At 42.8% G+C, this 43,643-nt stretch carries 39 protein-coding genes and 7 pseudogenes; 17 read left to right on the forward strand and 29 right to left on the reverse strand.

Going from position 1 to position 43,643, the window contains the following annotated elements; translation table 11 throughout:
- Positions 1-161: pseudogene (locus tag UF06_RS26165) on the forward strand (IS66 family transposase); the annotation flags it as partial.
- Positions 162-693: 532 nt separating this feature from the next.
- Here the strand turns inward: UF06_RS26165 and agaR are convergent.
- Both agaR and UF06_RS12440 read right to left on the reverse strand, forming a co-directional pair.
- A complete protein-coding gene (gene agaR, locus UF06_RS12430) occupies positions 694-1,464 on the reverse strand; it encodes a transcriptional repressor AgaR (RefSeq protein WP_045570728.1) in 771 nt (256 codons plus the stop codon).
- 479 nt (positions 1,465-1,943) lie between these two features.
- Positions 1,944-2,672, reverse strand: a complete 729-nt coding sequence (locus tag UF06_RS12440; protein ID WP_045570730.1) for a hypothetical protein — start codon at positions 2,670-2,672, stop codon at positions 1,944-1,946.
- A 217-nt stretch (positions 2,673-2,889) separates the two neighbouring features.
- On the opposite strand from UF06_RS12440, the pseudogene UF06_RS26170 reads away from it, so the two are divergent.
- Positions 2,890-3,000 (forward strand): annotated as a pseudogene (locus tag UF06_RS26170) (ISAs1 family transposase); the annotation flags it as partial.
- Positions 3,001-3,021: 21 nt separating this feature from the next.
- On the opposite strand, the pseudogene UF06_RS27775 reads toward UF06_RS26170, so the two are convergent.
- A pseudogene (locus tag UF06_RS27775) lies at positions 3,022-3,231 on the reverse strand (ISAs1 family transposase); the annotation flags it as partial.
- Between the two features lie 131 nt (positions 3,232-3,362).
- Here UF06_RS27775 and UF06_RS12450 point away from each other — a divergent pair.
- Positions 3,363-4,265: pseudogene (locus UF06_RS12450) on the forward strand (IS1634 family transposase); the annotation flags it as partial.
- On the opposite strand, the gene tnpB reads toward UF06_RS12450, so the two are convergent.
- The 3 genes and pseudogenes from tnpB to UF06_RS12465 form a co-directional block, all read right to left on the reverse strand.
- Positions 4,217-4,405 carry an IS66 family insertion sequence element accessory protein TnpB gene (tnpB, locus tag UF06_RS27780; RefSeq protein ID WP_347335974.1) on the reverse strand — a complete coding sequence of 63 codons (189 nt, stop codon included), beginning with the start codon at positions 4,403-4,405 and terminating at the stop codon, positions 4,217-4,219. The pseudogene UF06_RS12450 and the gene tnpB overlap by 49 nt on opposite strands.
- Positions 4,402-4,722, reverse strand: coding sequence for a hypothetical protein (locus UF06_RS12460; protein ID WP_045570732.1), 321 nt, complete (start codon positions 4,720-4,722; stop codon positions 4,402-4,404). Before UF06_RS12460 ends, tnpB begins: the two co-directional genes overlap by 4 nt.
- 89 nt (positions 4,723-4,811) lie before the next feature.
- Positions 4,812-5,195 (reverse strand): annotated as a pseudogene (locus tag UF06_RS12465) (ISAs1 family transposase); the annotation flags it as partial.
- A 359-nt stretch (positions 5,196-5,554) separates the two neighbouring features.
- Here UF06_RS12465 and UF06_RS12475 point away from each other — a divergent pair.
- Positions 5,555-6,094: a GspH/FimT family pseudopilin gene (locus tag UF06_RS12475; protein ID WP_052702559.1), complete on the forward strand. Its 540-nt coding sequence runs from the start codon at positions 5,555-5,557 to the stop codon at positions 6,092-6,094.
- A gap of 269 nt (positions 6,095-6,363) precedes the next feature.
- On the opposite strand, the gene UF06_RS12480 is transcribed toward UF06_RS12475, so the two are convergent.
- The 6 genes from UF06_RS12480 to UF06_RS12505 all read right to left on the reverse strand — a co-directional run bounded on the left by UF06_RS12480 (position 6,364) and on the right by UF06_RS12505 (position 13,501).
- Positions 6,364-8,697: an AAA family ATPase gene (locus UF06_RS12480; RefSeq protein ID WP_045570734.1), complete on the reverse strand. Its 2,334-nt coding sequence runs from the start codon at positions 8,695-8,697 to the stop codon at positions 6,364-6,366.
- Positions 8,672-9,337 (reverse strand): ABC-three component system middle component 1, encoded by a 666-nt coding sequence (locus UF06_RS12485; protein WP_045570735.1) that lies wholly within the window; start codon positions 9,335-9,337, stop codon positions 8,672-8,674. Before UF06_RS12485 ends, UF06_RS12480 begins: the two co-directional genes overlap by 26 nt.
- Positions 9,318-10,547 carry an ABC-three component system protein gene (locus tag UF06_RS12490; RefSeq protein WP_082069699.1) on the reverse strand — a complete coding sequence of 410 codons (1,230 nt, stop codon included), beginning with the start codon at positions 10,545-10,547 and terminating at the stop codon, positions 9,318-9,320. Before UF06_RS12490 ends, UF06_RS12485 begins: the two co-directional genes overlap by 20 nt.
- Before the next feature lie 452 nt (positions 10,548-10,999).
- Positions 11,000-11,215, reverse strand: a complete 216-nt coding sequence (locus tag UF06_RS12495; RefSeq protein WP_045570737.1) for a hypothetical protein — start codon at positions 11,213-11,215, stop codon at positions 11,000-11,002.
- A 349-nt stretch (positions 11,216-11,564) separates the two neighbouring features.
- Entirely contained in the window at positions 11,565-12,485 is a 921-nt protein-coding gene (locus UF06_RS12500; RefSeq protein WP_045570738.1) for an AAA family ATPase, read from the reverse strand.
- Positions 12,486-12,487: 2 nt separating this feature from the next.
- The gene (locus tag UF06_RS12505; protein ID WP_045570739.1) at positions 12,488-13,501 is read right to left on the reverse strand and encodes a hypothetical protein; all 1,014 of its coding nucleotides are present in this window, start codon (positions 13,499-13,501) and stop codon (positions 12,488-12,490) included.
- 451 nt (positions 13,502-13,952) lie between these two features.
- On the opposite strand from UF06_RS12505, the gene UF06_RS12510 reads away from it, so the two are divergent.
- Positions 13,953-14,510 carry a hypothetical protein gene (locus UF06_RS12510; RefSeq protein WP_139046348.1) on the forward strand — a complete coding sequence of 186 codons (558 nt, stop codon included), beginning with the start codon at positions 13,953-13,955 and terminating at the stop codon, positions 14,508-14,510.
- 276 nt (positions 14,511-14,786) lie between these two features.
- A complete protein-coding gene (locus UF06_RS12515) occupies positions 14,787-15,905 on the forward strand; it encodes a hypothetical protein (RefSeq protein ID WP_139046349.1) in 1,119 nt (372 codons plus the stop codon).
- Positions 15,906-16,000: 95 nt separating this feature from the next.
- Here the strand turns inward: UF06_RS12515 and UF06_RS28190 are convergent, their stop codons facing one another.
- A complete protein-coding gene (locus tag UF06_RS28190; RefSeq protein ID WP_264299639.1) occupies positions 16,001-16,135 on the reverse strand; it encodes a hypothetical protein in 135 nt (44 codons plus the stop codon).
- A gap of 311 nt (positions 16,136-16,446) precedes the next feature.
- Positions 16,447-17,919, reverse strand: coding sequence for a group II intron reverse transcriptase/maturase (gene ltrA / locus UF06_RS12520; protein ID WP_045570742.1), 1,473 nt, complete (start codon positions 17,917-17,919; stop codon positions 16,447-16,449).
- 666 nt (positions 17,920-18,585) lie between these two features.
- On the opposite strand from ltrA, the gene UF06_RS12525 reads away from it, so the two are divergent.
- From UF06_RS12525 to UF06_RS12540, 4 genes are all read left to right on the forward strand, one after another.
- Positions 18,586-18,837: a hypothetical protein gene (locus UF06_RS12525; RefSeq protein ID WP_045570743.1), complete on the forward strand. Its 252-nt coding sequence runs from the start codon at positions 18,586-18,588 to the stop codon at positions 18,835-18,837.
- Positions 18,838-19,248: 411 nt separating this feature from the next.
- The gene (locus tag UF06_RS12530) at positions 19,249-20,361 is read left to right on the forward strand and encodes a hypothetical protein (RefSeq protein WP_045570744.1); all 1,113 of its coding nucleotides are present in this window, start codon (positions 19,249-19,251) and stop codon (positions 20,359-20,361) included.
- 140 nt (positions 20,362-20,501) lie between these two features.
- Positions 20,502-21,320 (forward strand): hypothetical protein, encoded by an 819-nt coding sequence (locus UF06_RS12535; RefSeq protein WP_045570745.1) that lies wholly within the window; start codon positions 20,502-20,504, stop codon positions 21,318-21,320.
- Positions 21,321-21,849: 529 nt separating this feature from the next.
- Positions 21,850-23,712 carry an AAA family ATPase gene (locus tag UF06_RS12540; protein WP_045570746.1) on the forward strand — a complete coding sequence of 621 codons (1,863 nt, stop codon included), beginning with the start codon at positions 21,850-21,852 and terminating at the stop codon, positions 23,710-23,712.
- Between the two features lie 303 nt (positions 23,713-24,015).
- Here UF06_RS12540 and UF06_RS12545 read toward each other — a convergent pair whose 3' ends face one another.
- The 3 genes from UF06_RS12545 to UF06_RS12555 all read right to left on the reverse strand — a co-directional run bounded on the left by UF06_RS12545 (position 24,016) and on the right by UF06_RS12555 (position 26,824).
- Entirely contained in the window at positions 24,016-24,231 is a 216-nt protein-coding gene (locus tag UF06_RS12545) for a hypothetical protein (protein ID WP_029837338.1), read from the reverse strand.
- Between the two features lie 317 nt (positions 24,232-24,548).
- Complete coding sequence (locus UF06_RS12550) at positions 24,549-25,628, reverse strand: ParB family protein (RefSeq protein ID WP_045570747.1); 1,080 nt, start codon at positions 25,626-25,628, stop codon at positions 24,549-24,551.
- Positions 25,628-26,824 (reverse strand): AAA family ATPase, encoded by a 1,197-nt coding sequence (locus UF06_RS12555; RefSeq protein ID WP_045570748.1) that lies wholly within the window; start codon positions 26,822-26,824, stop codon positions 25,628-25,630. Before UF06_RS12555 ends, UF06_RS12550 begins: the two co-directional genes overlap by 1 nt.
- A gap of 294 nt (positions 26,825-27,118) precedes the next feature.
- Between UF06_RS12555 and UF06_RS12560 the strand changes: the two genes are divergently transcribed.
- Both UF06_RS12560 and nadS read left to right on the forward strand, forming a co-directional pair.
- Complete coding sequence (locus tag UF06_RS12560) at positions 27,119-27,457, forward strand: type II toxin-antitoxin system RelE/ParE family toxin (protein WP_226972498.1); 339 nt, start codon at positions 27,119-27,121, stop codon at positions 27,455-27,457.
- The gene (gene nadS / locus UF06_RS12565; protein ID WP_045570750.1) at positions 27,444-27,728 is read left to right on the forward strand and encodes a NadS family protein; all 285 of its coding nucleotides are present in this window, start codon (positions 27,444-27,446) and stop codon (positions 27,726-27,728) included. The genes UF06_RS12560 and nadS overlap by 14 nt, the downstream gene beginning before the upstream one ends.
- Before the next feature lie 55 nt (positions 27,729-27,783).
- Here the strand turns inward: nadS and UF06_RS27785 are convergent, their stop codons facing one another.
- Positions 27,784-27,939: a hypothetical protein gene (locus UF06_RS27785; protein WP_242402015.1), complete on the reverse strand. Its 156-nt coding sequence runs from the start codon at positions 27,937-27,939 to the stop codon at positions 27,784-27,786.
- A gap of 20 nt (positions 27,940-27,959) precedes the next feature.
- On the opposite strand from UF06_RS27785, the pseudogene UF06_RS27790 reads away from it, so the two are divergent.
- Together UF06_RS27790 and UF06_RS12580 are read left to right on the forward strand one after the other, a co-directional pair.
- Positions 27,960-28,224, forward strand: a pseudogene (locus tag UF06_RS27790) (IS3 family transposase); the annotation flags it as partial.
- Positions 28,225-28,735: 511 nt separating this feature from the next.
- Complete coding sequence (locus tag UF06_RS12580; RefSeq protein ID WP_045570753.1) at positions 28,736-29,080, forward strand: hypothetical protein; 345 nt, start codon at positions 28,736-28,738, stop codon at positions 29,078-29,080.
- Between the two features lie 15 nt (positions 29,081-29,095).
- On the opposite strand, the gene UF06_RS12585 is transcribed toward UF06_RS12580, so the two are convergent.
- The 8 genes and pseudogenes from UF06_RS12585 to UF06_RS28200 all read right to left on the reverse strand — a co-directional run bounded on the left by UF06_RS12585 (position 29,096) and on the right by UF06_RS28200 (position 36,549).
- A complete protein-coding gene (locus UF06_RS12585; protein WP_045570754.1) occupies positions 29,096-30,352 on the reverse strand; it encodes a Y-family DNA polymerase in 1,257 nt (418 codons plus the stop codon).
- Positions 30,352-30,759, reverse strand: a complete 408-nt coding sequence (umuD, locus tag UF06_RS12590; protein ID WP_039461217.1) for a translesion error-prone DNA polymerase V autoproteolytic subunit — start codon at positions 30,757-30,759, stop codon at positions 30,352-30,354. The genes UF06_RS12585 and umuD overlap by 1 nt, the downstream gene beginning before the upstream one ends.
- Before the next feature lie 343 nt (positions 30,760-31,102).
- Complete coding sequence (locus UF06_RS12595; RefSeq protein ID WP_045570755.1) at positions 31,103-31,297, reverse strand: hypothetical protein; 195 nt, start codon at positions 31,295-31,297, stop codon at positions 31,103-31,105.
- 39 nt (positions 31,298-31,336) lie between these two features.
- Positions 31,337-31,666, reverse strand: a pseudogene (locus tag UF06_RS12600) (hypothetical protein); the annotation flags it as partial.
- A gap of 67 nt (positions 31,667-31,733) precedes the next feature.
- Complete coding sequence (locus tag UF06_RS12605) at positions 31,734-33,956, reverse strand: hypothetical protein (protein WP_045570756.1); 2,223 nt, start codon at positions 33,954-33,956, stop codon at positions 31,734-31,736.
- A 259-nt stretch (positions 33,957-34,215) separates the two neighbouring features.
- Positions 34,216-35,730 carry an OprD family outer membrane porin gene (locus UF06_RS12610; protein ID WP_045570757.1) on the reverse strand — a complete coding sequence of 505 codons (1,515 nt, stop codon included), beginning with the start codon at positions 35,728-35,730 and terminating at the stop codon, positions 34,216-34,218.
- A gap of 413 nt (positions 35,731-36,143) precedes the next feature.
- The gene (locus UF06_RS28195) at positions 36,144-36,311 is read right to left on the reverse strand and encodes a DUF6250 domain-containing protein (RefSeq protein ID WP_171816732.1); all 168 of its coding nucleotides are present in this window, start codon (positions 36,309-36,311) and stop codon (positions 36,144-36,146) included.
- A gap of 25 nt (positions 36,312-36,336) precedes the next feature.
- On the reverse strand, positions 36,337-36,549 hold the full coding sequence (locus UF06_RS28200; RefSeq protein WP_045570758.1) for a DUF6250 domain-containing protein: 213 nt from the start codon (positions 36,547-36,549) through the stop codon (positions 36,337-36,339).
- A 176-nt stretch (positions 36,550-36,725) separates the two neighbouring features.
- On the opposite strand from UF06_RS28200, the gene UF06_RS27800 reads away from it, so the two are divergent.
- Positions 36,726-37,031, forward strand: a complete 306-nt coding sequence (locus UF06_RS27800) for a hypothetical protein (protein ID WP_226971375.1) — start codon at positions 36,726-36,728, stop codon at positions 37,029-37,031.
- 14 nt (positions 37,032-37,045) lie between these two features.
- Here the strand turns inward: UF06_RS27800 and UF06_RS28380 are convergent, their stop codons facing one another.
- From UF06_RS28380 to UF06_RS12625, 3 genes are all read right to left on the reverse strand, one after another.
- Complete coding sequence (locus UF06_RS28380; RefSeq protein WP_226971373.1) at positions 37,046-37,480, reverse strand: hypothetical protein; 435 nt, start codon at positions 37,478-37,480, stop codon at positions 37,046-37,048.
- A 192-nt stretch (positions 37,481-37,672) separates the two neighbouring features.
- Positions 37,673-38,059: a transposase domain-containing protein gene (locus UF06_RS27810; protein ID WP_226971379.1), complete on the reverse strand. Its 387-nt coding sequence runs from the start codon at positions 38,057-38,059 to the stop codon at positions 37,673-37,675.
- Between the two features lie 776 nt (positions 38,060-38,835).
- Positions 38,836-40,404 carry a sulfatase-like hydrolase/transferase gene (locus UF06_RS12625; protein WP_045570759.1) on the reverse strand — a complete coding sequence of 523 codons (1,569 nt, stop codon included), beginning with the start codon at positions 40,402-40,404 and terminating at the stop codon, positions 38,836-38,838.
- A gap of 726 nt (positions 40,405-41,130) precedes the next feature.
- Between UF06_RS12625 and UF06_RS12635 the strand changes: the two genes are divergently transcribed.
- Both UF06_RS12635 and UF06_RS12640 read left to right on the forward strand, forming a co-directional pair.
- Entirely contained in the window at positions 41,131-42,408 is a 1,278-nt protein-coding gene (locus tag UF06_RS12635) for a D-tagatose-bisphosphate aldolase, class II, non-catalytic subunit (protein WP_045570761.1), read from the forward strand.
- Between the two features lie 19 nt (positions 42,409-42,427).
- The gene (locus UF06_RS12640) at positions 42,428-43,588 is read left to right on the forward strand and encodes an SIS domain-containing protein (protein WP_045570762.1); all 1,161 of its coding nucleotides are present in this window, start codon (positions 42,428-42,430) and stop codon (positions 43,586-43,588) included.
- The last annotated feature ends 55 nt before the right edge of the window (positions 43,589-43,643 follow it).

The raw sequence follows: 43,643 nt of genomic DNA on the forward strand, positions 1-43,643 counted from the left end.
ATAAGTTCCGAGACCGTCTACACTCGCTAATCGAAACGTGTAAAAAGCGAAAAATATCGTCACTTGATACGCTTTCACGCATAGCCAACGCGGTGGTTCGTCAGCAGCCATACCCAAATGTGTTCGATCTTAAGCACACGAGTTTTTATCTAAATACCTAGTCAACATGCTACTGGTGAACGCTTACGATTCCGCAGCTATTTTTAGAATTTATTTCGCCGAAGATGCCGACACGTTCGTAACAATTGCGAAAACTTGCTGCCTTTGAGGCACTCGCAGAGAGACATGTGATTTTTGATGACGAGTCACGTTTAACCTCCTGATAGTAGTGAGAGATAGTTTAACCGAATATTGACATCAGAAACCGACTTGGGTAGTCACCATTGGATGAACCAATCAATCGTTATGTGACAAAAGTCACATTATTTATTGGATAATTAAGTGCGGAATGACGGGTTACAGCTATTGATTGCCAATATGAGAATAGATCTGGACGAATGGATAGACTACAACAACAAACATGATAGAACTCATTAAGGAAGAATATGGTGTGGCAAAACGCCAATATAAACATTAGAAGATGGAGAAATCTATCTGGACTGAAAGAATCCAGCCAAATATAATCTGACAGTCACCAAATAGAAGATCGGGCAACTGTCAGGTAAGATATTAATTAGTAAAGAATTATTGGTGTTATGCTTGCACAATAATGACGTTAACACCTTGCTCTTGTAATTGCTTCAAGTATTCATCTGGGATGTCTGAATCAGTGATTAGCGTATCGATATTGTTAAACGCTCGAATCATGTGGCAGCTACGTTTGCCAAATTTACTTGAGTCAGCAACCGCAATTATTGTGTCTGATACTTCACACATTAGTCGGTTAAGTGATGCTTCCTGTTCGCTGTAAGTAGTAATACCAGCTTTTATATCGAAGCCATCTACACCTAAGAATACTTTATCGAATCGATGATTTTTTAATCCATCTTCTGATTTTGGTCCAGAAAAGGACATTGCTTTTTTTCTTAAAACGCCACCAGTCATTAAGACCTCAACGCCAGACTTAGATGAAAGCTCCATCGCGACATCAAGCCCATTAGTCATGACGACCACGTTATCCACATTATTTAAGTAACGTGCAATTTCTAGTGTCGTTGTGCCTGAATCAATGATTATTGCATCACCTTCTTCAACTAGCTTTGCTGCAGCCTTACCTAAAAGTACTTTTCCCTCAGAGTTGTGACGTCTTTTTTCGTGAACCGACAGCTCAGAAATTAATCCAGAATTAGGAATTGCTGTGCCGTGTGAACGAATAACATAACCATTCTTTTCGAGAAATGAGAGATCGCTACGAATTGTAACACTAGACACATTAAACTTAGAGGCTAAGTCTTCAACACGGGCTCGGCCGACAGAATTAACTAGCTCTATAATTTCATTGCGTCTTTCGACCGCCGTTATCATTGGATTACTCCTAGAACATGAAACCAACTTTCATTTTGTTTCTTTAAAGATATTCTATCTTAAATCGAAAGTGAGCCTACAACAAGTTATACCAGTTCAACATGTAGAGTATTTACCCTTCGTTTTAGATTTAGATGTTTCGATTATGTTATATATCTAAGGCAAGCGCATGAGTGCCTAAGTTTTGCATTACCTGACTAAAACTAGCACTTAACACAGCCTCTAGCATGGATTCATCATGCGGTACTCTAGCTCGACAGATTTGCCTTTCTCAAAGCGGAGGTTTTCAACCATTACAATGCTCTTCGACCCTTTCCAACGAGAGAAGTTCATACACATCTGTAGAAAATGTCGCTCTTCAAACTTGATACTAAGGAGTTTGTCTTCTAGCACGGGCGCATTTTCGGGCAAAACAATAACTACCGCTAAAAGCGGTGGTTTTGGGATGACAATAAAAAGGGGCTGATGCCCCTTTTCAATTAATAAACGGTTTGGAAAGTTGTACGATATGTCCAACGCATTCCTTGCACAATGACGATGGCTCGGCTGTCTTCCGCCACCTTATAGATAACGCCGTGCATATTTGAGTCGATACGTGGATCGTTTGGATCATCGCAGGTTATTGCACCATTAGAGACACGATAGAAGTTCGACATCCTCTTTACATCAGCATTTAATTGGCAGGTCAGCATAAAATCCAGTTGAGCAAACATACGATCATCGTTAGAGAAGATGAGTGTCATACGTTCCCAATCCGCATAGCTTTGATACATCAGGTCAAAATCAGCGAGTGTTGGCTGCTTGGTGTACGTGGTGTCCACAAGTGTTCTATTACCCTCATCTTTGACTAGCGCGGACACATTACCCTTTGAAAAATGAAACTGAACGGTAGAGTTTTGGTAATGATAGTAGTCGCCAAGTTCCGATTTCACGAAATGGTTCGTATCTATATAAGGACCAATTAAACTGTTGTCGACCACAATGCTACGATTTGAGCTGCTTATATAACCATCCTCGTATCGTTGTGGTGGTCTATATAAATAGATCGCATCTTCATTCGAGCTATAAAAAAGAGACTCCCCGCTTATATCTTTATAAACACCATCGTAACTTTCTGCTAACTCTGATGGAGAATCAGAAGATCCATTACAGCCAGATAATACGATTTGCAATGTTATTGCCATTAACAAGCTTAAATATTTTTTCATTTTATTTACTAATCACACTTAAAAACTGTCATTAAAATATGACTTCATGATTATTATGCAAATAATTATAATCATCAAGATAAATATGATTAAACAAGCATACATAAAGGGCGGGATCGAACTTTAGTTACTGAAATTATGAGACTTTTTATATCCTATTGAACTTTCTGGTATTATATCGATCAGATCTTTCAGTCTTAACTACTGGTTACATGAAATGATCATCATCAAACACTTAGACAAAGTATGTGACACCCGATCGCACATCAATCAAGTCTACCCCGTTATTGAAGTCGCTTTCCTTTTCATCTCTGCCATGCTTTGTGGCCCAGGGCGTCCGCATGAATGGTTAGAATTTAGTCATTGACTTAAATCCAGCGACTAAGACTTGATCCAAGAAGCCGGGGTTCATCATGCAACGTTTCTGCTTCATTGGCACACTAATTTTGCTTGGCTCAGCTCTTAGCATGTTAAGCGCCATGTGTCTTAAACCTGCCAAATTTTCAGCCGCGTTTTGTCGGTAAATCTGACAAGCATCTTCTCGCATGCTCACATCTAACCGTCATTCCGCAGCTAATTCCAGAATTTAAATAGTGTGATCTGGCGATCGGTTTTTCATAAAAACCACGACACCATCTTGACCGCGATCGACAGTTTTGATCTATTATTGCTATTTGACGGTCTCAAAATATGTCTACTCATCCTGTTATTAAACGCTTAGATCACCTTGGTCTCATTGCCGCCTTTTGTCACAAAATTGGCCTGCCACGGATGATAGATGCCGTTATCCCAAAATATTCTGACCATAATGTTTCTCATGGTGACGCGGTATTGGCCATGCTCCTAAATGGACTTGGTTTTCATAGCAGAACATTGCACATGTTCTCGGACTTTTTTAAGACCAAGCCTGTGTCTAAGCTACTCGCCAAAGACATTGAAGCACAACACCTTACTGATGATGTACTAGGCCGCACCTTAGATGCTCTATACAAAGCCGATGTCTCAGCGCTCTATCAGGTTATTGCTGAGCGTGTTGTTGATAAACTGGGCTTGACGACCGATTCTGTTCATCTTGATATCACTAGCTTCCACGTTGATGGTGAGTATGCACAAGATGAAAACACCAACGTGATTAAGCTTGTAAGAGGCTACAGTCGTGATCATAGACCAGAGCTTAACCAAGTCGTGCTTGAACTCATCTGTGAAAACCAAGCAGGTATTCCTGTTTACATGCAAGCACTGAGTGGCAACACCAATGATGCCAAGGCATTCGCTTAAGTCACTAAAAGACACATACATTGCCTAAAAGCCGCGCAAAATAGTCGTTACTTTATCGCTGATGCCGCTTTGTACACCGAAGAAAGCATCTCCTCGCTAGATGAGCAAAATCAAAAGTTCATTACCCGTGTACCCATGACCATCAAGCTCGCAAAAAAAGCACTGCTTGCGCTAGAACCAGAGCAATTAATCGCTATCGGTCATGGCTACTCAGGATGTTGGATAGACTCGGATTACGGAAAGGTCAATCAACGTTGGTTGCTCGTTCACAGTGAACAGGCCACCAAGCGGGAAGAAATCACTTTCTTCAAGAACTTAGAGAAAAACAGTGCGCCGCTGCCCAAGGGCAAGTCGGTGTCATTTTCGATAATCGCAGCGAGGCCGTTGATGGACTTTCTAAAATCGACGCTTTCGCGATAGAGATAGATTTCGGGAGCACTGAGCATACGTTTCATGACAGCGCACCGATAAGTTCTGCAAGATAGGTCGCTGGCGTGCCTTGTGGGATGCTCAGTTCAATATCATTGACGAGCAGGGTCATGTTGGCAACGGCAACGTGAGTGGCTTGATACTTTGTGGTCTTTTCAACGACTTCTGCTTTAACAAAGCCAACCGTGTTCGGTTTTTCGATGTGCTTTAACTGTTGGCGCTTAGCGTAAAAAGTGGAGAGGCTCAGTCCGTTACGTTCACAGAATAATCGTTGTGATAGCTGGCTGGATTCATAGTGTTCGAACAGGGTTCGCCATTCTTGGTTAGTGCGTCGTTTGGCCATTTCAAATCTCCTTTGCTCCTTTGGGTTGGAGGTTTGATCTTATTATTCGGGCTAGACGATTAGAATGCGGGGTTTATGACGCGCTTACCCATATGGATGGTGCTTTGCCTGTTATATCTATCGTAGGAGCCGCGCAAAGTCTTGCCATCAATGGCAACCACCTCACCAAACGTCATGGTATGTACCGCATTCATCCAACCCAGGAAGCAGTCGCGAAACTCGGCAGGATCAATATTTGTAATCAAACAAGCAAAGGTATCGTCGACAGGCACACCATTTTCAAACAGACCCTGTTTAAGAAACCACTCATTGTGGCCAAGAACATATTCACGAATGTCAGTCCAACCTTGACCTCCGGCTATCATGGCACAGATAGACCCAAACAAAATATCAAACAGGGGATAATCAACTTTTGCACTTTGCCGTTTGTCACGGATGATACTGAAATGCGCTTTGATGGTATTAATATTCATGGTCGCTCCCCCAAAAGAAGAACATAAGATCACAGACCGTGCTTCAGGTCAAATTCAACCTTGCGTTGTACAAGAAATGTTCATGATCTTGCACTATTCAGATATCAATGAGGTAATTAAAATGGTACGAGATCTATCAGCGATAAATGACATCAAAGATCGGCTGAGTACAAGTTAGCCGCGGTTCAATGTTTGTAGTGGCGTTTACCCATCTGCATAACAGGTGATATAGCGTCCAATTAGTTTGAGTCTGGCCTCAAACGCACACCTTCACACCTGACTTGAAGCCAATCGATTCAGGCTTATTTAGCCGATGAAAGTTGTCAATGTTCAGCCTGAACATTGCTATTGGAGCGTGTATGAAAAACGGATTTACTCTGCTGGAATTGCTAATTACGGTGACGGTGTTAGGGATTCTGCTGGCTTTCGCTGTGCCAAATTTTGGTCCGATGATGTCGACAAGTAAAATGACAAATCTAAGTGAAGAACTCAGAAATTTAGTCATGATGGGCCGCTCTGAAGCTGTCTTTAGAAACGCCCCCGTTTACCTCCACTTTCTAGGTTTAGAAAAAGATGTCAGTAATAAAAATGGCCGCTTTTGTCTCGTCGTGTCACTCAGTGACACTCTTACTAATTGTAGCGATGATACTGGCAAGTTATATATCACGACTGGTGAGCAATTCAGTAGGCTAGAAGTCACCAGAACCCATGATAAATCTTTCATCAAGTTTGGACACGTTAATGGTCGGCCAGAAGGAATTGCATCAGGCTCCGCGGAGTATGAAAAAATTCTCGGTTTCGGAGGCCCCCAGAACAAAATAGACTTTAAGGTCAATGGTGCCGGAACGGTGAAAGTGTGTGACCCTAGTGGTACAAGTAGTCTGTATAAAAGCTGCTAAGATTTAAGTTAGTTACGATATCAAGCAAGGTAAAATCTCTTCTTTTCCGAGCTTTCACAGGAGGCACTTGGTAACACAGAAGTGCCCCAAAGTAAGTTATGTCTTGACAGAAGGTCCATTAATAGAGTTCTGATTTTGCAATACTTAACCTAATGAAGGAAAACGCAAAACCAGATCCTATTGTTGTTTTTGACATCCTCTTCATGATGGCTAACCCATCAATATGAACATCACGGTCACCCAGCTCTACTGCATACTATGGGCTACTTTTACAAAGCTTCTTTCGCCAAGAGCTGCATGTTCAGTGAGCTCGTTTTCAAGCCTGCTCTGTCGAACCTGTAGCGCATATAAGCGGAAATATCATCCTCATGCGAGGAGAAAATCAACTGGCAATGTTTGAGTTCGCAACGGAGTAGGTCGGTCAAGGAAGCAACGTTGATTTCATCCAGAGATTGCGACGGATCATCAATCAAAATGAGAGGTACCTTAGCATACACCTTGTTGAGTGAGAGAAAGAATGCAAGGCTAAGAGCGGACACCTGACCAGAACTCATGGACATGACTGCGTCGTGTTCAGACTTCTCGGCAGTCAGAAATTTCAACTGTGTTCCTTCGCGGCTCTCAATAAATAGGCCTAAGCCACGCTGGTAGTTTTGGATCAGTCGGCCACTGTAGATATGGAATATGAGCTCAATAGCCGAAATTGTCTGGTCGGTATATCTTTGCTCAGTTTCCTTCAGTGTGTCGCGGAGCTTTTTTATTTTATCTTGTGCTTTTTGGGCCGCTAAGGTTTCTTTTTCGATAAGTTTAAGATCGGAAATACAGGTTTGAAGTCTGGCATTTTGAGCCTCGTTGGCTTTAATCGATATGTACTGCTCTTTATCCCTTAAGTCTTCAGCCGTTATTATGTAGAAGTCCTCTAGGTCTTTGAAGGCACTGATTGTTGTTTCTCGCCAGTCCTCTGGCAGCGCTAAAGCATCGACTTCAATCTGTTTTTTATTCCTTAGAATCTCTTTGAGCTTTTCAAGTCGCTCATTTACTACGTCATTACTTTCCGTAAATGAGTCAGTAAATTGAATATTGTCGCTTTTCAACTTCTCCATTAGCAGGGTTATTGCCGGGAGCCGAAGCTTAATTTTGGTCAGTTCTGCATGAAGATTTGGTTCAAATGTAGGCTTGAGAACTTTCAAGCTGTTTTGGATATGGGTGTCGATGAGCTTCAGCTCAGCGTCCATAGCAGCGATAAGGTTAACTAATTCCTTACCGTCCTTGCTCAGTGATTCAGAGATCTGCTTAGTTCTTGCTTCAATGGCACCAACCATTGATTTGTGATCTTCCCAATCCGTGCCACAGAGAGGGCACAAATGCTCATCAGGATAGGACTTCTTATGTTCGTCAATCAGCTGCCTTTTCAGGCGTTCCAATTCGGCTATGGCGTTCGCATTGGCGCTGCTTTTATCACGGAGGTTGTTTCGGGATTCAATTTGTAACTCAAACCACTCAAGGCGCCCATCCGCCCAGTTTGGTAGTGATTGAGCTTCTTCGACCTTGATCATTGAGGCTCCGCGCTTGATGATAGCCGCTGAACGCTCCAGTTCATCAATCCCCTTCTTGATTGCTTCAAGCCCATCAAGCTTGTTAAGGTCTTTACCGAACTGAGCTAAGCTTCTCAGAGATTCTTCGTTACGTTTGATGTCGGCATCGATTGCCTCATTGTGAACCCTAGTTTTTATTGTGGCTTTGAGCGGCAGAAGGGCAATAATTTTGCGAACTGATTCTTGATAGGCAGCATGATCTACCGCTGAATACGTCGAAAAGATGTTCTCCTTGTCCCATCCAGGCTGGACAACAGTCGTCGAGAGCTTTTTGTACCCAACGATCCCAGCCTCAGCCTGTAATGTGTCTCTTAGGGTGGCTATCTCTTCTTTGAGTGACTCGACTTTTGCCTTACGCTCAGGATCGTTGATGTGCTTTGTAAGTTTACTGTATATGTTGTTGCAGCTTTCGATCTCGGCTTCGATATCGCTGATATTAAAGAGGTTTCCTAGCTTATCCTTACGTTGGTCTACCCTAGTATGCAACAATCGGTTTTGTCCTTGCTCCAGATAGTTAAGGAAGGAGAAGTTTTCCCTGAAATTTTTACCGAAAACTTCGTCAAGGAAATTGTTGTCGCGCAGATTTGCTTTTGTGAAGTCAAATGATTCGAATTCCGGTAGCTCGTAAAGCTTAAAATTTTCATAATTGTCTGCACGATTGTTCGCTGGCTTCTTGAATATTGCCGTTGGACAATGTCTAGCTAAAACAAGTTTACGATCATCATTAGTGAATTCAATTTTAATACAGAGGTCGTTCTCGCCGGAGCGATTATTCCAGAAGAGATTGTCTGCGTAGTTCTTTGTGCGATTACTTAGTAAAGTAGAGAATAGGTTTTGTATTCGACTAATCTGACCGGTAAGCAGTAGTTCGATGGCGTCGAATATGCTTGTTTTGCCATAACCGTTTGGGCCATCGAGAGTTAGCAACGCCGACTCGCCAAGGTCCAAGTAGATATGCTTGAATGCTTTGAAGCTAGAGACTTCAATCTTGGATATTTTCCAGTTCATTTTTAATCATTTCCTTAATAACCTCGTCGGCATTTGCGTTTGTGACTTGCTGAATAGTCGCATACGTATCGCTTCGGCCAGCTTCTGCGACGGCCTCAATTGCTTGCTGCCTCAAGGACACGAGGTTTCCTTGGTGAATAGGTAGCTCCAAGAAAGGAAGCTTGATAAAGGTCTTGGCAGCGAAGCTGTATTGTGAAGCTACAAGAGGATTTTCTTTGTAACCAATAAATTCCTTTTTGTCAGAAATCACGGATACAAGTTTTTCGTAGGTAAAATCAGTGAGAGCGCTTTCTTCAGCAATACTGTAGTAGAGCACATATTTTTTATAAAAATGCGGGTCTTCCTCAATACTGAAAATTCCTTCTTCGTGCTCCTTGAACTCGGCCAGCACGTCAAGGCGATAAATACAAATTAAGTCACAGTTTTTCTTAAAGCTTGGGTTTCTGAGAAAATCCTCAGGAGCAAGTTGATTGATCTGGCTGTTCAGCTCGGCTGGTGTAATGAGTTCATCGAGATTATGTACGACTGCGAATCTAATGGCAGATCCAGAATCGCGAATATAAAAGCTTGTGTTGTCCAATTCACGCTTACTCACAAAGCAATGAGCAACAAGTGCTTCATCAATGAGTTGCTTTATCATTCAGTCGACCCTCCGCGTCGTCTTTTGTCATCACGCTAATACATAGCGACTTGGTAATGTTGCTTTCAAGCTTTTCAGTGGCCCGTTTGTCGTCGAAGTCATCCGAGTTTGTGAATTTCGTATCAAAGGTGAATGAAGCTTCCGCTTTGCTGGCAATTAGATGGTTGTACTCAAAAAGTAGCCTCAGCAGGTCACCGTTGTTTTTCATTTCATGGTTCATGTCAGACTCACACTCTTCACTTGCATCTACGTCAAGCGCTGTAGGTACGTAGAACCGATTTTCGCTGTCGATGTAATGCGGAAGATGGTTGAATATGGGCTCCACTGAAATAGCCTGTATGAGCTTGGTGTAGCGCCTGATATCGTTCTTCTGAATATCTTGAAACCGCTCGGATGGCTTCATCATCTGGCATAAGTTTTTTAATTCATTGATATGTGTATCGCGCATGTGCTCGCACAGACGCCTGGCTCTTTCATAAGTGGTCTCATTCATTGTTGGTAGCGCCTGATCTAGCCGTTCTTCTAGGTAGGTTTGAAGCCTGGCCTTCAACTCAACGGCATAGTAGTCGCGATTCTGATAGGGGTTTTCGGTCAGCAATTCCTCTAGGATATCTTTTGCCTCGATACGGCCTTCGTAAGCAGCTTTGTTTTCTGAAAAGCCGTCCTCTTGATTTAGTTTGTGATTGTGTATTGCCTTGGTACTTATTTTTTCTGAGAGTAAGCAATAGTTAAAATTTATGAGATTATCACTGACCGTGATGGACTGTTTCTCACATATATTTTTTATCAGTGCTTTGGTCAGTCCCTCAATTTCACCCAGTCCACAATGAAAGTTGTCTCCATAGCGGTAGAATTTCACTATTTCTCCGCTAGTCCCTTTGTGATCATCGGTATTATCTAGCTGTACGGATACGTGAAAGTAACGGGGCGTCCCTTTTATTTTGTCGTGTTCGATCAACGTGGATTGCTCCAGAGCCTTGGAGTAGCCACTACGATATTTACTAATCTTCGCTTTTACTTGATGGGCGGTTTGTAGCTTTCCATCTTTATAAATAGCGAAGTCGTCACTACTATCTAGCTGAAGATCGAAGTCCAAATCACCATCATGAATAAGCTTAAGCGAATGATATAGTGCAACTTTTCCTTGATAAACGAAGCCGCTCCACGAAGATATCGCGCTGGCTGGGTATTTTTCATCTTCTTGACTCACATGAACTCCTTGCTGCCAATGTGACGGAGTCATATTACTGTATTTATGGGGTTTTCTGTATTTGCTTCGTTTATTTGGCGAACATATTCTGCATTTTCCCGCCTTTATCAAGAATATTGTCAGAATAGCTACATAATCAGTAGACACTTTCGAACCTTTCTTTGCCCAAACTCAGCTTATGCGATGCTTGCAGTTTAGATCCCCAACTCTAACTGATAATTGTCCAAAGGTGTGCCGACGGGGCATGAAACACGAAAATGCCCCTAAGTGTGCTATGACTAAAATTGGTAATTCATATAGTTAGGTATTTTTGCTATACAGTAAGTAAGAAGTGGTAAAGGGAATTACTTGGCCCATAGTTGTACGTATAATAGCTAACAACGACAAAAAGGAGCTGATGCAGCAGTGAAGAACGCCTCCTCATAGGAGACGTCTTTTATCTACATTTCGCGTTAAGCTGGATCTTTCAAATTCGGCTTATCGGCTATAACAAAGGGCTTAAATTCAGTGTGGGTAATGCGCGTTTTGTCCAGCTTATTCTTTGCTGTCCATTGAGTGTTATCTCTTAGATATTTTCTGTTGTATTCAGATTTCGATTTACTAACCAGCCCTAAATGATAATCCATTTCATGATCTTCGCTAAAATTCACGTAATCCCAATCGTTCATCGGAAAACCTCTTATTAAGTTTATGCAATATTGCACATATAGATATGTGGGGGCTTGGAGGGATTTTCAAGGAGGAGCACATGTTTTTTAGGATGATTATTGATTATATGGAGTATTGGGGTTCCTATACTTGAGCTAATGCGAATATTACTAAATTAGAAATATTGCTATCACGAAAATGCCCAGAGGCGTGCCTGAGCCGATCACGGCAAACACACCTTTGTCCAGAAATAACTTACTTGGTACCGACGAGAGCCTTCAGATAGCTACTGTCAGATCACGTAGAATTTGCACACCACTTCTGTAGGCCCCCACTGGAAACCTTCAAAAGTGATGTAGAGCAGGGGACCTAAAGAACATCCCTTAGGTCATTTTCACTCTCATTTTTTCTTTTCGGCTTTGGCGTGATACTCAAAACCTCGGGTTCTTCCTGAATTGCTTTCGCAATTCTTGGTTTCTCCGCTTTTTGTTTTTTCGGTGGAGCAAAACTCAATATCCCTTTTCGCGATAAAACACCGTCAACAAACTCAATATCAAACTCCCTTTCCTCACTTTGAGGCAGATAGTTGGACTTCAAGAACCTGACTTTTCTCTCATTTTTTTCCGCTTTTATCGTGATTAAAAACTTAACCAGCCGCATAACAGAGCTAAGCCCGGCACCAGAGGCCATGGTCACTTCTTGCTCTCCACGAATTTCATTTTTATTGACGTGATGAACAAGCAAAATAGCAGCCCCTGTGCGTCTTGCGATGGCTTGAAATCCCGCCTTGATGTGCTTGTCGTGTTTCACTTCATCACAGCTGCCAACGGCTTCCGTGACGGTATCAACAATAATTAGATCAACGTCATTATCAACCGCAGATTGAACGAGATTATTCACATACAGACTGGCCGCGTCATGCTCATCTTTATTCGCCTCTGGCGGCGCTATCAACGGCGTTTGCTCGGTGAGAAAAAGCAGGTTACTAAGCAGTTCATTTTGAATATCAGGTGAAAATGATTTGAGCTTTTCCACCATACGTTCCCGCAAAACCGCACTGCTATCCTCAGAGCTGACAATCAGTACTTTTCTCGGCGTCTCAGCACATGAAAGCCCGAGCGTCACCGCTGACGAAGCATGTTCTATCGCTAACGACAATGCTAGATGACTTTTTCCAGCGCTGGGAGCAGCAATCAGCATACCGATGGAAGCTTTAACCAAACCTTTTAGAACAAAAGGGACTTCCGAAATAGTCTGGTCATTCAGCAATGAGTTTAGATTTTTAATCATGACTACGTCACCTTGAAGAATTGATGTTCACGGCCATCGACGGAGACGATTTGCAGGTTAAAATCGGACTCAATCTGATCCCTAACCTCCAGTAAGCTTCGCTTAAGATCGTATCTGAATGACGCCCCCACATTGGACGCCACCGAGTTCATATATTCCTCAATCGCCCAGCTTAATTTTTTCGTATGCAGAAAATCGAGATTATGCGTGGTGAGCCATTTAATGAACGAACGGACAGCGTAAGAGCGATAGTTTGTGATTTTGTGCTGCTCAAGTCGGTAGTAATAGCCATGAGATTTGATGGCTTCTAAGAGCCTTTGATCAGGAACAACAAAGATGTGGTTGGCGACAACATCATCACTCTTGCCGTTTTTGTTTTTAGATTTGTCATAGCAAAGCATGAATTCCTTTACGAAACTCAAAGGCTTACGGCTTGAAATGTGGCCATCTGAATCCATTTCACAAATGAAAAGCTTTGATGTGTTGAGCTGAAAGATCCTATCCTCGATCAACCGATAGTTAGATCGTGTCGGCTTTATCTTCATTCGGGTCGCAAGCTCATACATGCTCATAGATAGAACTATCGCGTTGCTATCAATCTCCTCGTCTAAACTTTGCTCACTTGAGTTTGGAAGTGTTTGAGCATCATTTAACGTTCCTAGCACCGCTCTCCAAGTCATTTTGCCGCCGCTCTTATACGCCTCATCATCCAGCTTAATCAATTTCGCATAGGCTAGAAGCGTCTCAAGTACATCTCGGTGGGCGTGTAACAGGTAGTTATTGTGCAGCTCGACTCGGAAATTTTTACCAAATGAGTTTACAGTCACAACCTCTAGGGGATGATCAAATGAAACCCCGCCCATTGATGCGACTTCAGCCATCCTTTTGCTCATAGATGGCGTCATTCGAGCAGAAGGATGAAAAACCGTTGCTCGTGAGAATAGTAGGGAGCTGATAAATTTATTGGCTCTGTCTTTTTCATCAATTACGGATAGATCTTTCGTTTCTTCGAACATGATCACTATGTCAACTGGTATACCTAGATAGCGATATTATGTCAACTGGGATATCTTTTACAAACATTTTTATGTCAACTGGTATAGTTTTTCTGTCAACTGGGATACTGATCACCGTCAACTGGTATATCAAATAGGTCAACTGGTATAGTTTTGAGGATCTTCCTAGATCTTTAAGAATATCTTTAGATATTCAAGTTCTTATTCTCACTCGCACAGGCGAGCTGCGACAATCAACGAAGAACTTTCCTCGCGAGGGCGAGAAAAGTCCTTCATTGATTTTTAGAAAGAGCTAGAGTGTGTTGAACTTCAGTATGCAACAGATGTGACATTGATCTTTCTAACGAAAGAAAACTTTAAGAAATACGTCGTTTTAAAGGATTACATTGTAGAGGTAAAGTGCATAAAGGTTATCATTCACTTTAACCCTGATGTTAGGGTATTAACAACAATGTCTAAGTACTTAAATAATAAGAAGGATTTTGATATGAATGACAAAAAGCAGACTGGTTTAAATAGTCACCTGCCACCTGATTTTGAAGAACAGTTGGAAAGGATGATTGATAGTCAAGGTAGTGACCTCGCTATAGGTAAAGAACTACGAGATTCAATTAACAGTATTAGCCGAGAATCCTCGGTGAATAGATATCAGGCAGGAACACCTGAAGGATTATCTAGAGTGCTCGACATTATTGCTGATTCTCATCATCCAGAATCAACTCAGATTAAACATGAAATTGAAGATAAAATGATGCCTCAAGTAATTTGCCAATGTCACCATTGTGAGCGCGATATTCTGGTTGGTGAAACGATGGCAACACTCAATGTAAGCAAAAATACGATTCACAGTCAGTCTAAAATTCATCCCATTGAACATACTATTGGCGGTGCTTGGTGCGACAACTGTGTCGATAGTCTTTCTAACGTCCTGAATACATCAAACGCGATGACACAAATGGCAGCTGCTGGAGCTAAAGCGGTTAACTACATTATGGATGGTGGGAAGTAGGTTTGTATGTACGTCGCTCTGTGAAGACAGGCCTGTTCCAAGATGGTTTGTGCCTGGACTGATCATAGCGGCGTTCATATTACTTTCCGTTATCGGCAATTAGCAGCAACGCTTTAAGTATTCTGCACTAACGATCTTATGCCCAAACTCTCTTAGAGTAGATGCTTTCACTGAAAAGTATGCTCCAGTTGAGTGAAATTTGTCATTGTATGATAATGATATATCAAAGGTTTTACTTAAAATCGTGGTAGCGATTTTGACAAGCAAAAGGCACTAATGACTATGAAGGAAAAGGTGACATTAAAGCCAATTACTCCCAATACTATCTACTTTCCATCGCTCGATGAGTTCGCGCTTTTTTTAGGCTTTGGTGTCTCTGCTAGATCCAAAGCTAGGATCTTAAAAGAGCAGTTGTCGTTAGATTTAAAAGTATCTGAGCGGAGCCTCGATAATTTAGGGAGTAAAGGTATCTCAGAGAAAAAAGCTCGTCTTGCTTCTTGGCCAATATTGAGGTTTTTATTTCAAAAGGGATTATTTCTATTTTTTAAAGAGCTGCCTAAAGACGTGAGAGCAACAGATGTGATTCACACATGGTTGATAATGCTCCGTTCCTTTAATCATGAGCAACCATATATCAACCTTCAGCCGTTACATTCATTTCTTAATCATAGAGATCAGTTGTATCAGCCAATTAAACATTTCATTGATACCATGCCTAAACTAACCACAGATAATCAAACGGAGTTACTCGTATCATTTTACCAATTGGCTTTGCCTAAAACGTTACTATCACAGGAAGAACAGAAAGAGATACTTCGACTCGTGGCAAGTGATGATATGAATCGGGAAGAGAACGGTACGAATAGACTTTGTATTCAATATTGGTTCTATGATTTTCACCTATCCCTTATGGCTGCGCTCGATGTTACTATTCTAGATAATTTTAACCTAGTATCAGAGTATGAGTATGGGATATTTTCTCATGTGTTTAAGAAAGATGGTGCCACCTACTTAAGTAAGCTTCTGAATCATTTAATAGAGAAAATGGATTTTAGATATTGTCAACTTGCTAAATTTATTCCTATAAAAAGAGAGAGAGAAAGCGAGTGTGAAACCTCAATGTTCGAAGCACAAACTAAAACCTTGAAAGAGTGGCGTTCAGGTAAAACACACCCTACAAATAAGACGTTAATAAAGTTTTTTGAAAATATAGATACTGAAAGTTATGCGTTACCCATTTTGTTAGTGGCTATGATTTGCATTGGTTTAGATAAGCGATTGAAAGATCCAAAAATTAAGCCGTGGACTGAAGAGTTTCAAAGCACATTTTCAGCGGAGCGTTATGCTATTTATTTTGAACACTTCAAAAATAAGCTGCCAGAGTTGGCAGCTTAAGCATAATTATTTACGTGGTGGGTTGTTTGTGCGACCACCGCCAGATGGATTGTTTGTCCCGTTTTTAGTTGGCCAGTTGTTATTATTGCTCATTGTTATACCTCTTGAACTTCTGGGCGACTGTCCTCACCGCGAGACTGCCAATAAGCATCGTTTTCTGGGTTTAGCTGGCGAGAACGGTTGTCTAAATCGTCTTGAGTTGGCTCGTAGCTATTTTTAAATCCTGACATGTTGGATTCCTTATCTTATTCGTAGCCTCATTGCTACTAGAGCTAGAATACATTAATCATTGATACCTCGTTAGGGGGGGTAAGTGCGCAAGTTTTACTTGTTACTGCTCATTGGATAGATGTGTGCGCGCCGATTCTGTGTATGGCAAACTACACTTTGTCCAGAGACGTTTTGGGACGACTAGCGCTAACTCGCCTTTGTCGAGTAGACGACACCTGTTACCAAGTGTCGCCCCTCTAAGAACCCAGCGTGCAACTTTCACCGCACTAGGCTCAAGCCTTCACGAAGGCACCGATTGGCACCCAGCAACTTATAAAGCGGCGAGAGCAGGCTCATGCCAAGAGTTACGGCATTGCTTCTTTGATTTTCTCTTAGCCAAGTATTCTTGGTATTGAGGATCAAAAGGCGTTGCGGCACTCCTGATTTTCACATGTCTCTCAATCGGCACCTTAGCTATTTCATACAGATTGAACTGACAATCCATATCCATGATCTTCTGCCAACCATGAAACTGCCATTGACCTTGACGGTTGATGAAGTATTTAAGAGCGATCCAAGTTCTCGATTTGGTTGGATGACGCCTTTTAGCCCAGTGCCATAACGTATGGAATAGCTTGTGACCTACATATCCGAATACCTGTTTAGCCACGCAGTGTCGATAGTAATTCGACCAGCCCCTGAGTTTCGGATTTATCAACTTGATTAAATCGTTAACGGGGATAGTTGCGTGCTTCTTGATGAGTTCACGCAAGTTACTCAAGAGCATCAGAGTGTTGGATTTGCTCGGTTTAATGAGCAGTTTTCCTTTGTACTTCCTATGATTAAAGCCTAGAAAGTCAAAACCACGGCTGATGTGGGTAATGTGCGTTTTCTCTTCGGAGAGTGTTAAGCCTCTTTCCGCTAAGAACTCAGCGATCAACGGTTTGATATCGTTCTCCAGCACTTCCTTTGAGGCACTGGTGACGACGAAATCATCGGCGTATCTAATAAAGTTGGCTCTCGCCCCCTTTTTGAGGGCAGTAGATTTTATGCGCTGTTCTAGACCTGCAAGTGTCATCAACATCAGAGTGGGAGATATAATCCCACCCTGCGGTGTACCCTCGTCGGTATGGTAGAACAACCCTTTATCTATAAAGCCAGATTTCAGCCATTGTTCCAGCATCCGTTTGTCTGCTGGTATGTTTTCTATAAGCCATTGATGACCAATTTTATCGAAACAGGCTTTAATATCTCCCTCAAGCACCCATTGCGCGGATTTCTTTTGACTTAAACAGATAAAACACTGTGCAATTGCATCAGCAGTGCTTCGATTAGGTCGGAAGCCGTAGCTATTAGGGTCGGCGATAGTTTCAGATATTGGTTCTAGTGCAAGAAGGTGGAGCGCTTGTTGCGCTCTGTCGATCATGCAGGGGATACCAAGTGGTCTGAGCTTGCCGTTTTTCTTGGGGATGTAGATACGCTTGAGCGGTTTGGCTTGATAAGCTCTTCTGCTCAATTGATTGACAGCTTTCATGCGGCGCGTATCTGTATTCCAGATGACGCCGTCAATTCCAGGCGTTTTACTGCCTTTGTTTTGTGATACCCGCTTAACAGCAAGAAGTTTTGCCGAACGCGAGTGAGTCAGTATCCACTGCAACGCTTTCGCTTTGCCGTGTTTACCTTCTCGTGTTGCCTTTGCAATACGCATCTGAAGCTTTAATACATGGGATTCTACGACTTTCCAATTTATGGATTGCCATTGAGCACTGTCAGGAGAGGCACTAATCTCTTTTGAAATCATCATTTGCTTTTCTCCTTGAATAAAGTTCTTCAAATTCTCTTGCAACGGAAGACCAGTCGGAAGTCAGCTCACTTTCGTGCCAGATAGGGATCTGTATCTGCATCGTTACAATGCAGCCTTCGCTTTTTCCGACATCCTCTACCTACATCACTATCGGCCACTGAGGCTTTCCCAGAGGGAGCGATACAGGCTTACCGTGTTCCGTATGTCGCGCAATGTCAGTTTAGATGCCCGCTATGGTGCGGAGAGTTCAACGATCACGAAAGAGCATGGGGCAATCTCTTTCCGACTCTCACGCCTTTTGGCTACAGCGTGTTAACCACTTCCGCTGTTTCATCACATAACGCACCTTGAGCGGATTCACTTATGTTCATCATGCTGACTACCTAGCACTCACCCGACTTGTGGTTATCAGGAAGATCGTCCTCTCACGATTTCAATCCCGATTGGCAAATGCCAACCTTCGTTACATTGTCAGACTCGCTACTTTATTCAGAGTCCTAGGTTCATCTGGTGATACAGATGGTTCACTCGTTGAGCGGTGAACAGCGCTTCATACGACTTCACGTCGCACGCCCCATTGCGTGTTCCAGGACAGACCTTACGATACAGCTAGTAACTCAGTATGCTATAAATTATCTAAAGTCATTTTGAATGAAAAAGCGAGCTATGAGTAAAAAGCGATTGTCAGAAAAAGAACTGGTCGAGGGGATGACACCCTATACTGCACATGTTGATGAACTGGCTTCGGTGGCATTGGATGAATTGGGTCTTGAACTTTCTGAAAGTGATTACAATGCCGCATTGAAGCGAATTGAATCTCTGTTTGATGCAGCTGAACCAGGCACTCCCGAAGGTGACGAACTTGAAAGGCTAGCTGCATTGGTTGAGGAATATGAGGAAAAACACTTCCCCATTTAATAACTGCAACGCATTTTTTCCCCTTTCTGTTTTAATGTAAATACTTAGCGGTAAACTCCACAACCAAGTTTTCGATACATTATCTAATGTCACGATAGTAAAAAAATCAGCGGGTGCATACGTTCAATACAACCGCTGCATTCTTAATATTTCGGTTTACTTATTTACACTTATAGCTATCAGAATTGAGGGGGATTACCACTTCTGACACTATGGGAAGTTGAACAGTGTATTGAGGTACTTTTAATTCCATTTGTTGGAGAACAGCCCTAAGGTATCAATGTTTATCTTCATTTTTTGATTTTCATGCCCTTGTTTGTAATTAATTACGCATAATTACGCAATTTATGTAATTACATGAATTCATCCCAATGGTAGTCTTGTTCATAACAAATGACGATGGACTAGATAATGAAAATGACTAAAGAAGAATCAATAAAATGGATAAATCATGCTATTGCCTTTTATGAAAGCTTAGGTAAAAAACAGAAGGAGTTGGCGAAAGATTTTGGTATCGAAGAGTCAAGGCTAAGTGAATTAAAAAGTGTCCATAAACCACTTAAAGTTTCACCTAGTCAAGTAAGGAAAATCATCGAGATCTGTGGAGCTCCCAAAAGAGATCCTGGTCGATTCGAATATGTAGAGCTTTACGACTGTTTAGACTCGTTCTTTAACCAGTACATATCTGTAACCCTTAATAGATTTCACCGTGACGTTTATGAAAGCTTAACTAACAAGGCTATAGTGAATGAAATTCTTAAAAAGTGTAGTTATAAAAATGATGATAAAGAACAACAGGTTGAAGCTATAAATCAATTAGTACGCTCAAAAGAATTTGCTGAAATTTGCAAAGATGCATCGTTAAATAGCAAACTCATTGGATCTTCAGTAAATGAACTTTCACTTATAACTAAACTCTATGGTCTCATTATCAATGATTCGGCAACCTTCCATCGACTACGCCAGTTATGGTCACTTGTTGAGGTATTGCCTGAATTTCAGTTCGGTAATGAAACCAATAACGGTCTTGACCTCATTGTGCCCAAAACTCCTGTAGTGCTAACCGGAAATCGAATAGCAGCCTTTATGCAAGATTACAGAAGGTTTGATTACCCTGCAAATAGGCTTGTTAAAAGTGAGCTAAGTGTATTGATGAATGGCTATCTTTCGGCAGTTGAGCAAATGCCGGAGTTGGATATCTGGCATACAATTCGAGTTGAGATCTATCTAAGTGAAAACATGAACTATCACATTCTGATTCACATGTCGGATGATGATTTAAAGCCTCGTGACCTTTCGCATGCATCTACTGTTCCTGAAGGGTTCGATTGGTGTAACTACGACGCCGCCATTGGCGAAACAGATCGAATTGCTGTGATTAAGAATGTAAATACTCTGGATTTGTTCAGTCAGATAGAAGAGCTCAGAAAGTGGCAAGGACTTGAAGCCGATAACCTCTACGAACTTAAGCAAAACATAGCTAAGGCAGGGGGACACATACCTGGGGCTCATGTACTCATCTAAATCAAGTCACAGAATTAGCGTATAACATGGCATATATCATCAGTTTTTACATATTGCCTAGAAATATAAATGTACGGTGTTCTTATTGTTGAGATTATTGACTATACGTAATAAGTACTAATTAAAAGTAGTGTGAAATAATGGAAATCAATGAAGCAAAAGCAATATGGCAGCGTTTACAAGTTGAGATAAACACCGCTCATACAGAAGTCTCCAACCGACTGAGAAGTTCAACCAGTCCTGATTCATTTTACAATTACCTGTGTGCGCATCATGAAAATACAAACCATTTTAAACCAATACATTCAGGAGTAAAAATAGTCCATTACGGAAAAGTGATCGTCGCCGAACTGCTATTTGCAGAAAACGGATTTCTTTATACCGAAACGGCATACTATCCGACAGCTCCTTTTCATTGGGGGAAACGACTGTCAGTCGACAATATCGATACATATTCAAACCATTATATGGAACGACTGATCGAGCGAAAAAATATAACCACGTTGACAGAACTGAAAAATGAAATAACTACTCGCCAAAATATGTTCGATGCAACTTGCTTTACTCGTACTGAGGGTGGGCTGAATATCGACACCGAGTACCTTATTGTATACAGAGATATGGTCGTATTCTGTAATAGTGAGTTATGTAATGGGATTGCGAAATCCGTTCGTAAAACACTCATTACCGATAAAGAATTCAAAGGTGAACAAGCAAATATCATTGATTACGTTTTGAATGAATTCGGTACTGATGCTTGCCTGCTGACTACTCATGAAATACCGAGAACCTTAGCTCAGGCAAAAAATGTGATTGAAGATACCAAACAACGCCTTTCTGTGGGTAGCCAGTTCGAAATAATCACCAAAAAACCATTCCCTACCGGTCGTCATGCTGACAAAAAGTTTATCAAACAGTTCGTAAAATACTTAGAGCATTACGATCCAACGATTAGGTGAATACGAACCGATGTGGTCACGTATGCGGTTGCCCCATTTTAAAAAGTGGACACGTAGCCGGAGTGAAATAAAAAAACGCCAGCTAAAATGCCCTCAACCAGAAATGACGGGGGCAATCGGGCGGTGCGGAGCATTCAGTAATTAGCGTACACGACAAAGTGACCGCAATCTTAAGCTTTCAAGATACTTTCCTGCCTGCTAATGTCAACCAAGAGTACCTTTCCCAAAACTTTTATGTCCATCTTCGTTTCAGCCAGATCTGGCTGAAACATTTTTGCCCCAAAATCATTTAGCAGTCGATTCCTGAGCACTTCCCCATGTCAGTTCTTGACCTACATTTTCTAATAGAAGATTATGACCCTAGTTGAGCATTTGCAACTATACAGACATGACCTGTAATTTGTGAGAGCTAGGGACAATAAGCCCCATAGAACAGTATTTTACTGCCATGGTGCCTGTATTTTTTTAATATTATAAAGACAATGTCTGCTGAAAAGGCGCTGTTATACATCTTAAAGGATTAATAAATATGCCTTTCCCTATCGTGTTAAACACTACAGTTCAGAGCCACAATGGAAATTTTAATCGCGAAATTACCATTCGGAATGGGCTGACAATACTAATTGGACCCAATGGAAGTGGTAAAACACACCTGCTTAGAGCCATAAAGAATGCACTACCACAGCATGTTCAAGGTAAGAAGATTAGGTTTATTTCTGCTGGAAGAATGGGAATGCTTGAGGAGAGTCGATCGGATTTCGATGGCCATCGAGGTGGTCATATTTTATATGAAAATGCTAATTTCGGTAGCAAAAGCGACGTAAATAGGCGCCATAACATTGAAACGCTAAATGGCGACTTCCAAACATTATCGGAGAGAGCAGACATTCTGGTTAAAGTGCAAGAACGTCTTAAAAAGTTATTCAAAAGAGATCTCATTATTGAATGGGATGCGGGTACTTTAAAGGTTGTTTTTGCAAGGTTGGATAGGGAAGGTGAACCATACTCCTCAGGTCGAGAGGCGTCAGGGTTACTTCATTTAGTTGGCTTATTAGCAGCGCTTTATGATGATGACGTAGGGGCTTTGATGCTAGATGAACCAGAAGTCTCCTTGCATCCGCAGTTACAAGCATTTTTACTTAATGAGATTGCTTCAGCTGCTGGCCACTACTCTGAAGGTGGCTTTAAGAAGATAATAGTTATGGCAACTCATTCAACAGAAATGTTGAATATATTAAAATGTGACGACCTGCTATCTCTAGTTTTTTGCCATGACTTAGATACTGCACCTGTCCAAATCTCTCCAGAATCTGGCGAACTTCAGAACAAGAAAATACAGGCATTAGTTGCTCGTCTAGGACAAGAGCATAAACTTTCTCTATTTTGTAAAAAGCCACTATTAGTTGAGGGGCCTTCAGACGCTCTCATTTGTAGCTTTTTGTCTCAAAAACTAGGGGTTCATTTGGAGGCATCTGGCTCTCAGTTTTTGCCAGTGATTGGCACGGGTCAAATGCCTGTAGTGTCAAAATTTATAAGACTAATGGGAAAGACTCCAGTGGTTTTAGCTGATGCTGATGCTTTTGCAGATAGTCTTGAATTAACTAACTATTATCTCAACGGATGTATAATCGCAGATCAAAAAGCCGCTGAGTCTGGGGCTGCTTCTGCAGCTTCTCTTGCCAATGCTGCTTATAATGACTTCTGTCAATTGGCAAATAACAAATGGGAAGAGATCAAGGATATAGCTACTCCTCATCCATATTGGGTAAATAAAGGGGAAGGCGAAGAGACTAAAGCAAAACGAAGATCCGTATTCTGTGCTTTATTTAATCATGATGAAAGTACATTATCTGATTTAAACGCTGACAGATCTTGGATCACAATTAGAAACAGGTTGGAAGCTGTCTTGGGGCTATTAGAACTAGCAGGTTGTTTTATTCTAAGAAGAGGGGCAATTGAATCATATTATCAATCGTCTGACATCTTCACTTCTGAAGGAAAACCCAGCGCTGCTGTGGATGAAATTGAACACTTGGATAGCTTGGATCCTTCAACGTTAGAAGTCGTTCTACCTGAAGTGACTAAGTGTATTAAGTTTGCGTCTCAAGGTGAAAAAATCAATGAAGCCGAATCATTGAGAGATGTACTGCTATCAATAGCAGCACCTGCTGTAGCTAAGCTAAATGCGGGGTCTAACACTCAAGAAATGAAGGTGCTTTGTAAGACAATCCTGAGAGAGAAATCCGAACTTTTTGATTTGGCTGTAGAGGGCGAGCAACTTTCAATTGCATTGAAAAGCAATATTTTAAATGTTCGTGGATTTCCTATTAGCATTGAAAAAGGCGAGGATGTAGTAAGCAAGATTGAACGCATTTTGAAGCCAAAAGCTTAATAAGAGTTCAAGGCTTCAACGTACTTTTCCTAATCTGACAGAAACGTTTTAGAGCAATAGACCTATCACGTTTCTGTCCAAAGGTGTGCCGACGGGGCATGAAACACGAAAATGCCCCTAAGTGTGCTATGACTAAAATTGGTAATTCATATAGTTAGGTATTTTTGCTATACAGTAAGTAAGAAGTGGTAAAGGGAATTACTTGGCCCATAGTTGTACGTATAGCTAACAACGACAAAAAGGAGCTGATGCAGCAGTGAAGAACGCCTCCTCATAGGAGACGTCTTTTATCTACATTTCGCGTTAAGCTGGATCTTTCAAATTCGGCTTATCGGCTATAACAAAGGGCTTAAATTCAGTGTGGGTAATGCGCGTTTTGTCCAGCTTATTCTTTGCTGTCCATTGAGTGTTATCTCTTAGATATTTTCTGTTGTATTCAGATTTCGATTTACCAACCAGCCCTAAATGATAATCCATTTCATGATCTTCGCTAAAATTCACGTAATCCCAATCGTTCATCGGAAACCTCTTATTAAGTTTATGCAATATTGCACATATATATGTGTGGGGGCTTGGAGGGATTTTCAAGGAGGAGCACATGTTTTTTAGGATGATTATTGATTATATGGAGTATTGGGGTTCCTATACTTGAGCTAATGCGAATATTACTAAATTAGAAATATTGCTATCACGAAAATGCCCAGAGGCGTGCCTGAGCCGATCACGGCAAACACGCCTTTGTCCAAAAATGAGCCGAGGCGTTTATATAATGGCTTATTCTGATCCACAATAGGCAGCTGAGCTAAGAGCTGCCTATTGTGAGATTCAAAACAGGTTCAACGGTCTTGATGCTTCTCCAATACCGCCGCGATCGCTTGGTCGAGTTCACTTTGCACGTCTTTAGACAAGCGGCCAAACTCGTACGAGAAATTGCGGCCTTTTACTCGCTTACGGGCAAAAACGCCTTTGCTGTTAAACTGGGCGAGGGGGGTCACTTCCGCTTGCTCTTTCACTTGTTTTGCTTCAGTGATTTTTAACTCTGCTTTTATCGCGGCAATGATGTCTAACTTGGTTTCATCAAGGGGCTGTTCAGCCTGAACATTGACAGTTCTTTCCTGAACTCGCTCGACGAATAGATCCAACTCTTCAGCACTATTTCCCAATGTTTTCATGACTTTATCGAGTAACGAATAGTCCGTGTGTGAGAGAATATTAACATCCGAAAATAAGGAGATAAGTTTGTCATCGATACTGGCGGCTTTGAGAGCTTTGCTGACCGCGGGACGGCTCATTCTCATCACTTTAGCGACATCTTCTTGTGTAAAATCGCCACTGGCCATGATCGCTTTACACTGCAAACCGATTTCACGCTGATTATGCTCTTTGGCGGTTTGTAACTGCTTGGCTAGTGCTTTAGCATCGGAGTAGGATATTTGATCTTGAGTGACCAATATTCTAAACGTTTGCACTTTCCCGCGATTTTGTAAGAACCATGCGCGGCGACGTGACCCATCGAGTACATCGATCTTTCCATCCAGTTCTCGGCCAACGGCAGGGTAAAACTGCTGAAACTCTAGAGAAGCAAGATCAGACAATGAATCTTTAGTCAAAAGAGACTGATCACGGCCATTTACTTCAAAGGTGACGTAGGTATTATCGCGAACTTGTTCGTATGACAGTGTCACTTCGTTAAATGTCGCCTGAGTCCCTGATTCCAATTGCCATACGACGCTATTACCGACAGATTGAATACCAAATGTTTGTTGTAGATAGTGGACAACACTTTCGCCGGCATTAGTGAGCTCTTGGGATAGCTGCCGAGTTAAACTGTCAATATTCGCTTTTGCTGCCGATACTTGTGCTTCTTGAGACCCTGGGGCATTACCTAAGGGGCTTCCTCCACGTTTTTTTGCCATTATTTTTGTTCCTCTCGCCAAACGTTAACGATGTCGCGCAAAATTTGACTCGTCACTTCATAACCATTTTGCTGCGCACTTTGGAAAGTGCCTTTGCTCTTCGGATACTCACTTTTCGACATATCAAAGACGGTGGAAAGTAGGGAAGAGGCCTGACGGATCGCTTCACTATGTTTGAACTCTTTAGAGTAAAGATAAGGAGAAAAATGGTCGTACAAGCTGTTCATTAATTCAGTGGTTGTCGAGCCGTCTCTATGGTTAGTTAATAGTATTTTCATAAAGTCATAACCAGAGTGGTTGGCATTCGCCAACAAGGCCCACACTTGAGGGATGTAACTGAAATAGGAGCACGTAGCATCGATGTCGTTTTCGGTAATCGAAAGTGGGAAAACGACACTGGTCGCTGCAAAGTAGGCGTTATAGGTGGCGTACCCTAATGATGGTGGGGTATCAATCAGGATAATATCAAACTCATCTCGCACCGAGTTGATAATCTCACTCAAAATTGAGTAAGGGGAAGGCAGTTTGTGGCTAAACACTTGCTCATGAAACCAGCCCTCAATCGCTCGGTCGGTTTGTGATGCCGGTAGGATACGCAGATTAGGTATGGTGGTTTTCAAAAAAGAGTCCGACACCACTTGGGCCAACGTTTCACCTTCTTCGAGATCAAAGTTTTGCATCATCAAGTCGCCCACGGACAAACAACCTTCCTGTTCTGCTTCCGGCGCGTAGTACATGGAAAGTGTCGCTTGGCCATCCATATCGATCAGACCGACGCGATATTCTTGATGAAATTCAGTGGCTAAACCAGATGCAATCGTTGCGGCAGAGACGGTTTTCCCAACGCCTCCTTTTTGGTTTTGAATCACGATAATTTGGGTCTTTTGGTGACTATCGCGGACAAATTTAGCTTCTTTGCGCAGAGAGTCGGGCAACAAATCGCGCACCGTATACATCTCTTCAATGTTAATCGACCACTGAGAATCTTGATGGCGGCGTGGGTCGATCCCGGCATTGGCGACGTACTTATCCAATGTTTTAGCATCGATATCGAGATAGGTAGTAGCTTCAGCGCGAGTAAAGTTACGCAGTTCTTTACGATGGTTGGCGAGTAAACGCTGATTGCGGCGTTTGATGTAACCGTCGGCACCTTGCTTAAGAGCTTGAAAGGTCAATGTGGTTTGTTGGGTATCCATTTCTATCTCCATAGAGGATTTAAAAATAGTATATACTTTAGTTTTCAAGGTGTGTATTAAAAAATGAGGTATGGATGAATGTTGTTATCCGGATATCAGTTTAAATAAAAGTAAGTCGGTTAAAATATGCGACTTTAATGAATCATATGTGTGGTACTACTTTAATGAAACACATCGCCTTTCCTCGTTGACAGGAGTACAATGTACGCCTAAAATATTTTAAAAAAGGAGATTGATATTAGCCATGCAATCGAATTTGTTGAGACGCCGTTATTTAGTTCTCAGCGAGAGGAGTTGATCACTGATGAAGAATTCAGAGATCTACAAACAGATATTATTAAAAACCCTGAAGTTGGAAAACTCATCAAGGGAACGGGTGGATTGAGGAAAGTTCGCCTAGCAACAGAGAATGGCGGCAAAAGCGGAGGGTACCGCATCATCTATCTTTACGTGTTACCTGACACCGTTTACTTGATATTGGCGTACAAGAAAGGCCGAAAAGATAGTCTAACTGATAGTGAGAAGAACCAGCTAAAGAGTTTTTCTTCTGAGCTAATTAAGAAACATCGAAGTCGCGAGCAAGAGACTCGTGAGATGTTAAAGAAAAAGCGAGATAAAAATGAGTATTTTTAAAGACCTATCTACATCAATGCAGCAGGCAATTGAGATTGCAGAAGGCAAATCAGAGGCCGCTCGCATTACACGCTATGAAGTGGCTGACGTTAAGGCTATTCGCTCTCAGCTACACGTAACTCAAAAGGAATTGGCTAGCGCGCTAGATGTAAGTGTAGATACAGTGAAATCATGGGAGCAAAAGCGAAGAAACCCAACAGGCTTAGCTGAAAAGGTTCTTTGTGTTCTTAGGGATGAGCCTGAGCTGTTTAATAAATTTGCAGCGGTATAAAGCAACAAGGTGCACATTCCCCTCTTAACATGTGCACCTTACAGGAACAAAACTTTTACAAAAACTTCTCAGCAATCGTTTTCTTGCGTTTAGGATCAGACGCTTCCAGATTGTCTTTCTCTGGGTAGTAGTAACCTGTAACCGACTGATCATAGTTTTCAATGTCTACTCTGTTCGAAAACTCTGTACCATCTCCCCATGTATCGCGCACCTGTGATTTACATAACTCACCCTGAGCCGGATATCGTTCATAGTGATCGAGGTAGCCAGTGCTGCTCAAAAGGCTATTGAGATATAATAAGTGCTTATATTTAGGACAAAGCATGAGTCGATGATGACAAGATAGGCGATGCACCAAACGGTGTTTGAATACATAGAAGTTGATTATAATCGGACAAGAATGCACAGTGCTCTTGGGGATCTAAACCCAGTTAACTTTGAACATCAAAATGTCGGGCTTAATGAAGTCTCCAGCGTTGTTGATGCAGATCATTAATCTAACACGGAGGATAGTATGCCGAACGAGTATAACAATAAGGTGCCAAGTACTGAGTATCACAAACTCCCGTTAGTAATACAGGTTTTAATTTACTTCATTGGCTACGACGAAATGTACACGCTTATTAATGAACACGGTGGACAAAATATTTACATCCCAAAGAACCCCAGTAGAGGTAAAGTGAGTAATCTACTTTCGCCTCATTCCCTTAATGTCCTCAGTGAACATTTTGGCGGAACCTACCTTATGCTGCCCACCTTACTGTCGGTCGATATACAAAGGGGGTGAAATTACGGCAAAAGTAGACGGTATTATAGGCGAACGAATTGCTGACATTTGGTTACAAGAAAACGGGTTCAACTAAATAGATTGCAGAAACCAGACAATACATCATCAGTGGGTCGTGTAGTGGCATCAAACTTGAAGTTAAAGCAAAAAGAAGAACTGTATTACCCATAACCTTCATAGCAAACTAATCGAACGGCAGACAGAGCTCCGAAAGAAAAATATGAACCTCTTGCTATGCACTAAATTCGACGAAAGCGACGCCCCTTTATCTTATGGCTGGATGGTCAGTGCACATTCGTACGAGGGAATACAGCTTATTGAGCTTGGTGATACAACTGTCGATCCGGTAGTAAGTGCTGGGCGTGCTGTTTCGCATCGAAATGTAATGGATTACCAGCCTTGCCGAGCACAAAATGTACTAAAATACACTGCCCGTAGCTGGACTGAACGAGGAAGAGCTAACCGTATGTTTGAAGACGACGTCACAAACGTAGCTTTCAACACAATTGATTTTATCCTAGAAAGTGGCGTATACACTGAATACAACCTGTCAGAAAAACAATAAGTTATATTGTAAATTTTAGCACCTTACCTTAGGCAGATCTCGCCAACGGGTCGTGTATTGTGGCGTGAGCATTTCGCGCCGCATTTCCCATTTACTCCCTATGCTTTGCGCTGCTAGAAAAACAGCACCGTCCCCATAACGTTGATTTAAGCTGTCAAATACGGCCATCAATTTTTCATCGTTCGGACATGGGTTGAAAAGGTCTTTTTGCTCATGTCGGCCGTCTTGCAAATCGAGCAAACCAACCCCAAATTTGTAGAAGCGAACCCCCTCATGAAACACTTCATTGGCTAAACGGGACGCCGCAGAAGTGATCTGAGTAACGTCAGATGTAGGGTAAGCAAAGCGATGTATGGCTTTAAAACTCACCGGTTTTTCATCAAATGGAGAGTTCGAGGCAAACACTAACATCACACGGCATAGCGAACTTTGTTTTCTCGCTTTGCGTGAGGCTATCCCAGCATGCAGGCACAATGCCTGGCGCAGTGATTCAACATCGGTGATCCGCTGGCCTGCGCTGCGTGTAGAAAAAATCTGTTTCTTATCAGCCCTCGCAACATCCCAATCTTTACAGCGTTGACCGTTCAGTTCTCGAATGGTCCGTTCGACTTCAACATTAAAATTTTTGCGCATTAACGGCGCAGGTTTTTTGGCGAGATCAAGTGCGGTATTGATACCCATTAGTTTGAAATGGGAAGAGAGTTTACGGCCAACTCCCCATACGTCTGAAACAGGCGTTTTTGCTAAGACTTTTAGGCGCTCGGCTTCATTATCGAGCACACAAACGCCGGAGTAACCGGGTATTTTTTTCGCCGCGTGGTTGGCAAGCTTAGCTAAAGTAAGGGTGGGGCCCATGCCAACACAAACGGGTAAACGGCACTCTTTCCAAACCGCTCGACGAATCAAAGTGCCGTGCTGACGGAAATCGCCGATCGCAGCTAAACAACGTTCAAAAGAAAGAAAAGTTTCATCGATAGAGTAAACATGCTGCTCTGGTGCGAATCGACCGATCACTTGCATCATTTTTTCTGACAGATCGGCGTACAGCTCGTAGTTAGAAGAAAGGGCAATCACCCCTCGCTGTTCACACAAGGCGCGTACTTGAAAATAGGGCTTAAACTTTTCGATTCCGGCTTCTTTGGCTTGCCGGTTTGCGGCAACGATACAGCCATCGTTATTCGACAAAACAATCACCGGCTTACCCCGCCATTCAGGCCGAAAGACTTGCTCTGCACTGCAGTAAAACGAGTTAGCATCGACAAGCGCGAACATTATTCACCACACAACAACGGGCTAGGGCGGTGGCAGCGAATCGAGCGAATCACCACACCTTCAATTGAAAAAGAATCAAACTCATGGATAGGAACAGGCTGTAAATGTTCATTGGCTGAAAGTAACAAACGGCGACGAATATCGAGGATCTTACAGACAAATTCACCGTTGTAATTAGCAACAATGATGTCTTGATCTGAAGCTTGCACATGCCGATCAACAATCAACAAATCCCCATCAAAGATCCCAACGCCTTGCATCGAGTCGCCCTTTGCTTGCCCTAGAAAGGTTGCGCTCGGGTGCTCAATGAGCAATTCATCTAAATCTATTGCAAGCTTCTTGTACTCAGCCGCAGGGCTTTCAAAGCCAGTAATGCCGGCACTCGCGTAAATAGGGATAACTTTCATAGATAATAATACTGTTTATTTATACAGCATTATTTTGATATGAGGTACGGAAAAAAGCAATATGATTAGAGAGAGTCGCGCTGTCATCGCAGAACAAAAAAGAAAAAAGCCAGACGCAAAGGGCAGCTGGCTAAATTTTGTGAACAAATTCATTCACTAACAACGTCAGTTGGCTAGGTGACCCTCGGCTTAAAAGGGTCACTGTATGTATATCAAATAGCGTGCCAAATAGAAATGGTTAAATATCCAACAAAACAGGGGATTAAATGGTGTTTATATCATCACGTTTCATATTTTGAATTGCAATGTGCAAGATAGTTGCAAAATGCACACAACTACTTACCTATTCATCTTGCTCTTGATATTCACAGACTTGATGTAAAAAGTCGTCGAAATCTTGTTTCGACTCAATACGAACATCACGTGACGCTAACGCCACATTGAGCGCCCCAATGATTTCTCTAACAGTGATCTTCTCTATCTGACGCAACCTTTCGACCAAGTTGACCATTTTCTGATCAATTAAGAAGTTTTTCATAAATGCTCCGTAGGTTTTGGGGCGTAAGCCCCAAAACCATTAGCCTAAGTTTGTCGCCAATTCACCCAAGGGAACATATTGCGATTTGTTCTCTGTGGACCAAAAACGCACCTTTCTCACCTGCCAGCCACAACGAATGTAATCTTTATCTGTGAGATAGGTACCGGCCCCCATCGAGTAGTTTTCTCGGTGCTCCGCACTGTTGGCTACATTGGCCAAAAACTCAGTTTCAGGATGGTTGAGGCAAGCTTTGCGCAATTCAGGAAACAAACGACGTTGATGTTTTGACCAAGCCAATATGATGGTTTTCTCGGTTCGATATTGGTAATAATCACTTACGGGTTTGTCAGCTTTGTTGTGCAAAAAAACTCCACCCGAAGGTGGAGTCTGCTGTTTATCGAGTAAGGGACACTCAGATTGCTCAAGTTTTATGGCATTAAGGAGTAGGTGTTACAGTTACACAAGACACAAATTGGTTGAAATTTGTGGTTAGTGTTGCGGAGTTACCACTTGTAGAAGCATACATACGCAGAGCCCAGTATTTAAGAGGGTCTGTACCGATACGGACTGATGCACTCATGTAGTGCGTTTTGATATCGACAGGCGTTGACGCGCCCGTTGGCCAACCAAACACTGGTGACATCAAGCGATCGACTTCTTCATTTGAGGTTACAAAACCTTTGTTGAGTGATCCAAGGTAGTAATTACCAGCATCTGGAGCATTATTACCAGGGTAATTATCGGCAGAGTACAAAGAACCTGTGATACCAATTGGCAGTGCCCATTGCTCCCCATCATATAAGTTAGTACATGCAGTGTACACATCAGTTTGTTCATGGTTGTACATCGCCCAATCAATACCATTGAATGTTTGCGGTGCTACTGCTGTTAATAAGTTCGCGTTAAAGCCCACTTTGTCTTTCAGTTGTGTCTCGGCAAAAGTGAGTGGACGATGGTAAGTAAGGGTACCATTTTCAATAGTACGTACTGGTTCGATACCACGTTTGCTTGCGTTTGCTGCATCATAGTAAAGGCCACCTGCCACGCTTGCGCTGTCAGCTGCGTTTAGACATTTTGCTGTTCCGTTAACATCCACACAGTATTCAACTGATTTACCAATAAAGTCACGCGCTTCTAGTAAGCCTACTCCAGCATCAGCGAACCAGTCATAGTCGGTTGCAAGAGATCCGCGAGCGCCGATTCTATAAATGTTACCTGTATGCTGAACACTCTTGTTGCCTTCATCTACTGGGCCAGTTTGGTTACTGGTGTCAACCTTCCACTCACCAAGAGTTGCGTCAGCCGCATAGCCATACACGGTTGCGATTAGCTCTTGGTCGTATTCAAGTTTACCTTCGATTTTGATGCCTTTTGGCGTCACTTTAGACGTCAGACAAACTTCATCACCAGCAGTACTTAATGCAGTTTGTGGTGTGACACAGAAATCCAGTTGTTTACCTAAATCTGCTTGTGTTATGGTGTAATCACAAGTGCGCGCATCAGCACACACTTCTCCTGCAATATTGTCTACTTTCCAGACTGCGGCAGATGCGCCTTCGAGGCTGCCGTTTGCTTGAGCATAGTCATAGTTACCACGTAGTGTGGCACCAACTTCAGTATCAGTCGCAGGAGCCTGAACTTCTGAAATTACGTTACTTGCGATTGGTTTCGCTTCTGAAACAACAGCGACTGGTGTCGTTGTTGCACAAACTTCAGTACCGTTTGTTGGTATACCTGTTTTGGCGACTGGAGTAACACAAAACTCTAGTGCAGTGCCCTTGTCACCTTCTACTGGGGTATAGGTTTTTGTGGTTGAAACTTTACTTACACCTGACTTCCAGCTGTAGGTACTGGCACCTTCAAGGTCACCATCAGCATCAGTAAAGGTGTAGTCGGCGGTCAGTTCTACGCCAATAAAGGCCTCTGCAGAGAGCGTGATATTAGATGCAACCGGTGCTGAACCCGCTTTGGCTGTAATTGCGTCAGTTAACGCTGAACAGACTTCATCACCAGCTACGGCTGGCGTGCTATCGGTTTTAGGCGTAACACAGAACTGTACCTGTTTACCTTCTAGCGTGTTGCCAAGAGTGATGGTTTTTTCAGTGCCCACAGTGTCAGTACTTGTTTTCCAGGCAAACGCAGAAGTACCTTCTGTCACGCCTAGACCGGTATCAAATTCATAAGATCCAGTCAGTACATTGCCAACGGTTGGTGTGGTATTAGAAACAGTGACGCTACCTGCAATCACCTCTGGTTTAGCACCCAGTGGACCGTTAACAGTTTTTGGCAGGCTACAGTTTTCTGTGCCCACTGTATTAATATCGCCTTGTGCTTTTGGTGTCACACAGAATTTGAGGTTAAGTCCTTCAAGATACGCGTATACAGGAAGTGCTTGTGCAGCGATGATTTCAGTCTCATCTGCAGCATTACGCCATGAGTAGACACTGCCTTCTTCTGCACGTGGTGTCGCGTTCGGGTCAACAAATTTGTATGTCCCCTTGACCGTTTGGCCTACATAAAGCGCAGGGGCGACTACTTCAGTTGCTATTGGTGGGTAAACATTGTCGTTACTGATTGGAAGTTCTTTGTTGTCTTCGGCATTACAGCCGATCAGGGTTGCTGTAATGACAACAGCTAGGGTCTTTTGTTTGAATGTCATATCGCGTTTGTTCCTACGGTTGAACAACAATGCCTTTCTACTGCGAGTCAGCAGATGGCATGCTGGTTGCTTTGTTCATTTACGTAATGTGTTATTAGGGGGGTGATATTAACTTTCTAAAGCTTTCATTAATGTGATTTATGCCAGTTTTCGAAGTGTTTTATCCTTCTTTGAAAGTAAGCGATGGTGTATTTTGGGTTTTTGAAGGTAAAAAAAGCCAATCGTAAGATTGGCTTTGGATTTTAATTAAGGAGTGGTTTTAGAGTTTGAATGAGTAACTGACAATGGCTTTGATCGCATCGATGTCACCACGGTCTGCTGATCTCTCTGAGACTAATTTTGCATAAGTACGGTCCGGACGGTACATACTGCTGCGGAGCAAGAATTCAAAGCCTTTCATTGAACCAGAGCGTGGGCGATAGAATACATCGATAACATGCTCTTCACCGCGACCCATCGCGAGCTGGTCGTTATTGTCGTAATGTTGTCCTGCTTTTCTTTCCCAGTGGAAACGGTACGAAAGCTTAAGATCAGGAATGCCGAAATGACGCAAATCGTAAGAGATACCGACAACATGAGCTTGGCCACCATCACTACGGAAAGAGGAGTAACCTGGCGAAGTGACTAGGCTCAAGTAGCCTTTTGCACCACCGAAACCGTAAGAGAAACTGCCTCTGCCATCTGATCTTGGTGCATCAACCGTATGGTAGCCGTACCATAAGCCCAATGCATCTCGCTCCAGTTTCCCGTGGTAAGCAATCAGATAGGCGTGGTCATCAAAGGCAGCAACGCCTCTTTCGACATCTTCGTGCCAAAGATCACCAGCCGCTTTGTTGTAGTAATATTGTGCTTTTAAATGTAATTTCGTTTCTGGCGTGATCATATGATTCATCCAGACGTTAGTGTGGAAGCGACGTAAGTAATCTTGTGCTTCACCATAAGAGAATACATAACCCCAGTCACGACCTGCGCGGTAATCTACGCGTCCGGTGTAGAGGTAGTCGTAAGTATTAGGGTATGGGTCATAGTAGTTGCTGTTGGTGGTCAGATCGCCCATTTTGTCGTCTAGGCCGTCCATAAAGCCAGTTACAAACGCAGCATCAAAACGGTAGTTATTCCATTTGTGGCGAAGCATTACCCCGCGGTAACTGGAAAGAGTCGCGTCATCGGCAGCAGCTGTGGTGATCATACCGGTGTTGAAAAAACCGTCACCGACGGTCAGGTTACCGCCTTTCCAGTAAAACTTGGCATTGGCCATTGGCACTTTACCGAAACCTTCCACATCGTAACATTTGTACTGGCCCTTAAATTTCTCACCACCGGTCCAGACACAGTCCTTACTTTCCAGTAATTTTTGCCCGCCATGCCAGTTGTGCATGCCTCCTGGGTATTGACTATCCAACTCAAATACATGCGAGTAGCCAAGGTTTAAATTCATTTTTATCGGGCTGTCACCAAGGCTGATCTTGCCAGAGTTATAGAACATACCGACAGATTGCGTCCACTCTGCCTGTGTGTGGTGACCCTCTTCCGATTGTCGAAACTTACCATTCTCATCAAAGTATTTAACATCGGTATCCCAACGGTGTGCCGATTTGTAGTAGTTGACCAATGAGACGGTGATTTTGTCGTTTGTGGTCGCCTCTTTATAGACTTGGCTTAAAGATGAGGCACTAGCAATAGAAGGTACTACCAATACACTAGATAAGAGTACGCCACCGAGGGTCAGTTTCACCGCTCGTGCGCAAATGGTCGGTTGATGTTTACGTGCCATAAAAGTCCAGCTCCAATGTCCACTTTATCGAGTGGGGTGGAATAGTAAGGAATAAGTAATAGGTTAATTTTATTACTGACTTTCATAATCTTTCGTGACTTCACACACGAAAACAAAAGAAGACCAAAGGTAGTTAATCGAAAATGAGATATTAATCCTGATTTAAGCGCTGATTCGCAGGGAGTTGTTACAGAGATGGATGGCATGAGGAAATGCAATGTAATAGTGCATACTCCACAGATGGATTATACGCTATTGAAGTGAAGTAAAACGCTTACTTCAAGGTGTAGACTTTAAAGTTGTCAATTTTTAGGTGGCTTTTTCAGGTACGGACGCCAAATTTACCCGATTTGAATTGCGCTTCATCGGTAATTTCATACAGTTGTTTATCATTGACGTAGACATAGATACGTTCATCTAATTTTGGTGTATACGTTCGGCAAGTTCATGAATTCTTTTGCGGAAACGTCGTACTCAGGAAGACGAGGGCTATCATCGGCATAACGGCGGAAGCGAGTGGTGGAGTTATCGTTCGCCCCGTAACCAATGTAGTAAGAGGGCATTGGGTCGTACTTGCGCATATCGCCTGCACGCTAATCTGATTTTTCAAAAAAGCTTTTTTGAATGTTGAACTTGCGCCATCCAGAACCAGTTGAGATCCGTGCTTCGGTCATTCGGACCTCCATTAAGCAAGACCATACCATCAAATTCAATCGCAGATGGGGTGTCAATATCGTGCTTAAACCACACGGTGGTGCCGTTGCCATCATCAATATCCAGTGCTGATCCTTTTATTTCGGTACGTGATACATCGGTCATTTCGACGACCCAGTTTCGATTCCATTATCGAATTTGTCACTGTGGGCTAACGTGGCATGCGTTTTTATCAGTTGTTGCGCCGTATCAAAACCAAATGAAAAACTTAATGCTGCAACGAGTAAGGTAAGTTTTTTTTCATTATACTACCTAAAGAGTAGTCATCAGGAGTAAAAACGGTGGGTGGAAAGAAAAGCCAGCAAACGCTTAATGCCAGTCGCTTAAGAGCGAGTGGCAATCGAAACTGGCTTTTTCAAAACCGCTCGGGGATAGAGTCTTCGTTTTTGTTTTTTGGAAGAATAAGCCGCTTCCCGCTATCCCTGAGTCTCTTTAAATTTTTTGGTATTGCTCCTGGGCTTGGAGTGTCACTCGCCCAAATCATTTCATCCATAATCAAAAACAAGGAATTAATGAAGCTGATCCGCAGAGGCTCTACTTTATGTTGTTTAGCCATCTCAGCCATTTTCAACCTCACAATGTTGTAGCTAATTAAAATGCCTCATAGCTCCTGATACACCCCGACTTTTTTCTTACTCCGTAAGGTTGGCTTGTTCTGTAACTGATACTGCTTGAGTTCACCGTAACTGCGTTCGATTTCCAAACGCTCCCAATACACTTTTACTAGAGCATCAAACGGATAGCGCTCAGGACATAAGCAAGAAGTAATAAAGCCTTTGAGTGCACCTTTAGGTGTTGGGATAAGAATGAGTCGATCTCGCCACTTTTTTCCAAGATATTGGGCCAGCTTTCGAGCTTGGGGTGATACAGGCATATCAATGAGATGATCATGTTCAGTGTAGCTTTCAACGATTTTGGCTTTGATGGGGGTTAACCAATGGCTATTGCTACTCGCGCCACGCCAGCTGGTAAATAACTCTGCAGAAGTTAGCCCTCTATCAAAGAGTGTTAATGAGTCATCAGGAGCGGAGCCCACCAGTTGTTGAGCGTAGGAGATTTCACTATTGGTTACTGGGCCAAAAGCAGCATCAGATAGAAGATGCTACGTGTTGACATCAATGTTACCGCTAGCACACTCGGGAATGATGCTCCCTTTTGAGCAAAACCAAAATGCTGATTTTCTTCTGTATTATGAGTTTTAAATAGGTGCCATCGACACTAAGAAGCTTCAAGCCACAAACTTTGTAAAACTCTGATTGTTGCTCCCATTGTTGAGCTGTCGTTTTAAAAAATAGCGCATTGGCTTATCTCCAAGACGTTCTTTTCCTTTGATAATACTACTCGTTGCCATAGGAGTAAGTTTTCCCTCCACGTCCGGGAACGCTAATTCCAGTTTATCGCAAACATCTTGAATGGAACGATTACGTTGAAGCCCAATACCGAGCACTAACCAAACAGCTTGTTCAGCGGGTAGACGACGTTTTCTGAGCGATACTCGCCCAGTTTGTTGAACAGCTTCTTCACCCCATTCCAGAGGGGTATGCTTATTAAATACATCGATTGGGCGCTCGTGGCAAAACTCACCACTACACTTGTAACTCTTTTGAAAACTCAGACAATCGAGTAGGAGGAGGCCTCACGGCCTCCGTCATCTCACACCACCGTACAAGCGTGGGTCGCATACGGCGGTTCCAAGGCATACCAACTTTCGTTGGCTTAGATTCACTGTTTAACTCCGACGCCACTATGTCTTGCCTCTCTTCGTTAGTTGCAGATCCATTTCCGACTTCTCAACATATTTCTAACGTAGCTGTAGGGGTTCTACTCTTTACTGAGACTCCGTACACACTGAGAATTTGTTACCTGTTTATCTAAAACCTTGGTTCAGGCCTTCCCTAAATCTTAGGTACTATGTCCTCTGCTGACTTCTTATGCCCATCACACAACATCACTATTGCAATTAGTCTCTAATGAGACAGGCGATAAGACCTCCCGAGGTAAGAGGCCACCCTTTCCCATAGCTCTGCCTGGTTTACATAATCACACTTCTGTTCGAGACTTCGGGCTATTCTATCTCTAGCTAGGTTACCCAAGTTGACTATGCCTACTACCAGATTTCTGTTCGTCAAAGCTATTTTTTGCCATTTGCTTACTTCCGGCCGGCGCCTCGGAGATTCCACCTCACGATGGACACCCTTGCATAGGCTAACGTTTCCTGCTCGACAAGGTACGTAGAGGACTTTCACCTCCTAGGTTGACACCATGCTCGGCGCACTAAAAAATCGGTCGTAACTTACGTTACGACCGATTATGGAGCCTCTTTATGGTCGTTCAAGTAGCCAAACGATCAGCATTAAGCACAAAGCTGGCTTTATTATCGCTAAGTAAGACTTAGATATAAGCGTTTAACACAGAAGCTGGCACTTCTGTTGGACGCCAAGAGTCGCCGGTGTGCTCAAGCCAATGCATGAGTTCGGTTTGTACCAGTTGTTCAACCAACTCTGGGTGCTTATCCGCAATGTTATTCATTTGGAACGGATCAGCGATGTTGTCGAACAACATGTATTCAATTGGCTTACCAATTTTACGCGTTGCTTGCAGCGTGTAGCGTTCTGTACGAACTCCACGCTGCCCGTAGGACGGTGCGCCATAAGGTGACTTCACATAAAGCTGTGAAGTGGCACGTTCATCGCCTTTTTCACCTTGTACTGTTTTCGCGTAGTTGGTGCCTTCTACCGTGTCTGGGATCTCAGTATCTAACCCCATCAGACCCAACATGGTTGGAAATAGGTCAGGGATAGAGAAGAGAAGATCGTCTTGCATTGGCATCAGTTTGCCTTTCCAACGGAAAATCATCGGAATACGTACCGACTCTTCATAAATCACGTTTTTCGTTGGCTGGCCATTAGCGCCAAGGCAGCAACCGTGATCAGAGAAGAAGACGACAAGCGTATCTTCGGCAAGGTTGAGGCGGTCGAGCTCATCGACAATACGACCAACTTGCTCGTCAACACCGTTAATCATGGCGAGGTATTCTTTGTAGAACTCAGGGCCGTAACCTTCCAAATATTCTTTGTTCCAATCGACGTTTGGACGATCGTTCATCTCTCTTGAGGTTTTGCCCTTAAAGCGTTCTAAGTATTTCTCTGGTACTTGATCATACGGTGAATGCGGTGGGTTCATGGAAACAACTAGTGCGAATGGTTCTTCCTCATTACGGTATTGACCACCTTCGTTACGTAGGTATTTGATCGCCATGTCCGCTTCGTGCTCTGGTGACCATTGGTTGATTTTCAACGGTGCTTCACGTGGCGTTTCGTTAGTCCAGTAGATTGGATTCATGTGCAGATCGTACGTACCGTAAGAGTACCACCAATCAAAACTGTGACGGTGCGATAGCGGTGTCCAGTCATTCCAGTAACGGCCACCGAGTGGGTTATTGTAAGACGGCACAAATGGCGGTTTCGGGCAGTCTAAGTGCCACTTTCCTAGGTAGCCCAGTGAGTATCCCTGTTTTTTCAGCACATCTGACCAACAAATCGCGTTCTGTTTTAGCTCAACGCCAAAATTAGAACCACCAAAGTGGCCTTCTTCCGGCGTATGGCAGTTACCGTGAATGCCATTGCGGTACGGGTACTGACCAGTCATGAACATGCCGCGCGCTGGCGTACATAACGGGAAATTTGAAATGGTTTGATCGAGAACGACACCTTCACGCGCCATGCGGTCGATGTTTGGTGTCATCGTGTGTTTATCCATCCCCATATAACCCAGTGACTGAGTACGACATTCATCAGGGAAAATAACCAGTAGGTTTGGTTTTTTTACGTTGTTTTGCTTTTTATTCTGACCCAGAGCAGGAGCAGTGCCATTTGAGGTGACTGAAGAACAAGCGGCTGTTGTAGCAACAACGCTTGTCGCGGCAATCCCTTTCAACAGGTCTCGACGAGAAACAGACATGGTGGTTTCCTCTTGTCAATATTCTAAATTGCAAGCGACTTGTTTTCTAATACGCTTACCTCTTTGTATCGTAAGTGATCGAAAGTTGAATTTCGAATTGGTAGATCACAAAAGTCGGAAATCATGCCATAGAAAATCAAAAAATGCCGCGAAGAAAATCTTACTTTCATTTTGTTTTTAATTGGTTCGTTTCCCTTTTTATTTGGTTTGTATGTTAATTTTTGATGCGAAATCGAAACAAATTGGAGTGATTTGTGAAATGCATCAAAAAAACAGTGCTTTCGTATTGTGTGGCTTTTGTTTTTTTTCGTATCATCAAATCGAAGAAAAATGAAAGTTCATTTGTTATTATTACAGAATAACCAGTGGGCACTTCGAATTGGATAAATTGCTCCTTTCAATTTCACCTATGAAGTGTCTAAACACCATCTTATTTTTACTAGGGTGTCGCTCTGTGAAATGGGGATAACACAGTAATTCTGGCATTACAACGACGGAAACATTCTTTGCTTGGATGATGTTTTTATTGATGTAGCTATGACGAATGAACTCGGTGTTGCTATGGCCTTTCATCTGAAGTTGGTGCAATTTTGGCGTCTGGATTGGGATGACGTAGTCGAAGACGTCATCGTTTAAAACCTTACAACATGCGCCTTTTTCGTATTCGAACTTCATAGAAACGTCGGGTAAGACTTATACCGAATTGATCCACTTTGGAGTGATTACATGACAACTCTACTGAACATAGTAAAGCAGCATAAAGCTGGTAACGAAAACGGCATTTACTCCGTATGTTCTGCTCACCCTCTTGTTCTTGAAGCAGCTATTCTGCAAGCGAAAAAAGACAAATCCCCGCTTTTGATTGAAGCAACGTCGAACCAAGTTGATCAATTCGGCGGCTATACGGGGATGTTACCTGCTGACTTCCGTGATTTAGTTCTTAACTTAGCAGAAGCACATGGCTTTAACGCTGAAAACTTGATCCTTGGCGGTGACCACTTAGGTCCAAACCGTTGGCAAGATGAACCAGCTGCGGAAGCGATGGCAAAAGCAGAGGTACTTATCGAAACTTACGTTGCTGCGGGATTTACGAAAATTCACTTAGACTGTTCGATGCCATGTGCCGATGATCCTGTGTCTTTAACGGATGAGATCGTGGCTGAACGTGCTGCGCGCCTTGCGAAAATTGCAGAAGACACAGCAGTGAAAAATTTTGGTACTGCACGGGCATTTACATATGTGGTTGGTACAGAAGTGCCAGTACCGGGTGGTGAAACTGAAGAGTTACACGAAGTGCAACCAACGTCACCAGAAGCGGCTCGTCAAACTATTAAAGCACACAAGGACGCATTTGCTGCTGCTGGCTTAGATTGTTGGGATCGCGTTGTAGGCTTGGTTGTACAACCTGCCGTTGAGTTTGACCACTCTAGTGTGATTGATTACAAACCAGAGTCAGCGGCTGAACTATCAAAAGTGGTTAACGAGTTTGAGAATATACTGTTTGAAGCACACTCAACCGATTACCAATCTCCAGAAAACTACGCTCTATTAGTTCGCGATCACTTTGCGATCTTAAAAGTGGGCCCGCAGCTAACTTTTGCTATGCGTGAAGCCCTATACGGTCTCTGTGCGATTGAAGATGAAATACTACCTATCGAGCAACGCTCTAACCTACGTAACGTTATCGAATCTGTGATGCTTGCAAAACCAGATAACTGGGCGAAGTACTACCACGGTAACGAAGCAGAGCAAAAATTTTCACGTTCTTACTCTCTATCTGATCGTATCCGTTACTACTGGGCAGATGAAACTATTCAAGCTGCCGTTGACAAGCTGTTTGCCAACCTAAAAGAGGGATTACCTCTTGCGCTTGCGAGCCAACACCTACCTGAAGGTTATGCAGCACTGCGTAGCGGTGAAATAGAAAACAACCCGCAAGCGTTTGTTATCAACAAGATTCAAAAGACCGTGCTAGAAATCTACGCACGTGCTTGTAAGTTTTAATTATACGAGTGACTAAATAATGAAACACCTAGGCATTGACATTGCTGATCTAGAAACGAACAAAGGTTTCTGGACAGCAAAAGAAATCGAGCAACAACCAGATTGTTGGTTAAAAACCCTTGCGATTGTGAATGAATGTCGTGCGCAAGCAGAAGCGTTTCTTTCGCCACTGTTTGCCAAAGAGAACTTACGAATTGTGATGACAGGTGCGGGTACGTCTGCATTTGCCGGTAAAGCGTTAGCGCCAATCCTAGCGAAAGAATTAAACTGCCGCGTAGAAGCTATTGCGACCACAGACATCGTGTCAAACCCATCTCAGTACTTTGCTGAAGATATCCCAACACTGTTGGTGTCATTTGCTCGTTCTGGTAACTCACCAGAATCCGTGCGTGCGGTAGATTTGGCTTCTCAAGTCTTGTCTGATTGTTTCCACCTAGTGGTTACTTGTAACGCAGACGGTCAGCTTTACAACCGTTGTCAAAGCGATGTGCGTTCTCTAGCGGTACTGATGCCGGCAGAGACTAACGATAAGTCATTCGCAATGACTTCCTCATTCTCTTCAATGATGATGGCGGCATTCTCGTTCTTAACTTTCAACAAAGCCAGTTCACAAGATTTCGAGAAAGTATGTGAACAATCTAAAAAGCTGATCCAAGACGTGTGTGCACCAATTCGTGACATCGTGGCGAAAGATGCAAAACGTGTGATCTATATCGGTTCCGGTGGTTTCCAAGGTCTGGCTCAAGAGTCTGCTCTAAAATTACTAGAGCTGACGGCGGGCAAAGTGGTTGCTATGTACGATTCGCCACTTGGTTTCCGTCACGGTCCTAAGTCAATTATTGATGATGAAACATTGGTCATGGTCTACATCTCGAATAACCCATACACACGTCAATACGACTTAGACCTGTTGACAGAATTACGTCGTGATAACCTAGCACTACAAGTGGTGGCAGTTGCTGCGCAACTAGATGATATTGTCACTGATGGTCACTACCTGCATATTGATGGCCTAGAAGCGGCTTCTGATGTTGAGTTGATTTTCCCATACTTAATTGTGGCTCAAGAGTACTCATTCTTCCATTCGTTAGCGCTAGACATTACACCTGATAATCCTTGCCCAACGGGCGAAGTCAACCGTGTCGTGCAAGGCGTGATCATCCACCAATTTGAATCATAACTGAGGGTTTCAATACTATGTCAGCGAATATTGTATGGTGCCGAATAGACGAGCG

The organism is Vibrio sp. S234-5 (genome assembly GCF_000960595.1).
Taxonomy (GTDB): Bacteria; Pseudomonadota; Gammaproteobacteria; order Enterobacterales; family Vibrionaceae; genus Vibrio.

What these genes read in the sequence shown, in the direction of transcription:
- agaR (WP_045570728.1), bottom strand. Translation starts at nt 1,464, where the DNA reads ATGATAACGGCGGTCGAAAGACGCAATGAAATTATAGAGCTAGTTAAT.
- UF06_RS12440 (WP_045570730.1), bottom strand. Translation starts at nt 2,672, where the DNA reads ATGAAAAAATATTTAAGCTTGTTAATGGCAATAACATTGCAAATCGTA.
- tnpB (WP_347335974.1), bottom strand. Translation starts at nt 4,405, where the DNA reads ATGAAACGTATGCTCAGTGCTCCCGAAATCTATCTCTATCGCGAAAGC.
- UF06_RS12460 (WP_045570732.1), bottom strand. Translation starts at nt 4,722, where the DNA reads ATGGCCAAACGACGCACTAACCAAGAATGGCGAACCCTGTTCGAACAC.
- UF06_RS12475 (WP_052702559.1), top strand. Translation starts at nt 5,555, where the DNA reads ATGAAAAACGGATTTACTCTGCTGGAATTGCTAATTACGGTGACGGTG.
- UF06_RS12480 (WP_045570734.1), bottom strand. Translation starts at nt 8,697, where the DNA reads ATGAACTGGAAAATATCCAAGATTGAAGTCTCTAGCTTCAAAGCATTC.
- UF06_RS12485 (WP_045570735.1), bottom strand. Translation starts at nt 9,337, where the DNA reads ATGATAAAGCAACTCATTGATGAAGCACTTGTTGCTCATTGCTTTGTG.
- UF06_RS12495 (WP_045570737.1), bottom strand. Translation starts at nt 11,215, where the DNA reads ATGAACGATTGGGATTACGTGAATTTTAGCGAAGATCATGAAATGGAT.
- UF06_RS12500 (WP_045570738.1), bottom strand. Translation starts at nt 12,485, where the DNA reads ATGATTAAAAATCTAAACTCATTGCTGAATGACCAGACTATTTCGGAA.
- UF06_RS12505 (WP_045570739.1), bottom strand. Translation starts at nt 13,501, where the DNA reads ATGTTCGAAGAAACGAAAGATCTATCCGTAATTGATGAAAAAGACAGA.
- UF06_RS12510 (WP_139046348.1), top strand. Translation starts at nt 13,953, where the DNA reads ATGTCTAAGTACTTAAATAATAAGAAGGATTTTGATATGAATGACAAA.
- UF06_RS12515 (WP_139046349.1), top strand. Translation starts at nt 14,787, where the DNA reads ATGACTATGAAGGAAAAGGTGACATTAAAGCCAATTACTCCCAATACT.
- UF06_RS28190 (WP_264299639.1), bottom strand. Translation starts at nt 16,135, where the DNA reads ATGTCAGGATTTAAAAATAGCTACGAGCCAACTCAAGACGATTTAGAC.
- ltrA (WP_045570742.1), bottom strand. Translation starts at nt 17,919, where the DNA reads ATGATGATTTCAAAAGAGATTAGTGCCTCTCCTGACAGTGCTCAATGG.
- UF06_RS12525 (WP_045570743.1), top strand. Translation starts at nt 18,586, where the DNA reads ATGAGTAAAAAGCGATTGTCAGAAAAAGAACTGGTCGAGGGGATGACA.
- UF06_RS12530 (WP_045570744.1), top strand. Translation starts at nt 19,249, where the DNA reads ATGAAAATGACTAAAGAAGAATCAATAAAATGGATAAATCATGCTATT.
- UF06_RS12535 (WP_045570745.1), top strand. Translation starts at nt 20,502, where the DNA reads ATGGAAATCAATGAAGCAAAAGCAATATGGCAGCGTTTACAAGTTGAG.
- UF06_RS12540 (WP_045570746.1), top strand. Translation starts at nt 21,850, where the DNA reads ATGCCTTTCCCTATCGTGTTAAACACTACAGTTCAGAGCCACAATGGA.
- UF06_RS12545 (WP_029837338.1), bottom strand. Translation starts at nt 24,231, where the DNA reads ATGAACGATTGGGATTACGTGAATTTTAGCGAAGATCATGAAATGGAT.
- UF06_RS12550 (WP_045570747.1), bottom strand. Translation starts at nt 25,628, where the DNA reads ATGGCAAAAAAACGTGGAGGAAGCCCCTTAGGTAATGCCCCAGGGTCT.
- UF06_RS12555 (WP_045570748.1), bottom strand. Translation starts at nt 26,824, where the DNA reads ATGGATACCCAACAAACCACATTGACCTTTCAAGCTCTTAAGCAAGGT.
- nadS (WP_045570750.1), top strand. Translation starts at nt 27,444, where the DNA reads ATGAGTATTTTTAAAGACCTATCTACATCAATGCAGCAGGCAATTGAG.
- UF06_RS12580 (WP_045570753.1), top strand. Translation starts at nt 28,736, where the DNA reads ATGAACCTCTTGCTATGCACTAAATTCGACGAAAGCGACGCCCCTTTA.
- UF06_RS12585 (WP_045570754.1), bottom strand. Translation starts at nt 30,352, where the DNA reads ATGTTCGCGCTTGTCGATGCTAACTCGTTTTACTGCAGTGCAGAGCAA.
- umuD (WP_039461217.1), bottom strand. Translation starts at nt 30,759, where the DNA reads ATGAAAGTTATCCCTATTTACGCGAGTGCCGGCATTACTGGCTTTGAA.
- UF06_RS12595 (WP_045570755.1), bottom strand. Translation starts at nt 31,297, where the DNA reads ATGAAAAACTTCTTAATTGATCAGAAAATGGTCAACTTGGTCGAAAGG.
- UF06_RS12605 (WP_045570756.1), bottom strand. Translation starts at nt 33,956, where the DNA reads ATGACATTCAAACAAAAGACCCTAGCTGTTGTCATTACAGCAACCCTG.
- UF06_RS12610 (WP_045570757.1), bottom strand. Translation starts at nt 35,730, where the DNA reads ATGGCACGTAAACATCAACCGACCATTTGCGCACGAGCGGTGAAACTG.
- UF06_RS28195 (WP_171816732.1), bottom strand. Translation starts at nt 36,311, where the DNA reads ATGCGCAAGTACGACCCAATGCCCTCTTACTACATTGGTTACGGGGCG.
- UF06_RS28200 (WP_045570758.1), bottom strand. Translation starts at nt 36,549, where the DNA reads ATGACCGATGTATCACGTACCGAAATAAAAGGATCAGCACTGGATATT.
- UF06_RS12625 (WP_045570759.1), bottom strand. Translation starts at nt 40,404, where the DNA reads ATGTCTGTTTCTCGTCGAGACCTGTTGAAAGGGATTGCCGCGACAAGC.
- UF06_RS12635 (WP_045570761.1), top strand. Translation starts at nt 41,131, where the DNA reads ATGACAACTCTACTGAACATAGTAAAGCAGCATAAAGCTGGTAACGAA.
- UF06_RS12640 (WP_045570762.1), top strand. Translation starts at nt 42,428, where the DNA reads ATGAAACACCTAGGCATTGACATTGCTGATCTAGAAACGAACAAAGGT.